Here is a 51,756-nt window from a genome sequence, read left to right on the forward strand (position 1 = left end):
AGAGTTTAATCTTTACTCTTGTTTGCTGTTTCCTAGAATTACTCGCTTTTGACGAGTCGCTCGCATCTCAAACACTGTTCAGTTTTCAAGGAACTAACTATATTTGGTTTCGCTTTTTAGCGACATTTCTCATTATATCGCGCATGGCTTTGCGTGTCAAGAACTTTTTATTTCTTGTCACCGCCTCGCGACGACTTTATTATGGTAACATCTACATTTTTGTTTGTCAATACTTATTTTATAAAAAATATAATGTTTTAAATGGGCAATCTATCTTGCAAATATTATTTATATAATCGATGTTTTTATACGTAAAATCTTTATTTTAAACCATCTACCCCCAAAATTCCTCCGGGGAAATTGATTACCGCTTCCGGCACATCTCCCACAATGATGCTTTCGGCTACAGGCACCTTGGTTGCTATTTTCACTTCAGCGCTGTAGAGAGGGACAACCACACGCACCATGGTGGTGAAATCCAGGTAAACTTTATGCCTGGTTTGGTTAATGCCTGCTTGTTCAAACCTGTCTATCACATTCACGCTTACCGTACCCATGGGGTGAATGCCGACGCGAATATACGGCCCCATATCCGCAAGGATATAGCTTCCCAGCACCTGACCGAAGGGTATGGATATTTGCTTGCCCTGCAAATCCCGCAACCTTTGCTGTACATTGAGCGTTATATCAGCAGCCATCCGGTTAATCTGCACGGTGTTGGCTTGCATCAAAGCCACCCGTCCATTGTAATCCCGGTGTACGGTTATAAAATCCTGGTAGTCGATATTTTTCCGGGATACTTCCTTTTGCACAGTCTTGTTAATAGCGTCCACGGCCATCTGCGTAACTTCAACTTCCGCTATGGAAAATAACGTGGGGCGCACCCGGCGGTCGACAAAAACAAATAACCCGCTTGCCAGCAAAAGTAACAGGAAGACAGCTAACACTTTACGGTGTGGCTTTCTTCTTTTAAACATCGGATCACCCCCATATTTATATGTATATGGGGAATCTCAATCTACAATTAAATAAACCCGAACTATTTCGGGTTTATTACGCAAGACGAATAAACTTTCTCTTACCGGCTTTAATGACCATTCCGGGTTCGGGCTTGATTTTCCCGTCGGGAGCGTCAAATTTTTCCCCGTTCACCCGCAACGCCCCCTGTTGAATCAGTCGCCTGGCTTCACTGGTACTGCCGCACATACCTGCTTGCTGCATTACTCGCGGCAGCCAAACCAATCCATCCTCCAGCATATCTTCTGTTATTTGGAATGTGGGAATGTCCTCCGGTAAATCACGCTGCTGAAATACACGCTTGAATTCTTCTTCCGCATGTTTCGCCGCATCTTCCCCGTGATAAATCCCTACAATTTCACGGGCCAGGCGCATTTTGGCATCACGTGGGTGCAAAATGCCGTTTTGTAAGCCTTCGGCAATTCTTTTCACTTCATCCAGGGGCACTGTGGTAACCAACTCATAGTAACGCAACATTAAGTCGTCGGGAATGCTCATGGTCTTCCCGTACATTTCACCCGGCAACTCATCAATACCGATGTAGTTACCCAAGCTTTTACTCATCTTTTGTACGCCATCCGTGCCCTCGATAATGGGCATCATCAATGCAACCTGGGGCTCCTGGCCGTATTCCCGCTGCAATGTTCTACCCATAAGCAGATTAAATTTTTGATCCGTACCGCCCAGTTCCACGTCTGCCTGCAACGCAACGGAATCATATCCCTGCATCAGCGGGTAAAAAAACTCATGCACGCTTATGGGCAGCCCTTCTTTAAAACGCTTGGCAAAATCGTCCCTTTCCAGCATCCTGGCCACGGTATACTTGGCAGCCAGCTCAATTACCCGGGCAAAGTTCATGGATGACAACCATTTACTGTTGAAAGTAATGGTGGTTTTATCGGGGTCCAGCACTTTAAAAATCTGCTTTTCGTATGTCCGGGCGTTTTCCAATACCTGCTCCTCCGTAAGTTGCTTCCTGGTTTCGGATTTGCCCGTCGGGTCCCCGATACGTGCGGTAAAGTCACCTAATATGATGGTTGTATTGTGCCCCAGTTCCTGGAACTGTCTGATTTTTTGCAGCACTACGGTATGACCCAGGTGAATATCCGGCGCAGTGGGGTCCAGCCCCAGCTTGATATGTAAAGGCCGGCCTGTTTTTACGGACCTTTCAAGTTTGGCCACCAGTTCTTCTTCCGGCACTATCTCCACAACGCCTCTTTTGATTATTTCCAACTGTTTTTCCACAGTGAGCATAAAATGTTCCCCTTTCCCATTCGCCTCAATGCTTTAAATTATATCAAATATTAAAGATTGGATACAAGGTGGTAATTTCTGTGTTAATACTTTTCATTGCATTATGATATAATTGCGTTGACATACCAAGGTTAAATCCCTAAAGGGGGCCATATATCTTGTCTACAAAAAATAAACGCAGGAAAAGAAAGCTGAATCCTTTTAGGCTTGTATTATTCCTTATTATTTTGTTTGTCTTGATATCCGCCGGCGCCGCCATGGGAATAATGGTAATCAGCATTAAAGAACTGCCGGCATTTAACGAAAAAAACTTAATACCTTCCACGTCTACCCAGATTTTTGATAGTAATGAAAATTTGGTCACTAAAATCGGTCTGGAAAACCGGACGGAGGTCTCCATCGGCAATGTCCCTGATCATGTTAAAGATGCTTTCCTGGCAGCGGAAGATCACTTGTTTTACGACCACCACGGTATTAGAATCAAGGCCATAATACGGGCCGCCATGAACGACGCCCTGCACATTGTAGGCGTGGACCGAAATTTCCAGGGCGGTAGCACCATCACGCAGCAACTGGTCAAATTATCCTTTTTAAGCCCGGAAAGATCTATTAAAAGAAAAATCCAGGAAGTTATATTATCCTTTAAAATGGAGAGAAGATATTCCAAAGATGAAATTTTGGAAATGTACCTGAATCGAATATACCTGGGCGAAGGAGCTTACGGTATACAGGCCGCGGCGCAAACTTATTTCGGCAGGGACACTGAAGATTTATCGGTGGCCCAGGCCGCCCTGCTAGCCGGCCTTACCAAGTCACCCAACAACTATTCTCCGTATCGGGATCCTGAACTGGCTGTTACCCGGCGCAACCAGGTGCTGGACGACATGTACCGTTACCACTTTATCGACAGCCCAACATACCAGGAGGCCAAATCAGAAAAGTTGGCACTAAAACAAGGCGGCCCTTCGAATACCCGGTATCCATATCCATATTTTATGGATTTCATTACCGACCAACTGGTGGATATGTTCGGCGATGAAAAAGTATTTAATGGTGGCTTAAGGGTCTACACCACCTTGGACCCGGAAATTCAATCCTACGCGGAAAAGGCGATGGCCAATCCCGCCAATTTCCCGGCGTCCCAAAAAGACGCACAGGGCGTACTGCAGCCCCAGGGCGCCATTGTAATCATGGACCCCTCCACCGGCGAGATTAAAGCCCTGGTGGGCGGCAGGGAACATACCCATAAAAGAGCGCTTAACAGAGCCACCATGTCGCCCAGGCAGCCCGGCTCAGCCATCAAACCAATTTTGGCTTACGGGCCCGCCATTGAATTGATGGGCATGGGGCCGGCCAGCGTCATTGATGACGCGCCGGTTACCTATCACCAGTATAACGATTATTCACCACACAACTATGATGGCCGGTATCGGGGTTTAATTACCATGCGCACGGCGCTGACCCACTCCGTAAACGTAGTGGCGGTCAAATTGCTTATGGATCATGTCACCATACCGGAAGCCGTAAAATTTGCCGCCCGGCTGAACATTAATTTAAAACCCACCGGGCCGGCCATGGCACTGGGCGGCTTGAGCCGCGGCGTCACCCCGATGGAATTAACGGCCGCATATGCGGCTTTTGCCAACCACGGTATTTATAATAAACCGGTGTCCATTTTGCGTGTGGAAGACCAAGACGGCACCACTTTATTTGAAGCCGAACCCGCCCCGCGCAAAGTAATGAAAGAAACCACCGCCTATTTAATAACCGATATGCTAAAATCGGTAGTCCGATCCGGTACAGGCACCGGCGCGCAAATCGGCCGGCCGGCGGCCGGTAAAACAGGTACCACGGATGAAGGAAAAGATATCTGGTTTGCCGGTTACACGCCCGACCTGGTGGGCGTGGTCTGGATCGGCTACGATTCACCTACTAAAATGCCGCGTAGTTATGGCGGCACCTACCCGGCCAAAATCTGGCGGGAAGTAATGCGGCAGGCGCACCGGAATATTACGCCGCGCGATTTTACCGAACCACCCGGCATTGTTACGGCGACTGTGGATAGTAAATCCGGCCTGTTACCCGGTCCAAATACCCCACAGGAGCACCTGGTTACCGACATATTTGCCGCCGGCACGGTACCGACAGAAACCGACAACGTCCATGTATTAACGGAAGTTTGTGCTACAATGGGCTACTTGCCTAACCAATATTGTCCGGATAGAATAACTAGGGTGATGCTAAAACTACCTTATACCGTGGCGCCTTCCGTAGAGGATTATAACCAGAGGGTACCCACTAAAATATGTGACGTGCATGGGCCCCAAGACTTAATTGGTACAGGCACAGGCGATGGGGACAACCGGCCGTTGCCGGTGGATATAAACATCAACAAGCCGGACAAAAATAATGATGAAACAGTTTTTGAGAATATCTTTCAAGGGGAGTAAAGGCAGGTAACCCGAACCTGCCTTTTTTTACTATCAGGAAAGTATACTAAAAAAGGCAGGCAAAAAAGGGGACAGGCACTTTTTTCAAAAAGCGAAAAAAGAGCCAGTCCCCTTTTTAGCGATTTCGGGCGTTCTGTCCCCTTTTTGTTTTTTATTTACCCGGCTCTTATTTACGCCAGTTCAACCACGGTCACCCCGCTGCCTCCTTCGCCCTGTTCACCCAGACGAAATGTTTTCACCCGCCGGTGGTTTTTGAGCATTTGCTGAACTGCCGCCCGCAGTGCTCCGGTTCCTTTGCCGTGCACCAGAGTAACCACCGGCAGGCCGGCCACGCAGGCGTCATCCAGGTACTTTTCCACCTCCGCAAGCGCTTCTTCCACCCGCATGCCGCGCATGTCCAGGCGGGTGGAAATATCCCTGGCCTTTTTCTGCACCAACTGGCCCAGGCCGGCGGCACTCCGGCGATCGTTTTTTTTCTGCGCCGCTCTGCGTAATTCGGTGCGGGCGATGGTCATTTTAATCATACCCACCTGCACGTGCACCTCATCGCCCTGCCCGGGATCATCAAGCACCACCCCCCGCTGGCCGTAGCGGGGAATAAACACCTCGTCACCGGGCCTAACATTTGTTACCATTTCATCATTGTCCCCGGGCACATCGTCCGGCGCCCTTTCCTCAAGGCTGGCTTGCAATTGTTTCAACTGTCGCCGCGCTTTTTGAACAGAAGTTTCCCGTTCCCGGGCGGATTCCTCCTTAAGCGACGCGCGCAGTTCTTCCACCAGGTAATCAGCCTCGCGCCTGGCTTTTTTAACCAGATCCCTGGATTCTTCAACGGCCCGGGAAATGATTTCATCTTTCTTAGCATCAATTTTTTTCACCAGGAAAAGGTACTGTTTCCGGTATTCCTCGGCTTCCCGGCGCAGCATTTCCGCTTCGGCTTTTTCTTTTTCCGCCAGCAGGCGGTCTTTTTCCATTTCACGCATCAAATCGGCCACTTTGACCTGTTCTTCGGTCAGAAACTCCCTGGCTTTTTGCACAACCGATTCATCCAGCCCCAATCGCCTGGCAATTTCAAAAGCATTACTGCGCCCGGGCCGGCCGATCAGCAGCCGGTAAGTGGGCTGCAGTGTTTCCGGGTTGAATTCCACACTGGCATTTTCCACCCGTGCATGGGCAAAGGCGTAGCTTTTCAGCTCACCGTAGTGTGTGGTGGCCACCGTTCTGGCCCCCTGCTGCCGCAGGCGGTCCAAAATGGCCCGCGCCAGGGCCGACCCCTCAACGGGGTCGGTCCCCGCCCCCAGTTCATCCAGCAGAACCAGGCTTCTGTCGCCGGCCCCGGCCAGGATATTCACAATATTGCTCATATGGGACGAAAACGTACTCAGCGACTGTTCGATACTTTGCTCATCGCCGATATCAGCGTATATATCGTCAAATATGCCGATAACCGTACCCTCGTCAGCGGGCACGTGCAAGCCGGCATGGGCCATAATGACCAGCAAGCCCACTGTCTTCAGCGAAACCGTCTTTCCGCCGGTATTGGGGCCCGTAATGATCAGCATGTCAAAATCTTCACCCAGGTGAATGCTGATGGGCACGGCTTTGCCGGGCAACAGCGGGTGCCTGCCCCGTTTTATATTCAGCCTGGCTTCGGAAACCATGCCCGGGGCCCAGGCATCCAGCTTTTCACTGTAGCGGGCTTTGGCCATAACAAAATCAAGCCTGCCCAAATTTTCCAGAGTATACAGCATTTCTTCGGCCCGGCTGCCCACCGCCTCTGAAAGTTCCCGGAGGATCCTGGCTATCTCCTGTTTTTCTTCGGCCAGCAGTGAACGCACTTCATTGTTGGCCTCGACCACTGACATGGGCTCAATAAATAAGGTGGCCCCGCTGGCTGACTGGTCATGTACAATACCTGGAATTTGCGCCCGGTATTCCTGTTTGACCGGCACCACGTAGCGGCCTTCCCTGATAGTCACAATGGGGTCTTGCAGGTATTTTTGATAGCCGGTTGACCGGATAATGGCGTTGAGCCTCTCTTTAACCCGCTGCTGGGCCGTGGATAATTTGCGCCTGATTCCGGCCAGCCTGTCGGAAGCCTGGTCGGATATTTCCCCACCCGGGATAACGGCCCGGGCTATTTGTTTTTCCAGTTCCTTAAAATCGCCCAGACCCAGGGTTATGACGCTCAGACGGGGGTATCTTTCCTGCCGCTCATTGAAAAACGACCTGATCTGGCGGCTTGCTGTCAGGGTTTGCAGGATCAACCACAATTCCCGGGGATCCAGCACCACCCCCCGGGCACTGCGGCGCACGGCATCCCGCACATCGTTCCAGCCGTCCAGCCGCGCGTTGGGCTCGATGCGCAAGAGTTCCCTGCCTTCCGTTACTTCGGCCTGCGCTATTTCTATATCCTCCCGGTCCGTGTAGGGAACCAAACTTTGTACCAGTTCCCGGCCTATTTCCGAGGCCGCGTACGCGGCCAGCTGTTCCTTTACCTTGTCAAATTCCAATCTTTTCAGGTTACGCTCGTCCATAATCTCTCCCTGCTGAATAATAGTCGTCAGTCGTTAGTGGTCGGTCGCCGGTTTTTTCATTTATTCAATACTGGTTATAAACATACCTCTATACCTATTCAAGTACACCCCGGTAGTAGTGACCGCGGGTGTAACCGGGCCCCCTTGCGGTTAATTCCTGCACAACGGTGGTCAGATCCGGTAGATTGCTTGTTTTACTCATTATACTGTCCAGCACCCACCTGTACGTTTCGGTCACCCGGGCCACGTAAGCATCATCTTCCCGGCGAGCTTCAATTCTCAGCACGGCAGGGCCGGCCCTGGCCAGATACGGTAATGTTTCCAGCAAGCATAATTCACGGGAATTAAAAATGTGCATCAGACAATTACTGTCGGTTTCCACAGGGAAAACCACCCCTTTGCGGTCCAGCAGCGCGAAGGAACCCTTGCGGCACGGGGCGGTGCAACCGTCGCCATCCCCTCTGCCGCCCAGCAAGCTGCCTACGGCGCAATACCGGGTAACCATGAGCGGCAAAGTCCCGTGCACGATAACCTCGGTTGCTGCGGCGGCATCGCCGGCCAAATGCTTAATCTGCTCTCCGGTCAACTCGGGAGACAGGGTAACTCTGCGCACACCTCGTTCCTTTAAAAAGTAAGCGCTTTGCCGGTTAAAAACATTCAGAGGGAAATCCGTGACCACCGGCAAATCGGTTAATTGCCTCAGTGTAGGGAGCATCCCGTAGCCGGCAACCAGCACACCGTCCGGTGCCACCTCAAGCAGCGTTTTCAGGTACGACAGGTACTGCTCAAGCTCCCGGTCATGCAGAATGCGCGGGGTGGCCAGGTAAAATTCAGTGCCCGCTTCCCGGCAAACTTGTCGGACCCGCCGCACTTCCGAGACAGTAATCTTGCCGCGCCTGCGGTAGACATCGCCGCCGAAATAAACCAGCCCGGCACCGCTCTGCACGGCCGCCCGCGCCGCTTTTGCACTGCTCACCGCCACCGCCAGCAGCGGCGAGCTGCCGGTAACCTTTTCGGTAATGCCGTCATTCATTACCGCGGCCAGTTTACGTTCAATCACCGCCACCGGCAGCGGGTCGGGCTTGCGCAACCCGGCCCGTCCCGCCGCTATTTGCTCCACCACCCGGCGGCGCACGTCGTTGATTTCCCGGACCGGCAGCATTACATTTTCATCCAAATCGCACTCCAGCTTGCCAAGCACAAAGGGTGTGTTCCCCAGCCGGTCCAATTGCCCGGCCAAAAATTCGGCCGTCAGAGCACGCTTTTGCGCAGGCTCGCCCGCTGCTTTGGTATAGGCCCCGGCGGTAACCCCCTCCCGGTCATTCGCTTCCAACAGCAACGGCTCGCCCAGCCTGGCCCGCACCCGAAAATCCAGCGGGATTCGCCTGGTTTCCCGGCTGGACGAAAACGTCTGCACCGCCTTTTCCATCAACTTAACATCGTGGGTTTTAAATACCCGGTCCCCGGGATGAATATACCCCTCCAGCTTAAGCGCCGCCACTTGCCCCGCGGGGGCGGACTCCACCTTCCGGCCGTTGACATAAAGTTCGTTTACCTCGGCGCCTACCCGGCCTCCCCGGGTGACCCATACTTCTATGCCGTCGCCCACCTGCAGCGGGGCCTCCAGTTCAATTTGGGCCCGCCGGGTTTTCCGGTCGTACCGTCGAATACGGCCCAGCCTGGTTCCCCTGTTGTTCGGGCGTTTGCAACTCATCATTTGCCTGCCCGGCACGTCGAAGAAATAACCGGTTGTAAAGTCCCGGTTAAATATCTGGGCCAGTTCATAAGCTTCCTCGTCGCTGACTGTACTATCTTTCCCGGCCGCAGCCCGGTCAATCAAACTGCGGTAAATTCTGGTCACAGTGGCCACGTATTCGGGGCGCCGCATGCGCCCCTCTATTTTAAAGGAATCAATACCCGCTTCAATGAGTTCAAAAATATGCCGGCTCAAGTTCAGGTCCCGCGGGCTGAGCAGATACTCGCCCACCAGTGCTGAATCCGCCACCGGCACTCCCCTGTCGTCCACCAGACGGTATTCCAAACGACAGGGCTGGGCGCAGCGACCTCGATTGCCGCTGCGCCCGCCGATCATGCTGGACATCAGGCACTGCCCGGAATAACAGATGCAAAGCGCACCATGCACAAACGTTTCCACCTGCACCCCGGTGCGTTCCTTGATCTCCCGCACGGCATCCAAAGCCAGTTCTCTGGCCAGCACGACCCGCCGCAGCCCCGCATCCTTTAAAAATAACACCCCCGGTACGTTATGGGCCGTCATTTGCGTACTGGCGTGCAGTTCCAATTCGGGAATCACCCTGCGGGCCAGCCTGATCAATCCCAGGTCCTGAACGATAACCGCATCGGCACCGGCGTTATACACAGTGTGCAGGAAACGCACGGCTTCCCTCAACTCGGTATCGGCCAGCAATATATTTACCGTTACATATACTTTCACGCCGCGCACGTGCGCGTATTCAACGGCTTGGGCCAAAGCGGCCCCGTCAAAATTATCCGCGCCCCGGCGGGCGTTGAACTGCCGGCCGCCCAGGTAAACTGCATCCGCGCCGTTTTGCACGGCTGCCACCAGTGCCTCCCGGCTGCCCGCCGGAGCCAGCAATTCCGGTTTAATCATACTTAAACCCCGCTTCTCTTCAATTTCAACCGGCCCCATCAGACATTTAAGACTGGTTGCGTTTATGGCGGATCAGCCCCGCACAGGGGATAATCTCCAGCCCCTTTTCCGCCAGACCGTCCAGCAGCAAATTCATGCCCAGAGAGTCACTGGCCATGTGCCCTGCGATTATTACGTTGACATGGTTTTTCTCAGCTTCCTTGCGGTGTTTTTCTCCCATGTGCATCACCAGCAATGTACCCACGCCGGCTTGGGCCAGCTTGGCGTATGCATCCTCGGAACCGCCGGTCCCCCCGGTCATGTCCACCAGAATTTTGCCGGTCCGCCGCTCCTTGCTTCCGACGACAATGGCCGGCCCGGCGTTGTATTTGACAGCCTCGGCATATTCCGGGACGGTTTTCAGCAGCTTGATCACATCGCCCAGAGTCCTGGGCTGCTCACTGTCCATCAACTCCTGGACAAAACTGTTGACCTGGTTGTCCGCCACGGTGTGGGCGCTCATTAAAGGTATATTCAGTATGCGCGCGGCATCCACCGCCCGGTTGTGGTTGATGGGCATCAGCCCGCGCCTTACTTCGCCGATGCGGGAAGCCATGATCCCTTCGGCAACGTTTATGGGCACGCCATACCGGGCCAGTACATCTTCCTGCAAGTGCATAACGTCGTGCAGCGCGGCCAGGGCCTTACCTTCCGGGTGGTGGGACATAATCAGGTCCACGGGGCTGCCTTTTTCGGCCAGCCGGTCGGCCAGCAGCACCTCGCCCACTTCGATATCAATGCCCACCAGCACCCGTTTGACTTCCGCGGACGGGTCGCCGTACAGCACCCGGGTGTCGCTGTAGGGGTTGGCCAGCCGGTCGGTATCGAATTCCTTTTTATCCTCCGCCTTCATTTCTTCATACTTTTTCTTTTCCCTGGCCAGCTGGGCGGCCACGACATCGGCACCCCGGGGGTCCTTCTCAATCCCCCTGGCAATTACATATTCGTAAATTTCACTTATTTTCACTTGTTTTACCTTCCCTTCAGTAGAAAATCAATACCATATATATATTGGTTATTTTCTGGACACATACCTGCAATCCTGCAAATAAAAACGCAAAGGAAGATCCGTTCCTTCCTTGATCCCGATCCGCGTGGCAGTCACAATGGGCGCACCCGCCTCGCCTTGACAGATATACAGTCGAGCACCGGTTAGGTCCAACCGGTTGTGCTCGATGCCAATACCCATGGCCTGGGTGAGCTTGGCCGGGCCGGAGCACAGCTCACGCATATTTTTGCGCCCGCGTCGCCGCTGCATCAAAGCAATGCCCTCGGTAGGCTCCAGCGCCCGGATAAGCACCGCCTCGCCCACCCCTTCAGAGTTTGTCACCGCATTAAAACAGTAATGCATTCCATAAGTAAAGTATACATAGGCATAGCCCGGCGGTCCGAACATTACGCTGTTACGCGGCGTCATCCGGCGGGCTGCGTGGCATGCCGGGTCACCCTGCAGATAAGCTTCCGTCTCCACTATTTTGCCGGCAGTGGTCCCCTCCGGGGAATGATGCACCAACAAACAGCCCAACAATTCTTTGGCCACGGTCACGGTATCCCGATCGTAATATTGCCGGGGCAACGGCCGGCAAACGGTTCCCCCGTTACTCATTTGCGCAACACCCGCAGCAGGTCCGGCAGCGGCAGCGTATTTAACACATGCGACGGCTCCAACCAAGCCCGCCGGGCCACCGAAACGCCGTAAACCATTTCATCCAGTCGTCGCCGGTCGTGGGCGTCTGTATTTATAGCCACCGGCACGCCGCTTTCGCGGGCCAGTTGCACATAAAACTCGCTCAAGTCCAGCCGGTCCGGCGAGGCGTTGATTTCCAGCACCTTGTTGTGCCGCGCGGCCGCCTCGATGATTTCTTCTACATCTACGGCGTAAGGTTCCCGGTGCCCCAAAAGCCGCCCCGTGGGATGCCCGATGATATCCACATGGTCATTTTCAATGGCCGCCAGAATTCTCCGGGTTATCCGGTCCTTATCCTGCTTGAAACCGCTGTGTATCGACGCGATCACCAAGTCGACCCGGGCCAGCACCTCATCGGGATGATCCAGGCTGCCGTCCGCCAGTATGTCCACCTCCACGCCGGTGAGCACGTAAAAGTCCTCCCACTTTTTATTCAATTCCCGAATCTTTTCATGCTGGGCCAGCAATCTTTCCCGCGAAAGCCCCCGGGCAATTTTCAGGGACGTGGAATGGTCGGTGATGGCTAAGTACGAATAGCCTTTTTCCCGGGCCTGCTGCACCATCTCCTCAATACTGCACGCGCCGTCGCTCCAGTCGGTATGTACGTGCAGGTCACCCCGGATGTCGGCCAACTCCAGCAGCCGGGGCAGTTCGCCCCGGGCCGCTGCGTTGATTTCTCCGTAGTTTTCCCGCAGCTCCGGGGCCACATATTGCAAACCCAGCAAGCGGTATATATCTTCTTCACTGCTTACCGGGGCTGTTTGCCTGTCCCGGCGGGAAACCATGCCAAACCGGTCCAAACGCCAGCCCTGCCGCCAGGCCGTCATCTGCAGGCGGCGAAAGTGCTGCTCACTGCCGGTGCTCCAGAGCAAGGTGAACCAGTATTGCTCCCGCGGCACCGCGATTAATTCCACCGGCACCCCCCAGCGGCTGACAGCCTGCACCCGGTCCTTGTCACGCCAGGTTGCTTCTCCCAAGCCGGGGTGCAAAAGAAAGGCGTCCAGTATTTCCGCCGCGTCATCCGGGTTCCGGACAACAGCCAAAAGGTCTATGCTGTCAACCAGCTCGGCCCAGCGCCTGATATCCCCGGTAACAGTGACCGCTTCCACTTTAACCATCTGCTCCAGGTACTCGTGCAGCGCCAACGCCAGTTCCCGGGCCGCCCCCAGCGGAAGCCGGCGCGCCTGTTTTTTCATACGGCTGATATTACGCACTAGCTCCTGTTCGATTTTTGCGCCCATACCGGGCAGTTCCCGAATTTTCCCGGCCCGGGCCGCCTTATCAAGCTCCGTCACGGTGGTTATTCCCAGCTGTTCATATATCAGCCGGGCCCTTTTGGGTCCCAGCCCGGGCAAGCTCATCATTTCCGTCAGCGATGCAGGTATTTCCTCTTTAAGTTCCTTGTGCAGCCGGCATTCTCCGCTGTCCAGCAGTTCACCGATTTTGGCAATGATGTTTTTGCCCAAGCCCGGCACCTCTTTTAATGCCCCGCCGGCATAAAGCTCCTTGACGGGACGATCAAGCCCGGCAATGGCCCTGGCGGCCCGCCGGTAGGCCCGTATCTTGAAAAATTCCTCTCCTTTGAATTCCAATAAGTCGGCTATTTCATAAAAAACCCAGGCAATTTCCATGTTTCGCACAGAATATACGCCCCTTTGCACAGGCGGGGCTGTGCTGCGCGGCAAAGCCCGGCACAGCGTAAAACCCAGCCCCGGCCAAAATTAATGTACCCCGAATAAGATAAAAAAACTCATGAAGCCCTCTCCATGAGTATATGAGTTATTTTTTTTTCTTTTTGCGTTCCGGTTCCAGCATTTTCACCAGGTTATTGTATTCTTCCCTTAACTCATACAATTCTTCGGTAATGTTCAGTGCCGCCAGTATGGCAGCCTTATACAGGGATAGCCTGGGATTGCGCTGCAGCATCATTTTCATTTGTTCGTCCACATGCCGGGCCATCTTGAACATTTCTTCCGGAGCCGCATCACCTTTAAGCGTGTAGCGCACCCCGTTAATCTCCACATCCACCCGGTTTTGCTCATCAGACATGGGCCGGCCTCCCCAGCGGTTATTGGCACATTTTGTAGTGTATTCTGCGTAAAATGTCTGATTCCTGCTAAAGAAAGGGTAATTTTCATTTTTTTTGCTGTTATTCGGAAGGTAGTATTAAAAAGGTTGCCGCCATCCTGGACAACGACAACCCTGGTTATAAATAAATGTCTTTACTTCCTCAACACGGCCCCGAATTCCTTTTCCAGAGTCCCGGTAATGGATTCAATTTTTTTGCCCACTTCCTCATCGGTCAGCGTCCGGTCCTCGGCCTGGAACTTGAGAGCAAAGGCCACGCTCCGGTATCCCGATTCGATATTCTGACCACGGTATACGTCAAATAACCGCACGTTACGTAAAATAGTACCGCCGGCGCGTTCAATCGCCTTGATCAGTTCGCCGGCCGGTATGTCTTGGCGCACCACCACGGCCAGGTCCCGGTCCACCCCGGGGAACTTGGGCAGAGGGGTGTACCGGCGCGGCGCGCCGGATACCTGAATCAGGCGGTCAAAGTTAATTTCCAGTACGGTCACCTTTTGATCCAGGTCATAAGCCTCCTGTACGTCGGGGTGCAGTTCCCCGATTACCCCCAGTTCCTGTTCCCCGGCCCGCACGACGGCCGTACGCCCCGGATGGAACCCCGGCACATCCCCGGCGGGAACATAAGATACATCTTGTACGCCCACCCTCTCCAGCAACGCTTCCAATATACCTTTAAGGAAGTAAAAATCCATAACCATGGGCCGGGTATTCCAGCCGCCCGGCGTTTCCCCGGTTACAGCCGCAGCCAGCATGGTCACTTCTTCGGGCAGAGGCTCGCCTTCCCTGGGGTAAAACACCCGGCCCAGTTCAAAGACGGCCCCATCTCTGACCCGCCGGTTGCTGTTGCGCTGCAACACTTCCAGCAGCCCGGGGAACAGCAATGTGCGCATCACCGATTGTTCTTCGCTTAACGGGTTATGCAAGGCTACCACGTTTCGGTACGGGCTGTCGGCGGGCATGGCCAGCCGGTCAAACACCCGGGGACTGATGAAGCTGTAAGTAATTACCTCACTGAACCCGCCCCGGGAAAAATAATTTTTCACCCGCAGGGCCAGTTCCTGGGGATAGGTCCTGGCACCCCGGGTAATGGCGCCGACAGGCAACGTACCGGCCACCTTATTAAACCCGTACAGCCTGGCCACTTCTTCAATCAAATCCACTTCAATATTTACGTCAGGCCGGTGGCCGGGCACGGTAACCATTATGCCCTTTTCGTCATCCTGTACCTTAAAATGCAGGCGGGCTAACAAAGCGCTTATTTCCGTTCCGGTAAGCTGCAAATCCAGCAGGTGATTCACCCGTTCCGGGCGCAGTAATATGGTCTTCTCCGACGCCGGCTCGGGATAGTTATCCACCACAATTTCTGTCACATCCGCCGCGCCCATCTCGGCCAGCAGCGCGGCGGCCCGGTCCGCGGCCCGCCGGCAGCCGGTGATGTCAATACCCTTTTCAAACCGGGAGGACGACTCGGAGCGCAAACCCAGGTCCCGGGAAGTGCGCCGAACACTTACAGGCTTGAAATAGGCTGATTCCAGCAGTACGGCGGTGGTCTCTTCGGTTACCTCGGAATAGAGCCCGCCCATCACACCGGCCACCGCCACGGGACCGTCCGGATCGGCAATGACCAGCATATCGGTGGATAGCTTTCTTTCCGCTTTATCCAGGGAAACAATTACTTCTTCCCGGACCGCCCGGCGCACAATAATATGGCCGTCCCGCAATTTGTGGTAATCAAAGGCGTGCAGCGGCTGGCCCAGTTCCATCATGACATAGTTGGTCACGTCCACCACGTTGCTGATGGGCCGCATCCCCGCCGCCCGAAGCCTTTGCTGCATCCAGGCCGGCGACGGACCCACCCGGACATTTTTCAGCAGCCGGGCAACGTAGCGGCGGCACAGGTCGGGTTCTTCGATATCCACCTGCACCCTATCCTCCGGAGCCGGCGCAGGTTCGTTCAAGTTGACCGGGGGCATTTTCAGGGGCTTTTTCAAAATAGCCGCCACTTCCCGGGCCACACCGATCATGCTCATACAGTCGCCCCGGTTCGGGGTCAGTTCCAGCCCCAGAATCACATCATCCAGGCCGATTAAGGGTTTGACATCCAGCCCGACGGGCGTATCCGGGGGCAAAATCATGATGCCGTGGGCCTGGTCCGCCGGCATGGTATCCGGGTCCAACCCCAGCTCCTGGCCGGAACAAAGCATCCCCCGCGATTCCACCCCGCGCAATTTGGCCTTCTTGATCGCCAGCCCGCCTGCCAGTTTGGCGCCCACCACCGCCACCGGGACCACCTGCCCCTCCCGGACATTGGGCGCCCCGGTGACAATTTGCAGGTTCTCTTCGCCACCCACGGTAACCTGGCAAATAACCAGTTTGTCGGCATTGGGATGGTTTTCAATTTTCAATATTTTACCGGTATAAACCTTTTGAATATCTTTGCCTGGCTCTTCGATGCTCTCCACCGCCAGGCCCGTCAGCGTCAATGCTTCAGCCAGTTCATACGGAGATATATCCACCTCAACATATTCCTGCAGCCATTTATAGGAAACACGCAAGTTTGTTTACCTCCTCGCTTGGTATCCTCGTGATTGCTTAAAAGGTATATTCATAACCCTGAATTTAAAACTGGGCCAGGAAGCGCAGGTCGTTTTCAAACAGTAAACGCAGGTCATCAATACCGTACTTGAGCATGGTAATGCGTTCCACCCCCATGCCGAAGGCAAAGCCGGTTACTTCCTCGGGATTATACCCGGACACTTCCAGCACCCTGGGGTGCACCATCCCGCAGCCCAGAATTTCCAGCCAGCCCGTCTGGGAGCATACCCGGCAACCACTGCCGCCGCACATAACACAGGATATATCCACCTCGGCGCTGGGCTCGGTAAAAGGGAAAAAGCTGGGCCGGAACCTGGTTTTCGTCTCCGGTCCGAACATTCTTTCCACGAAGGCCTGCAGCGTGCCCTTCAAGTCGGCAAAGGTGACCCGCCTGTCGATGGCCAAACCCTCCACCTGGTTGAACATGGGCGAGTGGGTGGCATCGTCATCCCGGCGGTACACCCGGCCCGGGGCGATTATGCGCACCGGCAAGGCGGGGGCGGTCCGCTCCATGGTCCGCACCTGTACGGGCGAAGTGTGGGTGCGCAAAAGCACCTCAGGGTTAATGTAAAATGAATCCTGCATATCCCGGGCGGGATGGTCTTTCGGTAAGTTAAGCGCCTCGAAGTTGTAAAAGTCCAGTTCAATTTCCGGGCCTTCTTCAATGCTGTACCCCATGCCCAAAAAGATATCTTCAATTTCCTCCTGTATCATTGAAAGCGGGTGTTTGCGCCCGGCCATAAAAGCAACGCCGGGCAGCGTGACATCGATCTTTTCCGCCTCCAGCCGTACTTTTTTGACCTCTTCCTTGATTTCAGCCGTGCGCCGGGCCAGGATGTCCTCAATCTCGGAGCGCACTTCGTTGGCCAGCCGGCCGATTTTGGGCCTTTCCTCCGCGGAAAGGGAGCCCATGCCGCGCAGAACGCCGGTCAGCAGCCCTTTTTTACCCAAAAAACGTACCCTGATTTCATTCAACTGATCCAGGTCGCCGGCCTGGGCCAGCACCTGCCCCGCTTCAGCTAAAATTTGCTTCAACTTTTCTTCCACAGTTACATCCCCCTCAGAATAACTAGTGCCTTGACTAATAAATCCTTGCACACTTTTTGCAAAGTATTTAGTTCATATCTTGTTTGGGAAAACAGCCGTTTTAAGACGGCACTAGTATGATTTTCAAACCGTGCAGCTTTGACACAAAAGTCCTGGCAAAGATTTAGAAATTAACCACATTACTACCTTATAAATTACTTATACTTTTTCGGCTATCAATTTTTGTACAAGGACTTTTGTGTCGCTGCACTAACAATTGCTCCTATTATTCCCATTGCATAAAACAAAATAAAAAACCGCCCCAAGGGACGGATTTATCCGCGGTACCACCCTGATTTTGCACCATTACGGTTCAACAACTCAGTCCGGGCGACATGCCGCCCGGGTCCCGGTAACGGCGGGAATCCGGCTACACCTACTTGTCAAACGTTCAGCTGCAGTTCCGGGGTGAATTTCAGCGGAATTGCGCTTAAAGGAACTCCCAGTCTTTAAGGTTCCTTCTCCCTGGAAGGCAATTTGCAACGCCTACTTATCCCCATCATTACCGTTGGTAAATATCTGTGCGTGCATCGTCTAGTGTAAAGCCAGCCTTCTGTACAACATATACGCCCGGATGGAACCGGTAGCTTCAAACAGTTTCCAGAAAAAATCGGCGGTTAAAAACATTTAACCACAACCTTTCCCTCATTCTTCGGGAACCTTTATCGAGACTGATTATATCACAAGGCAGTTTTTAAAACAAGGAAGTTAACTAAAAAATGAGGGCCAGGTCCTTGCAATTTCTTTGCCAGCATCCATCCGCTGGCGCACTGTTTCGTATAACATAATGCCGGCCGCCACCCCGGCATTCAACGATTCCGCCCGCCCGGGCATGGGTATCCGCACCCTTTCCCGGGCCGCTTGCAGAACAGCTTCGGATACTCCGTCGGCCTCGCTGCCCACGGCCAGCGCCACCCGACCGGTCAAATCACACTGATGTACCAGCTTTTCCGAGCTGAGATCGCCCACCACCAGACTCCAGCCGCCCGCATGCAATTCCTCCAGCAGCCTGTCCCGGTCCGGCGCAGTAAACAGCGGCACATGGAACACTGACCCCATGGTTGCGCGCAACGTCTTGGCATTATACGGGTCTACGACGCCCTTTAAAAGTATAACGGCGTCCACACCGGCGGCGTCCGCACAGCGAATGATGGTGCCCAGGTTACCCGGGTCGCGGATTCCGTCAACCAGCACAAGTAAATCACGGCTCTCCCCGCCCCGGGCCGCCGGATCAAATGCCCCCCGGCGGGGCATTTTTACCACCGCCAGCACCCCCTGGGGAGTATCGGTATCCGCCAGTTCCGCAAATATCCCTTCCGCTACTTCCCGCACGGGAACCCCGCGTTCCGCCAGCAATTCCAACAGCCTAGCGGCCCGCAGGCTGCCGGCCGCCCGGGGGGTATGCAGGACCATTTCAACCGGCCAGTCCACCTTCACCGCCTCCTCCAAAAAGCGGACGCCCTCGATAACAAACTTGCCTTCGCTTTCCCTGAACTTGCGCTGCACCAGTCGGCGTACATATTTTATACGCGGGTTTTGTTTGCTTTGCAGCATATGGTTTCTCCCATCATAAAAATAAGCATGGCCGGATATACACCATGCTTATTTTACCGCTGTAAGTCTGTTTTAATGTTACCAATCAAGAGTTTACCTTACTTTTGGCCATATCCACCAGCTGGCCGAAAGCCTTGGCATCATTAACAGCCAGATCCGCCAGCATCTTGCGGTTGATTTCCACGCCGGCCTTTCTCAGGCCGTTCATAAAGCGGCTGTAGGATATCCCGTTATTGCGCGCCGCAGCGTTGATACGGGCAATCCATAGTTTTCTGAAATCGCGTTTTCTGGCTTTCCGGTCCCGGTAAGCATACATCAGGGATTTCATTACCTGCTGGTTGGCTACCCGGAACAGTTTACTTTTCGATCCCCGATATCCTTTGGCCAGTTTTAAGATTTTTTTATGTCTTTTACGTGAAACCACACTGCTCTTCGCCCGTGGCATGGTAATTCCTCCTTTTTTGCGGAAACTCTAACTTCTACAACTTAAGGGAGAAGACGTTGCAGTTTACCGGCATCAGTTTTATGAACAATTAAGGATTTGCGCAGATTACGCTTGCGCTTGGCCGACTTCTTCCCCAAAATATGACTGTGAAATGCATGTGACGCCTTGAATTTCCCTGTCCCCGTCTTTTTGAAGCGTTTGGCGGCACCACGATGTGTTTTGATTTTCGGCAAGATATCTTCACTCCTTCCTAATATAAATGGCACTAATCCTGTTGTTGCTTGGGTGCCAAAATCATAATCATATTTTTGCCCTCAAGTTTGGGCTGTCTTTCCACGTTGGCCAGGTCAGCCACTTTTTCGGCCAGCCTGACTAAAAGCTTTTTGCCCAGATCAGGGTGCACTATCTGCCGGCCCCGGAACATGATGGTAGCTTTTACCTTGTTGCCGTCCTTGAGAAAACGGACAGCGTTTTTGGCCTTGACTTCAAAATCATGGTCCTCGATGTTGGGTCTCAGTTTAACTTCCTTTATACTGATGACTTTCTGGTTCTTCCTGGCTTCTTTCTCGCGCTTGCTTTGCTCATACCTGTATTTGCCGTAATCCATTATCCGGCATACCGGCGGCCTGGCCTGGGGGGCCACTTCCACCAGGTCCAGTTCCCGTTGTTCCGCCAAACGCAAGGCTTCGCGTACGGGAATCACTCCCAGTTGATTACCGTCAACGTCTATAACCCTGACTTCTTTAACCCGGATTTGCTCATTAATCCGATGGTCCCTGGTAATTGTGTTTCACCTCCAAAAAAAATAAAAAAACGGGCAGTCCACCCGCTATAAAACCAAATGTAATCCACAATAAATTTAATTTATCGTAGAACTTATCAATGACCCTTGGACAGTCCAATTGACGTCGTAAGGTGAGAAGCGAGTGGCTTCTACTTGGGTATAGTATACAATTCTAAGTCATTATAACACCACAGCCCGGGGCCGTCAACTATTTCCGGAAAAGCATACTAAATCGCCTTCTCCTTAATCTCCTTCTCCAGGTACGCCATAAACTCATCCAGCACGATCGCGCCCAGGTCACCCTTGCTGCGGTGGCGCACCGCCACGGCACCGGCCTCGGCTTCCCGGTCGCCCACCACCAGCATATAGGGAATCTTCTGCGCCTGGGCTTCCCTGATCTTGTAATTCACCTTTTCGTTACGGGCGTCCAGTTCCACCCGGATATCCTTTTCCGCCAGCCTGTCAACCACTTTGTGCGCGTATTCCAGGTGCCGGTCAGTGATGGGCAGCACCTTCACCTGCACCGGGGCCAGCCAGGTGGGGAAGGCTCCGGCAAAGTGCTCGGTTAATATGCCGATAAACCGCTCGATACTGCCGAATACCACGCGGTGAATCATCACCGGGCGGTGTTTCTGGCCGTCCTCGCCCACATAAGTCAAATCAAATTTCTCCGGCATTTGGAAATCCAGCTGGATGGTGCCGCACTGCCAGGTTCTACCAAGGCAGTCTTCCAGGTGAAAGTCAATTTTGGGCCCGTAAAAAGCGCCATCTCCTTCATTTACCTTGTAGGGCAGGCCACGGGTTTCCAGAGCCTCCCGCAGGGCATCCGTGGCCAGTTCCCAGATTTCGTCCGAGCCCATGGCCTTTTCCGGCCTGGTGGACAGCTCCACGTGGTAGTCAAAACCAAATACCCGGTAGAAATCGTTTACCAGATCAATAACCCCGAGAATCTCATCCTTCACCTGGGATGGCAGCATGAAGATGTGCGCATCGTCCTGGGTGAAGCAGCGCACGCGCATCAACCCGTGCAGCACACCGGATAGTTCGTGCCGGTGCACCAGGCCCAACTCCGCCATGCGAATGGGCAATTCGCGATAACTGTGCAACCGGCTCTTGTATACCAGCATACTGCCGGGACAGTTCATGGGCTTAATGGCGTAATCACCTTCATCAATCTTGGTAAAGTACATATTTTCCCGGTAATGGTCCCAGTGGCCGCTTTGCTCCCACAGCGCGCGGCTGAGGATTACCGGGGTGCGTATTTCATCATAACCCCGCCGCTTGTGCTCTTCGTGCCAGAATTTTTCCAGCTCGTTACGCAGTATCATCCCTTTGGGGTGGAAGAAGGGGAACCCGGGTCCTTCCTCTTGAATGCTGAACAGGTCCAGTTCCGCGCCCAGTTTGCGGTGGTCCCGGCGCCTGGCTTCTTCCAGTCGGTGCAGGTGCTCCTCCAACAGCGATTTTTTGGGGAACGCGGTGCCGTAAATGCGCTGCAGCATTTTGTTGCGCTCGTCTCCCCGCCAGTACGCCCCGGCCACGTTGAGCAGTTTCACTGCCTTGAGCCGGCCCGTGGACGGCACGTGCGGACCGGCACACAGGTCCTCGAAATCGCCCTGCCGGTAGCAAGATATGGCCGAGTCCTCCGGAAGGTCGTTAATTAACTCAATTTTATAATGTTCCCCTCTTTCGTTGAACTTTTGCAGCGCTTCTTCCCGGGACAGTTCCACCCGGCTGAATGGCAGGTCTTGCTTGATTATTTTGTTCATTTCCGCCTCAATTTTTTCCAGCTGCTCGGGTGTAAAGCTTTGCGGCGCATCAAAGTCATAATAGAAGCCATTGGCAATAGCCGGGCCGATGGCCAGCCTGCTGCCCGGGAAAAGCTTTTGCACGGCCTGGGCCATTACGTGCGCGGCGCTGTGCCGAAATACGTCCCTGCCTTCCTCACTGTCAAAGGTGAAGAACTCTACCTCGGCATCTTCGCCGAGTTTGGCGTTTAAATCGGTAAGCTTGCCGTTAACCCTGGCCACCAGAACTTCCTTGGCCAGCCTGGGACTGATATCTTTGGCTATTTCCAATAGTGATGTACCTGGCTCGTACCGTCGCACCGAACCATCCTTCAAGGTAACATTGATCATTTCCCAAACCCCTTTCTAAAAATTAAAAACCCCCGGCATTGCGCCAGGGGCGAGATATTCTATCCCACGGTTCCACCCTGTTTAAGCCCAATAATCAGGGCTTCTCTCATAGCGGGTAACGGTGCCGGCCGGCCGTGCCTACTTCCATTTCAACACAGCAGTTCAAAGGTGGTCTTCAGTTCTCCCGCAAACAAAGGCGCTTTCAGCCGCCGGCGCCTTCTCTCTGTGAACCGGCAAGAACCTACTATCCTCATCATTACCATTTGCACATGTATTTCAAAAGTTATTATATTTAACCGGCCCGCAATTGTCAACATAAGACAATATTCAGTTGTTATTGCTACTGCATAAGGCGCAGCCTTCACACCGGGAAACCCGCCCGGCGAATACCTTGCTGATGGTGTCCATGGTCCCCGCAGGTATTTTACCGCTACCCGGGTGAATTTTAATATGGCCGGGAGCAATGGTAATTAATGCACTGATCAGTAAATCTTCGTAATTTATCTCATTATCGGTAAGATCCATCATGAAATCATGCAGGTAGTCGCTGTTAATGACCTCGCCCTTTTCATCGTATAGCTTGAAAACACCGTCGCAGCATAAAACAACATTGATCAAATCCACCCGGGGTTCCTGTATCTCCACAAAATACCTTAATAGCTGGATAAATTCATTATATTCCCGCTCGCTTAAAAAATCGTCAACGGCCTCATCGGCCACATCATATAGCGAATTAACATATTCCTTGAGCCTGAAACGGATAAAGCCGTCAATAACAATGTCACTATTGGAAGTAAGATATTCGGTCAGCCTGTTCAGTATCCACAGCTTATTTTTTTCCTTTTTTTGGACATTAAAATTTAATTTTTGCTGGGCATGCTTATAAATAGTGCATTTTTCATCATCGTCAAAATAATAATAATGCGTTCTAATGATATCCCTGAGCAGCTTATCTTCCCACTCACTTATTATCAGGTTCGTTATCACGCCGGCTATTTGCTGCTTGAACACCGGTTCCACCTGGCCTGTGCCGGAAATGCAGCAGGCCAAAAAAGTGAGCCCGCCCCCCGCCGGGCTTTCTTCCAGACGAACGGCTGCTCCTTTATTTTTTAACGCCCAGAGTTCCCGGCACAGATTATCTTTCAGCAGATCCTTCCGGTATGCGGTGCCGATGGATATGCACTGCGCCATTACGAGCTCACTCCCTTTATGTAACATTATATGTGCGGCTGAAAAACGATATACGGCAACCTGTTTGTGCTACAAGTATGGTCAAAAAACAACGTGAACATGCCCGGTAATTTAATAATCGCCAGCCAAGGGGCGGCGTTTATGAGAGAACATGATATTCTGTCCCGAAAAAGACAATTTGCCTGTCCTCACCCTGACATTGGAATTGGCAATTATCTGTTATTTTTTTGATAATGGTTGATTATAAACGAGATAACAGCCGGTTATACACAAGGGGGGGGAGGAAGACAGCCCATGCAGGATGTATTCAGTATTTGTTTGATGTGTACGGTAAGATGTCCAATTAAAGTTATGGTAGAAAATGATGATGTGAAACTGATAGAAGGCAATCCCCACGCTCCGGGGATTGAAGGCAGCATCTGCCCCAAAGGGGCCGCCGGAGTAAGCCTTTTAAACGATAACCAAAGGCTTGAGAAACCCTTGCTACGCACAGGTCCACGGGGCTCCGGACAATGGCGCGAGGTCACCTGGGAGGAAGCGCTGGACTACGTAGCTGAAAAACTACAAGAGATCAAAGACAATTACGGGGCCCGCGCCATAGCCCTAACGGAAAGGGCGCACCTCAACTCGCATATCAGCAAAACTTTCATGCGCGCCATCGGGTCCCCGAACTATTTCACCCATGATGCCTGCTGCAAGGGATCGTTGAATACGGCCTTCCGGTCCTTGACCGGCTATACCGATGCCGGCGTGGGAGTGGACCTGGCCAGGACCAAACACGTGATTTTATACGGGCGCAATTACTTTGAATCCTTTGAATTGAAAGCGGTTAAACAACTGACTAAAGCCATGGAGAAAGGCGCCAGGCTCACTTACATTGACCCCAGGATAACCGTTACCGCCACAAAAGCTGATAAATATTTAATGATCCGGCCCGGTACCGACCTAGCCCTGAACTATGCGCTGATGCATGTAATCATCAAGGAAGGTCTTTACGATAAGGAGTATGTCAGCCGATGGGTAATTGGTTTCGAGGCACTGAAAGATTTTGTGCAGCCCTACACCCCACAGTGGGCGGAACAGGAAACCGGCATCCCGGCCCGGGAAATTGTGTCGCTGGCCCGCGCGGCCGGCACGGCCAAACCCGCGGTAATCTTTCATTATGGCTACCGCTCGGCCCATTACACAAACGAAATTTATGTCAGAAGATCAATTATCATGTTAAACGCCCTGATGGGCAGCATCGAAGCCCCCGGCGGGATATTTTTCAAAAAGGGAGCCAAAGATGCCGGCAAATTGCCGCTGCGCAAATTAACCGACCAGCAATTGCCTCCGGTAAACGAAGCAAGGTGCGACGGAGCGGGGACACCTCAACTGCCCACCCCCGACCCGGCGAACGGCGTGGTACAGTTGCTTCCGAAAGTCATTCTGGAGGAAGACCCTTACCCCGTCAAGGGTTTGATCGTCTGGCGGCACGATCCGCTGCTCTCCATTCCTGACTACGAATATACCAAGCGAGCCTTCAACAACCTGGACTTTATCGTCGCCATTGACATCAACTTCAGCGAAACGGCCTGGCAGGCCGACGTTATCTTACCTGAATCCATCTACCTGGAAAGAGGGGATTCCATCCAAGAGGTCAATGGTTTAAAGCCCGCCCTGTTTATGCGAAAACCGGCGGTTTCGCCCCGCCATGACACCAAACCGGGCTGGGAAATTATCAAGAAACTGGCGGAAAGACTGGGTATCGGGCAGTTTTTCCCATACAATTCCCTGGAGGACCTGTGGGCTTACCAGCTGGAGGGCACCGGCATTACCGTGGAGGATTTTGCGACCACGGGATTTGTAACTCTGACCGAGGAACCCATTTTATGGGAGCGTAGAAACGGCCTTAAATTTAAAACACCGTCCGGTAAAATTGAATTTATATCCAGCCTGCTGGAGGAAAGCGGTTTCCCTTCTTTACCCGTATATGAGCCGGTCAACCCCCCGGCGGAGGGCCATTTCCGCCTGATGATCGGGAGAAACATCGCCCATACGCATGTTTCCACGCAGAATAACCCTTTGTTAAATGAATTGATGCCTGAAAACCTGCTGTGGATCAACTCCCGGGCGGCGGAAAAATTAAACATTCAAAACGGCCAAACGGTGGAAGTCATTTCTTCCCGTGGGAAAGATACCATCCGGGCCTTCGTGACGGACCTGATCCATCCCGAGGCGGTGTTTATGGTCCACGGTTTCGGCCGCCGGGTGCCCGCCCAAACCAGGTGTTTCAGCAAGGGTGCCAGCGATACCCTGTTGCAAGAAAACATCAGCGACATGATCGGGGGTAGTCCGGCCCTGCAGCATGTATATGTCACCGTCCGGCCAGTTAATTAATTTTGGGGTTATTACCTAATTTACCAACAGTTGACCGAAATTCGGAACTTTTTCAGGGAGGCTGTATAAATGAGCATTTATGCCCTTTTCCAGGATGAGAAAAAATGTATCTCCTGCCGCAGTTGCCAAGTCCAGTGTAAAATCAACAAAGGTTTGGGCACAGGCCCCAAACCCAGCCAAATAATTGACGTGGGACCGGTAAAAACAGACGGCACGCCCAAAGCAAGCTACATTTTCATTTCCTGTTTCCACTGTGCGGACCCCTGGTGCGTGCCCGCATGCCCCAACGGCGCCATCCAACAGCGAGCCGAAGACGGCGTGGTATATATTGATCACAGCCGCTGCGCCGGCTGTAAGAGCTGCATTATAGCTTGTCCCTGGAGCGCGCCCCAGTGGGATGCCCAAAGGGGAAAAGCGGTAAAATGCGATTTCTGCATGGATCGCATTGACGCCGGAATGAAGCCGGCCTGCGCTACCGCCTGTCCCACCGGCTCTTTAAGCTTCGGCCTGGCAGAAAACGTACCGGAAACTAAACGCGTCCGGTATGCGCATGACCTGGTTGCCAACCAAAACCGCCGTAAGGAAGTGTCTTAATGACTATGAAAGGTTGCCCGGTTAAACAAGCGGAATATTGGTTAAGAACATTTATTGCTGAACAAAAATATTGCAGTGTATGCCGCCGTTATTTCCATGCCATGCTGGACTACATTGCCGGGATTAGAGAAGGAAAGGCATCCCCCAGCGCGCTGGATGTCATTAACGAACTGACAGATAAAGTCAACAACTTGTGCCAGTGCGGCCGGGGCAAGGGGCTGGCCGAAAAAGTTAAAGAATATTTGCAGCAATATAAAGATGATTTTACGGTACATATCGAAAACAGGGTCTGCCCCGCCGCGGAATGCCCCCGGCTGGTTCTGGCACCATGCCAGGCGGCCTGCCCCGCCGGCCTTGACATCCCCAACTATGTAACCCTGGTGGGCATGGGAAAATATGCGGATGCATTAAATGTAATTTTGGCTGACGTGCCCCTGCCGGGGAGCCTCGGGCGCATCTGTGAACATCCCTGCGAAAGGGCCTGCCGGAGGTCGGCAATTGACGAGCCGGTTTCCATTTGCACATTGAAAAGGGTAGCTTACGACAGGGCAATTGAAAACGGCAGCGTTACCCCTTCCCCACAAGAAAAAAGATATGGTGAAAAAATCGCCGTTATCGGAGCCGGCCCGGCCGGGCTTTCCGCCGCCTATTTCCTGGCCCGCCAGGGGTACGGTGTCACTATATTTGAAGCCATGCCCGAGCCCGGGGGGATGCTGGCTTACGGCATACCCCCCTATAGGCTCCCCCGGCAGGTGCTCCGGGATGAAATTGACAAAATAAAAGCCTTGGGAGTGGAAATTAAGCTTAACACCCCCATTGCCGGGGAAAATGGCCTAATGAAATTAAAAGAACAGGGCTATGCCGCCGTATTCCTGGGCACGGGGGCCTGGAAAGGAACGCTGCCCGTCCCCAATCCCCGGAAGTTGGAGGGCGTGCTGGACGGCATCTCTTTCTTGACCTCAGTCAACCGGGCTTTGAACCGGAACGTCAATCTTAAAGAAGTAGACCTCAACGGCAAGCAAGTGCTGGTGGTCGGCGGCGGAAACGTGGCCATTGACGCGGCCCGCGTCTCCCTGCGCCTGGGGGCCCGGGCAGTGCGGGTCGTTTACCGGCGGACCCGGGAAGAAATGCCGGCACTGCCGGAAGAAATAATAGATGCAGAAAAAGAGGGCGTTGCTTTTGATTTTCTTGTCTCCCCCACAGCTCTGGAGGGAGCCGACAGCAGGGTTACCCACCTGGTATGTTTGCGCAACACTTTGAGCGCGCCCGATGCCGGCGGCCGGCGCAAACCGGTACCGGTGGACGATTCAAAGTTCAAAATGGAAGCGGATATGATTATTTTCGCCACCGGCCAGCAACCCGACCTGTCTTTTCTAACCGGAGATGACCGGGCCGCAGCAATAAGCGTCCAGAAAAACCGCATCATGGTGAACCCGGACACCATGGAAACTTCCCTGCCGGGAGTTTTTGCCGGGGGCGACGCGGTAACGGGACCTGCCTCCGCCATCAAGGCCATTGCCGCCGGGAAGCGAGCCGCCGCCGCCATCCACGCCTACTTACGGGGACAAAAGCCCTCGGCCGGCATCAAATATCCTGTAAAAAGGCCTAGCCTGCCGCCTCTGCAAACCACTGCCAGGCAGAAATCTTCCGCCGGACAGGTTGACGTGCACAGCCTGTATGACAAGGATAAGCAGGGCACCTTCGCGGAAATCGTCCGGTGCGCCGGCGATGAGGCCGCCTCGGCTGAAGCGGCCCGGTGCCTGCGCTGCGACATGTGTACCGCCTGTGGCAACTGCGTGAACACCTGCCAAAGCCAGGTAGGGGTCCAGGCCCTGAAATTAGGTTATGTCTGCGGCAGCGAAGAAGCTGAAACCGATTTCCATTACCCGGAAGAACGGTGCCTGGGCTGCGGCACCTGCTCCGTAAACTGCCCCACCGGCGCCATTACCCTGGAAGACAGGGACGGTTTCAGGGAGATGCGCATGTGCGGCAGCTTGATGAGCCGCCTGGAGCTGGTTTCCTGCCGGGTGTGCGAGCGGGCTTTTGCCACTGCCAAACATCTCGATTTCATAAGCGGGCAAATAAAAGACAACCTGCGCCCGGCTTATCACGGTAAAGACGTATGCCCTGATTGCGCACGCCGGGCGTGGTCACATAACGTGTTCGGGGTCAGAATCGGCTAAAAAAGCAAAAATAGGGGACAGGCTCCGTAAAAGGGGGACAGGCACCAATTCACAAAACGAATCGGAGCCAGTCCCCTTTTACCGGAGCCAGTCCCCTTTTTGCTTCCTTATTTTTAGGCCAAAATAGGTGTCAGGTCCTGATCCAGAATGAATTTGGCGAATTCCGCGCAGGCCCGGGATTGGAATTTTTCTTTGTGGAGCAGCAGGTAAAAACCACGGGTTATGGGGTTACAGCACCTGATCGGTTTGATGGAACCCAGTTTTAATTCCTTGCGCAGTGTCCACTTGGACAACATGGTGATGCCCAGGTTGGCCTCCACCGCCTCTTTGATGGCCTGGGTGCTGCCCAGGGTTATGGTATTGGACGGATTAAAATGCAACCTTTCCAGGGCTTGTTCCACCGCCAGCCTGGTCCCGGAGCCCTCCTCCCGGATAATAAACGGCACATCCTTTAATTTAACGGCTATTTCTTCCGGGTTTATCGAAGCGCCGGCCAGAGGATGATTTTTGGATACAATCAAAATCAATTCATCATCCAAAAACTTGGTTATTTCCAGTTGCGGGTCCTCAACCAGACCTTCTACCAGCCCGATATCGATGCTGTTTTCCCTGGCATGTTCGTGCACGTATTCGGTATTGCCGATATTGACGGAAAACTTGACGTCCGGGTATTTCCTGGTAAAGGCGGCCAAAAGCCTGGGCAATACATATTCCCCCACGGTAAAACTCGCCCCGATGGTCAACTTCCCGGTGACCAGTTCCACCAGGTCCGACACGGCCCGCTTGGCTATCCTGTGTAATTCCAGAATTTCCGTAGCGTAGCTGTACAGGGTGGCACCCGCCTGGGTTAATTCAACTTTTTTGCTGGACCGCTCAAAAAGCTTGGCCCCGTAATAATCTTCCAGAGCGTGGATATTCTGGCTAATGGCCGGTTGCGAAATGTTCAAAGTTTCCGCTGCCCGGGAAAAGTTTTTTTTTCCGCAACGGTGACAAAAATCATTAGCTGGTTGTCAAGCATATTTTTTACCCCCAGGGTATTAGTTATTTAAATTTTAACACGAACTTGGTGAAAGGCAAAACTTTGTTGCTTCCTTCCCATTCCAGTATGTCCAAGTACCAAAAAATTTTTAAGCGAAGTTCCTTGAGCCTGCACCTGAGTTCCCAAGCTTCTACGAAATCAGCGCATTGCATCAGCTGAATTCTAACCTGGTAGAGTTCTTGCCGTGTATAGGTTATGATTTCATTTATTTCTTTCCGATGCATGCCACTCACCCAGAAGGTATTTCGACAATATTTTGCCAATACCTGCCTGATAATTGCACTATCTACAAATTGAGACCCCAATCAGTCATCAAAAAAAGGTTTTAGAGAATTTTTATTCTCTAAAACCCGTTTTTGATTGGTGGGTGCAGTAGGAATTGAACCTACGGCCCCTTCCGCGTCAAGGAAGTGCTCTCCCCCTGAGCTATGCACCCGTAAAATACAGGCAAGCGTTCTGTTTGAACAGCCTGCCGTTGTCCGCTGCAACACTTATTATGCAACAAAGCGCACCAAATGTCAAGGACTAATAATCACAGAACAGCCTGGTATTTTTAACCCAGCCTGGACGCGGCCTCCGCCAGCATCCGGCGGATGGGCAGGTTGTAGGGGCATTTTTCTTCGCACTCACCGCATTCAATACACGCATCCGCTTTAGTTTTCATGCCGCGGTAACGCTCCATGGCCCAGCCCTGCAGGCCATACCTGGTATAATAGCCGTCCAACAGAAACACCGTGGGGATGTCAATGGCCTGGGGGCAGGGTTGGCAGTATTCACAGCGTCTGCAAAAAGCATCCCCCAGTGTCCCGGTCTCTTCTTCCAACACCTTTCTTTCATCGGCGGTCAAAGGCCGCAGTTCCCGGCCGACCTGCGCGTTTTCCTCCACTTGCTGCACGGAATCCATGCCCGGAATTACGGTGGATACGGCGTGCTCCAGTAAATAGCGCAAAGCCGGACCCGCCTCCCTGATGGCCCCCCCGGCCAGCGGTTTCATAACAATAATGCCGGCATTTTTTTCCCGGGCTAGGTTGATCAACTCTTCCGCCCCGCTCGTTTCCACGGCATTAAAGGGGAATTGCACGGTTTCCAACTCCCCTGTCTCCAGCGCCTCCACAAGAAAGTTTTTCAGGTGCCCCGTAATGCCGATATGTTTGACTACCCCGTCCTTTCGGGCTTCTTTAAGCGCGGCCAAAGCGCCATCCGGGGCAAGTACCTGTTCCAGCGCTTCTTTGTCCTTGACGTTGTGCAACTGGTACAGGTCAATATAGTCCACACCCATAGTCTCCAGGCTTTTTTGAATGTCAGTGGCCATTCCCTCCCGGGTCCTGGCCATGGATTTGGTGGCAATTATTACTTCGTTCCTTCTCGCTTTTAAAGCCTCGCCCAGCTTGGCTTCGCTGTCCGTATACCCCCTGGCCGTATCAATAAAGTTAATCCCCAGGTCCAAGGCCCTGTTTACTATTGCGTAAGCATCACCCACCGAAACCCGCTGAATGGGGATGCCGCCGAACCCGATGACCGAAACCTTTAACCCTGTTTTACCCAACAGCCTGTATTGCATATTATAATAACCTCCATATTATTAAGCAGTTATCATATTGATCCCTCCCATAGTTTATCACCCCTGTTTGCTCATGACAACTGGGTCCGCAAATAGCTTTAATCCGATAACCAGTACATAATCCTCGCGAAGAGCGGCCTGGGGGGTACTTCCCGGGATGCTACCAGAGGCACCTTGCTCAGCCTGTAGCCGTTGATGGTAAAAACGGCATGCCCGAGCAACTGCCCTTCCCGCACCGGCGCGACGGGCGCATCATTGATAAACTTTATGTTCAGTCTGATGTTCTTAAATTGGTCTTTAGCCATGTGCACCCGGACCGGCTCTGCAACAATCACCGGCACCGTCCCGGCCAGTCCGTTTTTAACGGGCACTTCAGCCATTTTTTTCCCGGACGGGAAAATTACCACCGGCTGAACCGCCGAAAAACCGTACTCCAACAGCTTGGCGGCCTCCCGGTAGCGGTTTCCCGCATGCAGCACCACCGCGATAAGCCGCCTGTCCCCCCTGGTGGCCGAAGCAATAAGGCAGTTTCCCGCCCTGGCCGTACTGCCCGTTTTAACCCCGTCAATGCCTTCCACATCCTCGCTGAAAAGCAGCCGGTTCGTATTTTTAACCTCTTTTTCCCGCTCCGGCTCTATCCACCTGACTACCGCTTCCCTGGTGGAAACCAGCTCGTTTATCTGCGGTATTTGCAAGGCGTAGCGGGTAATCAGCCCCAAGTCATAAGCAGTGGAATAATGTTTGGGGTTAAAATAACCGTTGGTATTGATGAACCGGGTATCCTTAGCGCCCAGCAAAGCAGCCTTTCTGTTCATTTGGTGCACAAAATTATCATGGTTGCCGCCAACATGTTCGGCAATGGCCACTGTGGCGTCATTGGCCGAGGTAATCAGCGCCGCCTTGAGCAAATTGCCCAGGGTAATGCGGTCGCCCTTACGCAACCCGATGGTGGAACCCACGGAAACCGAAGCCGCCCGGCCGCTGACTACAACCACGTCGTTAAGATTGCCGTTTTCCACCGCCAGGATGGCCGTCATTAATTTGGTTAAACTGGCGGGCGACCTGCGCTTGGCGGCGTCCTTGGCAAAATAAACCTGGCCGGTTTCAGCGTCCATTAAAATCGCCGCCCGGGCATTGATTTTCAATTCATCGGCCGCCGCCGGCCAAATCAGGCACATAACAGAGACAACAGCAAAAAATATGGTAAAAGCAATCTTGATAATTTTCTTGATCAACAATAATCCCCACCTTAGGTATATTTTACCTTGGAAAAGCAACATATTAAATACATAACAACCGTTAATTACAAATATCCATAGTTATAGAACTTGCTCGTTTGTGAGGTGAAAAATATTGCGCATTTACCTGCTGAACCTTAAGAAAATCAAACGCAACGTTTTTTTGGGCGCCCTTCTTTTGCTGTCCGCCGGACTGTTCATGATCATGCTGCAGCAAAATACCGTACCCACTGAAGTTGAACCTAAACTGCACGCCATCTATAAAGTACAGACGGACGAAAAGGTTGCGGCGCTGACCTTCGACATCAGCTGGGGGACCAAAGTGCCCGGTCCGGTACTGGACATATTAAAAGAGAAAAACGTTAAATCCACATTTTTTCTCAGTGGACCCTGGGTGGAGAAGCACCCGGAGTTTCCCAAGCGCATCGCTGCTGAAGGGCACGAAATCGGCAGTCACGGAAATGAGCACGTCAACTACAGCGGGCTTACCCCGGAAGGGATAAAAAAGAACGTGATGACTGCCCACGAATCAATCAAAAAAGTAACCGGCATTGAGCCCAACCTTATTCGCACCCCCAACGGCGACTGGAACGACATGGTGCTCAAAACCCTCAATGACTTGGGATACAAATCAATTAAGTGGAGCGACGACTCCCTGGACTGGAAAAAGGAAAAATCAGTTCAGCAAATAATTGACCGGGTCCTGGATAAGATACACCCGGGCGCCATAATCCTGATGCACGCCAGCGACACCTGCGACCGCACGCCGGCGGCGCTGCCCACCGTTATTGACGGCCTGCGGGAAAAGGGCTACAAACTGGTCACAGTATCCGAACTGCTGAAATACGGGCCCGGGGTTACCGATTAAAAGTATTATGAGGCAAAGGGCCGGAAAAAATACGAAGGGATGCACCATGCACCCCTTCGCATTTTTTTAATTAATCAATATTTGCGTCGCCTGTTCATAACGTACAGCCATATCAGTCCACCTAAAATAACCACCACAATTAGAATATCAAAACGGTGGAACCAGGGTTTCAGGGCTATCCAGTTTTCACCCAGTTTAACCCCCAGGTATGTAAGGAAAAAACACCAGGGCAGCGAGCCGATAAAGGAGTAAATCACAAACTTGTAAAAATTCATGCCCGATATACCGGCCGGCAGGGATATGAAAGTGCGCACCACCGGCATCAACCTGGTGAAAAACACCGTGGCTTCACCGTAGCGGTGAAACCATTCCTCCGCCTGTATGAAATGTTTTTGCGAAAAACCGATGTAACGGCCGTACTTCTGCAGAAAAGGCCTGCCCCCCCGGTAGCCGATGTAATATGAAATTATCGAGCCGGCCAGGCCACCCAGCGTCCCCGCCATGGCGGCCCAAAAAAAATTAAGTTGCCCGGTGGAAACCAGGTACCCGCCAAACGGCAAAATCACCTCGCTGGGCAGGGGTATGTTGGCGCTTTCAATGGCCATGCCCAGGGCAATCCCCCAGTAACCCAGCGAGGATATAAATGCGGTAACCTCATGTACTATAAATTCCAGTATAATATTAATTATCTCCAGAAAGTAACACCCCTCGCAAGTTTTATGCTTTTAAATCGGCCAGGATGCGCGCCAGAAACGATTCTTTTTCCGGCGCTTCTATTTCCCCCTTGCTGCCATTTATATGCAAAACGTGACAGATATCCCGGTAATTGTTGGAGATAGTAGATATTGAGATATCATACATGGCGGCCAGTTCGTTTTGGTTGACTGTTTTGTCGCCCAGCAACCTGGTCACGGTATATATTACCGCCGCCGCCCAAGCTTCCGGCTTTTTAAACGTGGGACGTTCCATTTGACAGTACCGCTGCCAGATTTCCACCGCGCTTTTTACCTGACGCGGCCGATACCCCAATTTTTGCAACCCGTCCCGGATCAACCCGGCCACCCGGGCATAACCGGCATCAGCCCGGCCACCTTTTCGTTCGGATTTGGGCAACGCCGGTTCATTGGAAAGGCGCAGCCTGCGCCATAACCTGGATAGGTCGTAAAAGGGTTCGCCCTTACTCTTTCTTAAATTTTCTACCTTTTGCAGTTCACTCAACAATGTCTGCAACTTCCGACGCCCTGACTTGGTCCGGGATGCCTCAAGCGGCGTCTTCCCCTGTAACACATCCATTGGCTCATTAACCCAACGATCATAGAAATAATCCAGAAAGATGTCGGTAACCTTTTGGGCCAGTTTGGATGAAAGTTCTTCCGGACTTGACAGGCTATCTGCATCATGGGCATTGACCGGAAGATCCCAGATAATGGAACCCGTCTCCAGGATTAAAGCATTGAGCACATGGGCCCGGTCACGTAAATAGGCGTCCCAGTTACCCCGCCCGCCGTGCGTGCTCCAGTACAATTCGGCGTCCAGCTTTATGCGGCTGGTAATGTATTTTTTAGTAAAAGACGGCAATATCAGCCCGCCGGTGGAAAATTCATGATCATCACCCACCGGCAGCACCCGCATCAGCAGTATGTGTCCCGGTTCAAGTTCCCGGGCGGCGTTGCGGTCGTGGACCGCTGTTTCACAGCCCGACAACAAATCCTTTAGCGCAACCACACCGCCGTTTTCAATGCGCAAAACTTGATAAACGGAGCTTCTGGCTTTTATCCATTTATTTAATAATTCTTTTTCCTCCGGGCTGGTTTCTTCTGCCATGCCGTAGTATTCCAGTAAAGTCCGTCCCCGGATACGGTAATCAAATATAAACCACTCAAAAAACCGTTCGATCAGAAAATCGTCTTCTTCATCGGCCAGTTCCGGGTCCATAACGCTGAAAAAACCTTCCCTGGCAACCGCCGCCTCGTCCAGAAACGCTTCGCTGTCGGCAAATTCGGCCAGTTTTTTACGCAGGCGCTGCCCCGCGCGCCACCAGCGATACCTGTTAAAATCGATTACGTTATCTTTTCCTCCGCAGCACCCGTTTACTTTCTTGCCGCTACCGCATGAACATTGCTTATCCGGCACTGCAAAACACCTCCTTTCGCTCAAAACCGTGCCACTGGAATTCAGAAAAGTCTTCTGGTTAAAACTATTTTATTTCCTTCTTTATTAATATCAATATTCAATTGGGGTAAAATTTTCTCGGGTAAATAACTAATTCCTTGCTCGATAAACGCGCCGGGTTGAATATTCCACCTGCTGTTGAAGGTATTCAAAGTTAGTATTTCTTCTCGGCCGGAAAAAATTTTTATCACCCCGTCCTGCCAGGCCACCTGGTACAGCATAGCCTCCAGCACCGGGCGCAGGGGCAAGTATCTTTCATTGCCCAGTTGCAAAAAATCAATGCTTACATCCAGTTCCCGGCTATTTAGCGCCGCTTTACCGGAACCCGGCACAAACCCCAAGTCGGGGTCGTCTTCCGGGTGCAGTAACTGCCAGGCGATTTCTTTTTGCAGATCATGCACCAGCACAAAGTGATCAGGGGTCAAGCCCACGATATCAATGTCCCTGCCAGCAGGCGTCAAATACCTGGACACCGTTAGTTTAAGCGCCCCGCCGGTACTCAGCGGAATCACCGCCTGCATTACACCCTTGCCGTAAGTGGTGTCCCCCACCAGAGTGGCTTTACCGTGATCCTGCAAGGCCCCGGCTAAAATTTCCGAAGCGCTGGCCGTCAAACCGTTGACCAGAACAACCACGGGCAGGTCTTTGAAGGCGGGTTTTCCCTGGGTGTGGATTTCATCTTGGTGCCCCAGCCCGTCATCAATAATGAAGGCCAGGGAATCATCAGCAATGAAATTATCCAGTATATCAATGGCTTCCAGCACGTACCCGCCACCGTTAAAACGCAGGTCAACGATTAAACTCCGCATGCCGTCCGCCTTTAACCTGGCCATGGCGGCGTCAAATTCCTCGGCCGTACGCGTACCGAAAGAAACAATCTTGATATAGCCCGTGCCGCCATCCAGCATGTCCTGTTCCACCAGCGGCACGTGAATGGCTGCCCGGTGTAAAATCAGGTCAAACTCCTGTGCGCCGCGTCTTAAAGTAAGCGTCACCGCCGAGTCGAGCACACCGCGAATTCGCGTCACCACCTCGGCCAATGGCAGATCCTCCGTACTTTCCCCGTTGACGGCCACGATCAGGTCACCCGCTGCAATACCGCCTTTAGCGGCGGGCGTTCCGGGTATGACATCCACCACAAAGGGATATTGTTCACCTGCGCGAATTTCTATACCCACTCCTACCAGGTCCCCGTTCAGGGAATCGGCAAAACCCTGCAATTCTTCCGCACTGAAATATTCGGCATAGGGGTCGTCCAGGCTGTCCAACATGCCCTGAATGGCTCCATCCGTAAGTTTGGCGGGATCCGGATGGGAAAGATGATGTGTCTCCAGTAATTCCATTGTCTCCTGAATCAAAGCAGGCCCGCTTTGCGCGTCTTCAACGGCCCCGGCCGGACGCATCCATGTAAACAGGATAAAAAAAGTTAAAGCCAGGAACACCAAACGCCTGGACATACATCCCGCCCCCTCAACTTTTACTGTAATATTTCTACCGATCGGCATAAAGTCCTGCTGCCGATGGTTAAGTAATTAAAACAAATATAAAGCACACCCGCACGTTACTTGAGTCCGCGGGGTGCTGACAGCTGTTTTTCTGCTGCATAAATATGGTACAATGATTGGGATTAAAACAAAAAGACAGGAAGTATAATTTTTCAAGAACAATACTAAAGCAAAGGCAGGTGCCGGGAGTGTCCCGCAAATTATTGCTGATTATAGATGGAAACAGCTTGACCCACCGTGCTTTTCACGCTTTGCCCCCGCTTTCCACCAGCGACGGCACGGTCACCAACGCAGTACTTGGTTTTACCAACATGCTCTTTAAAGTGCTGGAAAAAATCGAGCCCAACTATATTGCCGTGGCCTTCGACAAGAGTAAAACCACCTTCAGGCACGCAAGCTACGCGGATTACAAAGCCAAGCGCAAGGCCACCCCGGCCGAACTGCGGTCCCAGTTCCCGCTGGTAAAAGAAATTTTGCGGCACATGCGCATCCCCGTTCTGGAACTGGAAAATTACGAAGCCGACGACATTATCGGCACCTTAACCCGCATGGCTGAAGAAAACCGTATGGAAGCAATCGTGCTTACCGGCGACCGCGATGCGCTGCAACTGGTGTCCCCGCGGGTGCGGGTACTGCTCACCCACAAGGGCATTTCGGAAATGGAAGAATACGATGAGGGCAAAGTATGGGACCGCTACGGCGTCAGCCCGCCGCAATTAATTGATATCAAGGGCCTGATGGGGGACGCCTCGGACAATATCCCCGGCGTCCCCGGCATTGGCGAAAAAACAGCCTTGAAACTGATTCAGGAGCACGGTACCCTGGAAGACGTAATTGCGGATGTAGAAAAATTGCCCGCGCGCTGGCGCAACAAGCTGGAGCAGTACAAAGACCAGGCGGCATTGTCCAAGGAGTTGGCCACCATTGACTGTCGGGTCCCTCTGGATGTAAAACCTGAAAATCTACGCTGGCCCGGTCCGGATTACCAGGCCCTGCTGGCCGCATTCAGCAAATTGGAATTCAAAGCCCTCAGCCGCGCCATTATTGAAAAGGCGGGCGCAACCGGCGCGCCGGATGACAAACCGGGCCGGCAGGACGCCGGAGAACAGCCCGGGCTGGCAACCTATTGCGTGGAGTACCGGACTTTATTCACCGCAGCGGAATTAAAAGACCTAAAAAACCAGGCCGGCGAAGCAGGGGCGGCGGCCGTGGCCGTCACGGGCACCCGCAGCAAGGGCGTTGATGGCGCCGCCATGGCCTTATCAAACGGTGCTGTATACCTTCTGCCGGTTCAGGAGCAACCCCGGGCCATTGATGCCCTGGGGGATATCTGCGCCGCCCCGGGGATTAAAAAAATTTGTCATGACGGCAAAGAAGCCATCTGGCTGCTGCACCGCCACAACCGGCGCATGGAAAGGCTGCATTTTGATGTCCGGGTGGCCGCCTACCTGTTGAATCCCGGCTCGGCAAAAAACAGCCTGTCCGACCTGGCCCTGCGTTATTTAAACCTGGTATTGCCACCCCAAGGCCCGGATGCCCTACCCGCCGGAGCAGATGTGATAATGCGTTTGGCGGATATCCTGCATCAAAAATTGGTGGACTTCGATATGGACAGGCTATATTACGAAGTGGAGCTGCCGCTGGTATCCGTGCTGGCGGAAATGGAAACCGAGGGAGTGGCCGTCGATCCCCAAATATTGACCGATATGTCCGGAGAAACCGGGCGGCAGATTGATATGATTGTGAAGGAAATATATGCCCTGGCCGGCGAGCAATTCAACATCAATTCGCCCAAGCAATTGGGCTATATATTGTTTGAAAAATTGAAACTGCCGGTGCTCAAGCGCACCAAAACGGGTTATTCCACCGACGCTTCGGTGTTGGAGGAACTGGCCCCCGCCCACGCCATAGTGCAAAAAATCCTGGAATACCGCCAGTTGGCCAAGTTAAAATCTACCTATATAGACGGACTGTTCGGGCTGATCAACACCTCCACCGGCAGAATTCATACCACCTTTCACCAGGATGTCACCGCCACGGGCCGCCTGTCCAGTTCCAACCCCAACCTGCAAAACATTCCCATCCGGTTGGAACAGGGGCGACGGATCAGAAAAGTATTTGTACCCCGCCGGGAGGGCAACCTTATTCTGGCAGCGGATTACTCACAGATCGAACTGCGCATCCTGGCCCATATGTCCGGCGACCCCAACCTGGTGCAGGCCTTTAACGAGGGACAGGATATTCACACCCGCACCGCCGCCGAGGTCTTCAACTTGCCAATGGAACAAGTGACGCCGGAACTGCGCGGCAGGGCCAAGGCCGTGAACTTCGGCATCGTGTACGGCATCAGCGATTTCGGCCTGTCCCGTGATATCAAAGTGAGCCGGGCCGAGGCCCGCAAATACATCAAAAGCTATTTTGACCGCTACTCGGGAGTAAAAAAGTTTATCGATCGAAAAATTACCGAAGCCAAAGACAACGGCTATGTCACCACCCTTTTAAACCGGCGACGCTACCTGCCGGACATATTGAGCCCCAACCGGGTGACCAGGGCTTTCGGGGAGCGCACCGCCATCAATACGCCCATTCAGGGCAGCGCCGCAGACATAATTAAGCTGGCCATGGTAAGAATAAATAATGAACTTAAAAACAGGGGCCTGCAAACCAAAATGATCCTGCAGGTACACGACGAACTGATCTTTGACGTGCCGCCCGAAGAACTGCCGACAGTGAAGGATATGGTTAAGGAATACATGGAAAACGCTCTGCAGCTTGACGTGCCCCTGGTGGTGGACCTGAAAGTGGGTCCCAATTGGTATGACGTGAGAAAGGTGTAATGGATATGCCGGAATTGCCGGAAGTGGAAACGGTCAAAAAAACGCTGGAAAAAAAATTGGTTGGTTTAACCATCACCGGCGTGGAAATATTTATGCCCAAAATCATCCGGGATCCCGCGCCGGACAAATTTGCCATGGAAGTTACGGGAAACAAAATTTCCCGGCTGGGGCGCCGGGGCAAATATCTTTTGATCCATCTAACCGGTGAAAAAGTGCTGATCATCCACCTGCGCATGACCGGGCGGCTGGTTTATTCAGAACCCGTGGACCCGCTGCCCCGCCATACGCACGTAGTCTTCCGGCTGAGCAATGACCGTGAACTGCGCTTTATCGACATGCGCCAGTTCGGGCGCGTTCAGCTGTCCACGGTACGCTATTTGGGCCAGGTCAAAGGACTCAAGGATTTAGGCCCGGAACCACTGGGAGAAGAGTTTTCGAGAGACTTTTTGCGCCGGGAACTGAAACGCAAGCGCGTCCGCATCAAATCCCTGTTGCTGGACCAGACCTTTTTGGCCGGCCTGGGGAATATCTATGCCGACGAGGCCCTGCACCGGGCACGTATCAATCCCAAACGCATGGCCTGCACCCTCACGCCCCGGGAAATCGCCAACCTGTACCGCTCCATCGTGGAGGTGCTGCAGGAAGGCATCGAAAACCGGGGCACCTCGATCCGGGACTACGTGGACGGCGACGGCAGAACGGGCAGTTACCAGGCGTTGCTCCGGGCCTATAACCGCGAGGGACAAAAATGCCTGTACTGCGGCACCCCCATTGCCCGCCTCAAGGTGGGGGGCCGCAGTTCGTATTTCTGCCCCGCCTGCCAAAAAGAGTAAGCGCGCCGGGGAGCTGCCCGGGCGCGTACACAAGCACACTTCGACTTTCCCCGCCATAGTATTTAAAGAAGCAAAGTCACGGTAACAGGGGGGAAAGTCGAATGGAGTTTGTCGCTCTAATAATGTTCGCACTGGCGCTGAACATGGACTCCTTTGCAGCGGGCGTAGCATACGGGGTACGCAACATAAAATTACCCGTCACCTCGCTGGCCATCATCAGCATGATGTCCATGGCGGCAATAACCATCTCCATGGTGCTGGGCCACGCTGTGGCCGGTTATTTTTCCGCCACCTTCGCCCACCGGCTGGGCGGGGCGATTTTACTTTTCATCGGTCTTTGGGTTTTGATTCAATCGTTGCAGGAAAACCGGCAGAAAAATAAAGAAGCGCCGAAAAGCGAACCGGAACAGGAAGCGCCCGGACCCGTGCTGCAAATCCACATCCGGGCACTGGGACTGGTGATTCAGATCCTCCGGGAACCGTCCCGGGCCGACCTGGACCGGTCCGGCACCATCTCACCCCGGGAAGCGGTTTTACTTGGATTGGCGCTGGCAATGGACGCCTTTGCCGCAGGATTTGCCGTTTCCATGCTCGGTTTTAACATATTGTTTACTGCCCTGATGGTGGGGCTGGGACACTTTATCCTCACCTACCTCGGACTGCAGGCGGGAATGAAGATAGGAGCCTCGCGGCTCAGCCAAAAGGTGGCCGCTTTACCCGGGTTCATCCTAATCGCCCTGGGTTTGTTGAAAATTCATTGACATTGATATAGCAAAGTGTATCATTGATAAACTGTCCGGCACCTGCCGGACAAAAATTTTTCCCGCCTGGCGGCAGGACAGAGGAGATAACCTGAGAATTATTAATAATTGCCTTTTGGGGGGAATAAAAATGCTGGTAGTGGGACTAACCGGAAATATTGGCAGCGGCAAAAGCAGCGTGGCCCGCATGCTGCAAGAAATGGGGGCCACGGTTATCGACACCGACCGGGTCGCCCGGGACGTGGTGGCGCCGGGAACGCCGGGGCTGCAAAAGACAGTGGCCTGTTTCGGGCGGCAAGTTTTAAAAAATGACGGCACGCTCAACCGCCCCCTGATGGCGCAAATAGTTTTTAACGACCCGGCTGCCTTGGCCCGGCTCAACGCCATTGTGCACCCGGAGATTCGCTCCCGGGTCGCCGCAGCGATAGCCGATTACAAAAGGTCCGGCAGCACCCCCCTGCTGGTCATTGAAGCCCCACTGCTCATTGAGACGGGTATGCATAAAATGGTCGACCGGGTATGGCTGGTGACCGTCGATCCCCGGATACAAGTGCAAAGAATCATTGCGCGCAACCATACCACCGCCGAGCAGGCGCGCAAGCGCATATCCGCCCAGATGCCGCAGGAAGATAAGATCCCCTACGCAGACAGAATTATTGACAATAGCGGTTCCCCTGAAAAAACCCTGCAACAAGTGCGGCAAATATGGAGTGATGATATTGAACGCCCGGAGGCGCAGGCTTAATAAATTCAGATTTATTTTCTTACTTTTGCTGGTTGCCTCAGTTTTAAATTTTACTTCGATAATGAAAATCTTCTACCCCTTGCCCTACAGGGACATGATATTTGAGTATTCCGCCAAGGCCAGCATAGACCCGTTTTTCATGGCCGCCGTCATAAAAGCGGAAAGCAGCTTCGACCCTGACGCCGTTTCCCCCAAGGATGCCCGGGGGCTGATGCAAATAATGCCCGAAACGGGGCAATGGATCGCCCAGCAGATCAACCTGCACCCCTTTCACCCGGACCTGTTGTTTGACCCCGAAACCAATATCCGCCTGGGTGCCTGGTACATCGCCAACCTGGAGGACGAATTCGCCGGCAACAAGATAATGGTGCTGGCCGCCTATAACGGCGGGCGCGGCAATGTGCGCAAGTGGCTGAAGGAAAACAAAATCTCCGGGGGCATCGGAGATATCGATGCCATCCCTTTCCCTGAAACCAAGCATTTCGTGAAAAAAGTACTCTGGAATTATAAAATATACACATGGATTTATGGAGATAAAAAATAAACCATGGTGAAAATGGGTTGATTTACACCCTTGACAAACCGGAGGCAAAATCATATAATTTTACTTGCATGACACAATGTCGGAGTGGCGGAATCGGCAGACGCGTACGTTTGAGGGGCGTATGGGCAACCGTGCGGGTTCAAGTCCCGCCTCCGACACCAGTTAAAAACCGCACATTATTGTGTGTTGAAATTTCGGTGCTTTGAACCTGAACCGGGTCCGCATACCAGTAAATCGTAATACGGCTTGCAGTAGGATCAAATTCCATTCGGCGTATAAATGTACGTATGAATTCTCTGCGTTCCCGGTTGGTTCCTTGTGCTAGAACTTGGTCAAGACTTTCAATGTATTCTTTTAATCGTAATACATCAATTTTTTCGAGAACTGGCTTATTAATGGTCAGTTTTTCTTTTTCCTGCTCAAGCTCATCGAAGTGAAGCATACATGAATATTAAATACCCTGTTGTTATAACCAAGTTGGCCGGCGGGGAATGGCTGGCCGAGCATAAGGATTTGCCTGGCTGGAAAATTCACGGGTCTACTCCCGAAGAAGCCATAACCAGGTTGGAAGAGGTAAAGCTGTTGTATAGGCGGTTAGTTAATTATTGTTTTCATTTTATCTTGACAAGTTAAGTAAGGCTAATTTTAATACATGATTGTTGTGTTTTTGGATATCCCCATCTCCCGCATGTATTTTTGTACCGTGGGCCTGCTAATGCTAAAGAATGCCGTACTCCGAAGCAATTTGAGAAATGGTTTTTTCTTCCTTGAAAATTTCCAGTACAACCTTTGCTTTAAACTCTCCTGAATATGTTTTTCTCATGGCATCATTGTACACCTTAAAAAAGGCCGTTTTATTGTTCAAATTTCTTTATCCATTATATCTTGGCTTGATCAACCATTATAAGACACTCCTTCGATTTCGATATATATGGGAAAATAAAAACAACAAAGCGTAAGCCTTGTCGTTATTGTTCTAAATTACAGGATATGGTATAATATTTTAACTATGAGAGGTGTTGTTGATGGCCGCTAATATCGAACGACTAATTAAGGAAATTAAAAGTTTGTCGCCAACCGAAAAAATTGAGCTTGCCCGAAGACTGGATGAGGAAGCTATATTCAGCAATCAATCCTGGTACTGGACACCCGAATGGCAAGCTGCAGAAAAAGAGGCTGACGAAGATATAGCCGCAGGTCGGGTTCACCGGTTCAAAAATGTTAATGATGCCCTAAAATTTTTACATGAGCAAGCAGAATAAGCTAGCGGAGAGAAAAAATGTTCAATCTTGAGCTAACTAATAGATTTGTTCGGTCGTATAAAAAACTTGATCGAGCGATACGTTTACAAGTAGACAAAACTCTCCAAGTTATGGTTATAAACCCCAGCCACCCTTCATTACGTCTAAAAAGAGTACAAGGAACGAAAGATATTTGGGAAGCCAGTGTGAATATGTCTATTAGGATTACGTTAAGTTTTTCGGAAGATACTATTCAACTGAGAAACGTCGGTACTCACGAACAGGTTTTCAGACCGCCATATTGAGTTTTTTCAAAATCGACAAAAGAAATACCGGAGCTAGTCCGGTATTTCTTTAGTAAAACTATAAGTTTAAATCCATTTCAGTAGTGAGGCTTTTAGGACAAGTCCCGCCTCCGACACCACACCGAATACCACACATAGTGATGATGATATACAAACTGAATTTAACTTTTGAAGGACTCGGCTGACTGGCCGAGTTATTTTATTTTTCCTTGCGCCGGTCCATCTCTTTGAACAGGTCCTGTAATAATCGCATACCCTCTTTCATGGCGAAAAAAGCAGAAGAGGGAAACCCATAGGCCTCCACAGCCAGTTTCCCTCTTCCCTTATGACTTTCGTCAAGACAATCATAATGGGTTGGCAAACCAATGTCCAGACATATGGCAGTCTTCAGTTATTGTCTTTTAGCAAAGGGTTAGGATACAATATAGTAAATAAATGTTATTAGATGGGAGGGGTAATTATGGAGTCAGCAGTATTAAAAGAAATTCAAAATCATTTACTAACGCTTACCCCTGAACAACAGAAAAAAGTGTTGCAGTATATTAAATCATTTAGCTCACCTTCTAAAGAATTCAGTGGTAAAGAATTACTGAAGTTCATTGGAGCTATTGATAAAGAAGACCTGGAAAAAATGACTTTGGCAATTCAAGATGGATGTGAAAAAATAGATTATGCCGAATGGTAAATATTTATTGGATACCAATATTGTCATTGCTTTAATGGCCGGTGATAAAATCATTAGGCAACGCCTGGAAGAAACGGAAGCAGTGTATTTATCAACCGTGGTATTCGGAGAACTTTGCTATGACGCTCAAAATTCCGCGCGAGCGGAGAGCAACATGGGTTTGTCCACTAATCTTTCCTCAACCCCCGCAGGTCGGGTCGGGTGCACCTCCTGACCTCATCCAACAGGCTTGCCGGCTTCGCCCGCGGCCCCTAATCCCCGGGACGGCAGTAACGCCTGCCAGGGGCGCAAAGAGTGCCGCGTTTGCACCAAGGTAAGTTAAATAACAACAAGCTTTTAGTTAACTGGAATATTGTCATACGCCACAAATTAATATTTAACTATTGACACCAGATAATTGAATAATGCAAGAACTTTTCACTTATAAATATTATATGGATAATGGGAAGCTGAATTGACTCAAATTGGACAATATATTATATCTGGCTGAGCCTTATTCTATTCGGCATTTGCTTATCTCCTTTGTCAAATCAAATTATGATAATGCGGAATAGTTGCTATGCTCACATTTTCCGCAAAAATCTTATAACATACAAATCTTTTAAAATTTATTTGAATTCTATTATGTAGCTTGATATTGCAAGATAACAGATTATCATTTAGTTATATGATTTTCGGAATATAGATAATTCGATATAAGGTTGCAAACCTTTTCACCTACCAAACCTGACCGTCACTTATGCTTGCAATTGCCGTAATATAGTTTGTAATTGTTCTATTTTTAAATGTGGAGAGTTCTGCAAAAGATCTATGCTTCGTCCAAATTTATTAAATACATCTCCATTTGCCTTTCTCAACATGAATTTTCCCAGTCTATTCTGAGAAGCAGTTGGAACAGTTCGTCCAAACAAGTCTATTACACTGGGGCAAGCAGTTCTATCATCACGATATAAAAATGAGTATTCAATTTCTTTTCTCTTATTATGAAATTTTTCCTGTATCTCAACATGGTTATTACTTGCCAGTGTATTTAACCAATCAATAATTTCATCCCTACTTACTCCAATTACATAAGCTAAGTGCGAAGGATCAATAAAATATGCTTCAATATCTGATCCATCAGTCACAAACGGTATAGTATTGTGCCCAGATATCTTTTCATTAACTCTTGATACTTCCTCATCGGTCATGAAATCACGATCCCGATGAATTATGACTTTGCAGTTTGGCGCACTTCGATGGATAAAGTCAGATAACTGTATTGCGGTTTCGGTGTTGCTACAACCTTTATACGGAACAATTAGTGTATTGTTCATATTAAAACTATTATAAGTTAAAAGTCGTTTTGCCATCTTTACTTTTTCATCTTCAGTTAAAAAAACGCACGAATACGTACCATTAATTACTTTATCAAAAGTATCCAATGCTCCAATATCCATTAAAACACTATACATATATGGTGAATCATTGCTTTGATTTACTCTTCCATTCTTAAGCCAAATAAATTTCGCTTCATCGTCCAATGCTGTAAGCATATGCCTACTGTGAGTACAAATAATTATTTGTGTATTTAATTTATCAGCCAGTAGTTTTAGGGCATCTACCAACAACAACTGATTATTGGGGTGTAAATGTTCATCTGGTTCATCAAGTAGCAAAAGCTTGGGTTTAAACAATAGAACATACGCCATTATTTGCACTATTTGCAAAAACCCCGTACCACTCAATTCTATCGGTAAAGATGTTCCATTTTCATTAATTGTTACTTTGATGTTTAAATCTTGTTCTGGGTTATAAGGCAACATAATAGAAGTCGAAGGAAATATCTTATTTATTAATTCATTTAATTTAGGTAAATCCCCATTTTCTTTTATGTAATATAATATGTTACGCAAGTAAAGATTTGCATCACCATTTGCTGTTGCACTTCTGATTACGGCTTTTGTTTGTAGCTTTTCCTCTAATGGTATGCCGGAAAGACCGGGGACATAAACAGAGTATAAATCTGTGTATGAGGTAACCAATTGACGAAATGGATTATTGGGGCGGCATTTTATACTAATATTTTCAAAATTTCTGCCCTTACTAATTGTAATGGAAAAAGAGTCTGCATTTTCTCCATCGCTAAAAGTATCGCTAGTTAAAGTAAGTTTACTTGTATTTCCAGAATAATTCGTATAAGGAGTACCGTGGCGCAAAACTGTAAAATCTGAAGATGGTAAATATAGAAGACTGTGTTGCGAAACAGTTTCTCTCCCAGAGTTGCGACGAACAGCTTCTGCTAAAATATTAAAATGAATGCCTTGTAATACACTACTCTTTCCCGAGTTGTTAGCTCCAACTATTACATTTATTTTATCCAAATCAGTATCAAAATCTACTGCATTTTTGAAGTTTTCTAATTTAACGTGCTTTATCATTGGTACTCAATCCTTCTAATTTAATTTAATAAAAAGTTTACTGCTTTCCTAAAAAATAATTATAAAAAATTATATAATTTTTTTATAATTGCCACCCTAGTATTATATAATTCACAATATCATTAATGATCTTCCCATTATAGACAATCGTTATCTCCTGCAAATTATGTCAAAACTATTTGCAAGGAGATGATTTCATGCAATCTAATAGAACCTGTCCGCTAATTGAGCAATACTTGGGGTATCTTACAGTAATAAAGGGTCGTTCTGAAAACACAATTAAGGAGTATCGAACAGATTTGCTTATGTTTTTCGACTTTGTGATGCTTTCTCGCAATAAACCTATACATAACAAAAATTTTGCTAGGGTAGATTTGGAATTCATACAAACTATTTCGCTTAACGATATGTATGCTTTCATTGCCTATTGCCAAACTGAACTGAATGCTTCTGCCGGTACGCGAGCAAGAAAAATTGTATCTATCCGTCAATTTTGGAAATACCTCAAAACCAAGGCTCATCTTATAGATAACAATATTGCAGAAGAATTGGAAACACCAAAACTTCCAAAAAGGATACCCAAATACCTTAGCCTTGAGGAATCCGTCAAGCTGTTAATCGCTTGTAATAATTCCCCTCGGGATCATTGTATCATCACAATTTTCCTCAATTGTGCTTTGCGGTTATCTGAACTGGCTAGTTTAAACATAGACCAAGTAGATAATGAGGTAATCAGTATCGTTGGCAAGGGAAATAAGGAGCGTAAGGTCTTTTTGACCCCAGCAGCTAAAAGGTCAATTAACGGTTGGCTTCAAATTAGAAATTCTCTTGATGTCCCGTCAAAGGCGTTGTTTATCTCAAGGAACAATAGACGTATAACGACCAGGGCCATCCAAAACGTCGTTAAGAAATATGTGATAGCTTCGGGGCTTGATCCTAAATATATATCTACGCATAAACTTCGTCATACGGCTGCTACGCTTATGTACAAGTATGGCAGAGTCGATATACGGTCACTTCAACAAATACTGGAGCATGAGAGTGTTGCTACAACTGAAATCTATACACATATTGATGAACATCAATTGCAATCAGCCGTTAATTCAAATCCGCTTGCAATGATGTTTAATTAATTTTTCCAACTCATATTTTATAACCCTATAAATCATGGTCGCCCCCCTTGACAATTGGGGCACTTTCGTTGCCAAATATCCGTTCCATTTGCCTTGTACTTAAAATTACAATTTCTACATTCCATTAAGTAAAACCATTGCATATAATCTGATCCTGGCTCACCTGTTCGTCCAATGTTCATTTGATTGTTTTTGTTTATATATCCTGGTTGAGTAATTTTTTTCAATTTATTTGCCCCCCTACCTCAACCTATCTAAAAAGCTAAATCTATGGTTTTATATTCTTTTCCTGCCCCCATTTTGGAGTTTTATGAATAATATGAAGTTACACTACCCCCGCATAGCAATAAAGGCAGCCGGACTGGCAACGCATGTTGTACCAACCAATATCAATGCTCTTGGTGCAGCCGCATAGTTCACGCTGGCCGGAAGCCTTTTCCTGGCTGCACGGTTCCTTGCAAGGGTGTAGCTCTTGCAACAGCGCTCCGTCAATGCATTTTGACTTAGCAAACCCTGGCACCGCACAGGTATATAGCACCCCACCCCGCTTTTGGGTCACCTGTATCAGGCGTTTTATCACCTTTATCCTTTGCTCTTGACTGAGTGTAATAATTTCGTAGCCATGCCCGGCTAACCTACGTTTTACTCGAGGATATTCTTCCATAAACGAAGTAGTAAAAGAGCGAATTCCTATTTTCGCTGCTTGCTCGATTATTTGTTCTGCAATAGGTATATTGCTTATTAACGTACCGTTTTTTTTGATCGCGACCAGAGGATCAACCCGTAGCCGGATTCTTTCCGGTGAACCCAAAAAATCCACTAACCCCGACAGTTTTTCAGTTGCATCCCTCCAGCCGGGCACGTTCGGCTCCAGTGGTGTTCCGCCAAGCCCCGTGATGGTCACATGGGCAAAAACATGATCATATTTTTTCAGCACCTCTGCATAGGGTTCGTTATAAATACAGCCTGGAAACTTGGTTATACAAACAACCGTGTGCACCTTCTCCGGGGGGTATTTCTCCGATAACACCAGTTTCATTTTCTCTGCAAACCAGCGCATATCGGTACGTCTCGACATGGTTATAACTTTTTTCATGCGTACATTATACCGTGAACATATTTGTTGTGGTCATTTTTTCATCCATTCACCATCAGGAGTGGTAATCAAGGTAATACTCTATGTAATTCCGGACTTTTTCAGCCGGTTTGTAGATCCCAAAGTGGCCCTCGCAAAGGATGTCCGCATTTAAATTGATAAGCTTACGCATGGAGTCCCGCCATAGTTCCATATTCGACCCCCAGGAGGGATCAAATGGCCCGTGGATGTCCTGGCCAAATAAAATTCTGGTCCCCCTTACATCTAGGTAGGGGCTGATTCCCCCCGGAGTGTGGCCGGGAGTATGTAGGCAATGTAAAACCGTATTTCCCACGACAACATCCTGCATCTCACCATTTAATAATCTATCCACCGGTACGTGACGGTAATTGACCCGGTAGTACCATGCCGCAGTAAGTTTAGGATTTTCCCCAGAAACTGCGTTGCGCTCCAGTTCGTGGCACACCACCTGCGCTCCCCGCTCCCGAAAATAATGCAAACCCCCTATGTGATCAATGTGTCCGTGGGTGACGATGACATACTTCAACAGGGAATTGTCCAGGCCAAGTTTTTCGATGTTCTCTAAAATAGCCCGGGTAGAATAACCGAGTCCTGCGTCCACCAGAGCTAGCTCGGTGCCGCCGTCTACAAGGTAGACACAACAATCACGTTCATCCGTTATTTGAGGCCCCCCTATGATATACACACCTTCAGTAACTCGCTCAGGTTTGTTCATTAAAAAACCACTCTTTCTTCCATGAGGATTATTCGGGTCATGATCAATTATATCTAAAAATATAGTGATCCTGCTATTATAGCCAACACGCGGTTCCCATAAAAATCTGGTTAATCAATTTATATCCGATATAGATTCTTTACGAAAACAAATATGGATTAGGAGAAGTTACTAACCGAAAAATGCTACATTATTTTTATTGATTGTTAATAGTAGAACAGCTTGATGTATTTTCTCACTCATTTTATCAAAATACTTACGGAAAAAAACTAAGCAAACAAACTTTTTATTATATGACGTATGTGACGTGGATTTGTATCAAAAAAGAACTTTATTTTATACTCTTTCTTATTTCTACACTTACTTTTTTTATTTCTGTATTTAATGCTTCAATATATTCTTGACAAACTTCTTTATAAAGACTCTTGGTATAGTTGGATGATATTGACAATTCTAGCACAATGTCATCGATTATAGACTTTTCAAGAAGCTTAGAAAACACTCTTTTTAAGTCTTGTTGACCGGACTCGCTATTAAGATTCACAGCTATATCGGGATCAGTTTTAAACAATAAGACATCGTTCTCTCCTTGAATAGTAAGTTCAACGCTAATTGCCTGACTCATATATGACCTTCCTTTCGTAAAATGCTTCCTTACCACCCTCGAGTGTATGCATACTTTCTTCTGTCCAGTTTTTAGTGTCATTTATGTCATCAATATTTTTCAACTCGTCAATAAACGGATTTCCAACATATGTCGAATATTGACCATTCTTATGAACTCTATATATTGATTGGTAAGGACGAGTACGTACTGCAATATTTGCATTATGTGTAGCAACAACAATAATTTTATGTCTTTTTGATAAATTGATGATTTGAGGCCGTATAATACTATCTATATATGAATTCCCCATACCCATTTCTGGCTCATCTAAGATATAGGCATCAGCTTCTTGTTGTAAAGCATTTTGGAGTAGAAGAATACCCTTTTCTCCACTTGAAGGTTGATACTCTTGGTCATCTTGTGTAACAATTATTTTTGATAATCCTAGAAAGCTACTTGTGTTTGTAGAGTCTGTTCGAAAAGTTAAAACTTTAGGCAGCCATAAATAGGAAATGCACCGTCACTTGTCGAATTAGGTAGTAATTTACGAGAAAACTACCAATTACCAAGCGAGGTGCATACTTATGGCGAAGATGCAGTTGGATCTATTTCCAATGTCATATTATAACACACTTGGCTTTGATAGAGAACTCATTGACTATATTGATATTGTGGATGATTCAATTATTTATGATTTGGTTTTACCGTTATACAGGCAAGGCGGACGCAATCCACACAACCCGGTAACTATGTTCCGGGCTCATTACTTGTATTTTG

General features: G+C 50.4%; 45 protein-coding genes, 2 tRNA genes, 2 pseudogenes and 1 other annotated feature. Of the genes and pseudogenes, 17 read left to right on the forward strand and 32 right to left on the reverse strand.

Translation table 11 applies throughout. From position 1 onward, the window contains the following. Positions 1–320: 320 nt before the first annotated feature. Both yunB and tyrS read right to left on the reverse strand, forming a co-directional pair. A complete protein-coding gene (yunB, locus tag BM299_RS15035) occupies positions 321–977 on the reverse strand; it encodes a sporulation protein YunB (protein ID WP_092486174.1) in 657 nt (218 codons plus the stop codon). A 76-nt stretch (positions 978–1,053) separates the two neighbouring features. After that, complete coding sequence (gene tyrS / locus BM299_RS15040) at positions 1,054–2,271, reverse strand: tyrosine--tRNA ligase (RefSeq protein WP_092486177.1); 1,218 nt, start codon at positions 2,269–2,271, stop codon at positions 1,054–1,056. A gap of 158 nt (positions 2,272–2,429) precedes the next feature. Here tyrS and BM299_RS15045 point away from each other — a divergent pair, with 158 nt between their 5' ends. Next, on the forward strand, positions 2,430–4,721 hold the full coding sequence (locus BM299_RS15045) for a transglycosylase domain-containing protein (protein ID WP_092486180.1): 2,292 nt from the start codon (positions 2,430–2,432) through the stop codon (positions 4,719–4,721). 170 nt (positions 4,722–4,891) lie between these two features. Here the strand turns inward: BM299_RS15045 and BM299_RS15050 are convergent, their stop codons facing one another. From BM299_RS15050 to ytxC, 15 genes are all read right to left on the reverse strand, one after another. Further along, the gene (locus tag BM299_RS15050; protein WP_092486183.1) at positions 4,892–7,258 is read right to left on the reverse strand and encodes an endonuclease MutS2; all 2,367 of its coding nucleotides are present in this window, start codon (positions 7,256–7,258) and stop codon (positions 4,892–4,894) included. A 94-nt stretch (positions 7,259–7,352) separates the two neighbouring features. Beyond that, positions 7,353–9,890 (reverse strand): U32 family peptidase, encoded by a 2,538-nt coding sequence (locus BM299_RS15055; RefSeq protein ID WP_092486186.1) that lies wholly within the window; start codon positions 9,888–9,890, stop codon positions 7,353–7,355. Between the two features lie 46 nt (positions 9,891–9,936). Then, on the reverse strand, positions 9,937–10,896 hold the full coding sequence (locus BM299_RS15060) for a Nif3-like dinuclear metal center hexameric protein (protein WP_092486189.1): 960 nt from the start codon (positions 10,894–10,896) through the stop codon (positions 9,937–9,939). Positions 10,897–10,944: 48 nt separating this feature from the next. Continuing rightward, positions 10,945–11,535, reverse strand: a complete 591-nt coding sequence (locus tag BM299_RS15065) for a DNA-3-methyladenine glycosylase (RefSeq protein WP_092486192.1) — start codon at positions 11,533–11,535, stop codon at positions 10,945–10,947. Beyond that, on the reverse strand, positions 11,532–13,247 hold the full coding sequence (gene polX, locus BM299_RS15070) for a DNA polymerase/3'-5' exonuclease PolX (RefSeq protein ID WP_342741338.1): 1,716 nt from the start codon (positions 13,245–13,247) through the stop codon (positions 11,532–11,534). The genes BM299_RS15065 and polX overlap by 4 nt, the downstream gene beginning before the upstream one ends. Before the next feature lie 148 nt (positions 13,248–13,395). Further along, entirely contained in the window at positions 13,396–13,665 is a 270-nt protein-coding gene (locus tag BM299_RS15075; RefSeq protein WP_092486198.1) for a cell division protein ZapA, read from the reverse strand. Between the two features lie 173 nt (positions 13,666–13,838). Further along, a complete protein-coding gene (pheT, locus tag BM299_RS15080) occupies positions 13,839–16,262 on the reverse strand; it encodes a phenylalanine--tRNA ligase subunit beta (RefSeq protein ID WP_092486201.1) in 2,424 nt (807 codons plus the stop codon). 64 nt (positions 16,263–16,326) lie between these two features. Continuing rightward, the gene (gene pheS / locus BM299_RS15085; protein WP_092486204.1) at positions 16,327–17,349 is read right to left on the reverse strand and encodes a phenylalanine--tRNA ligase subunit alpha; all 1,023 of its coding nucleotides are present in this window, start codon (positions 17,347–17,349) and stop codon (positions 16,327–16,329) included. A 573-nt stretch (positions 17,350–17,922) separates the two neighbouring features. Then, on the reverse strand, positions 17,923–18,015 hold the full coding sequence (locus tag BM299_RS15090; protein WP_092486207.1) for a YqzL family protein: 93 nt from the start codon (positions 18,013–18,015) through the stop codon (positions 17,923–17,925). Between the two features lie 81 nt (positions 18,016–18,096). Beyond that, on the reverse strand, positions 18,097–18,942 hold the full coding sequence (locus tag BM299_RS15095; RefSeq protein ID WP_092486210.1) for a TrmH family RNA methyltransferase: 846 nt from the start codon (positions 18,940–18,942) through the stop codon (positions 18,097–18,099). A gap of 85 nt (positions 18,943–19,027) precedes the next feature. Beyond that, positions 19,028–19,387 carry a 50S ribosomal protein L20 gene (gene rplT, locus BM299_RS15100; protein WP_092486213.1) on the reverse strand — a complete coding sequence of 120 codons (360 nt, stop codon included), beginning with the start codon at positions 19,385–19,387 and terminating at the stop codon, positions 19,028–19,030. Positions 19,388–19,428: 41 nt separating this feature from the next. Beyond that, on the reverse strand, positions 19,429–19,620 hold the full coding sequence (gene rpmI, locus BM299_RS15105) for a 50S ribosomal protein L35 (RefSeq protein WP_092486216.1): 192 nt from the start codon (positions 19,618–19,620) through the stop codon (positions 19,429–19,431). A 32-nt stretch (positions 19,621–19,652) separates the two neighbouring features. Next, positions 19,653–20,171 (reverse strand): translation initiation factor IF-3, encoded by a 519-nt coding sequence (infC, locus tag BM299_RS15110; RefSeq protein WP_342741339.1) that lies wholly within the window; start codon positions 20,169–20,171, stop codon positions 19,653–19,655. A gap of 227 nt (positions 20,172–20,398) precedes the next feature. Beyond that, positions 20,399–22,306: a threonine--tRNA ligase gene (thrS, locus tag BM299_RS15115; protein ID WP_092486222.1), complete on the reverse strand. Its 1,908-nt coding sequence runs from the start codon at positions 22,304–22,306 to the stop codon at positions 20,399–20,401. 42 nt (positions 22,307–22,348) lie between these two features. Then, positions 22,349–22,572 (reverse strand) — a binding site (T-box leader). Between the two features lie 61 nt (positions 22,573–22,633). Further along, positions 22,634–23,497 carry a putative sporulation protein YtxC gene (gene ytxC, locus BM299_RS15120; RefSeq protein ID WP_092486225.1) on the reverse strand — a complete coding sequence of 288 codons (864 nt, stop codon included), beginning with the start codon at positions 23,495–23,497 and terminating at the stop codon, positions 22,634–22,636. 294 nt (positions 23,498–23,791) lie between these two features. On the opposite strand from ytxC, the gene BM299_RS15125 reads away from it, so the two are divergent. The 3 genes from BM299_RS15125 (at position 23,792) to BM299_RS15135 (ending at position 28,653) form a co-directional block, all read left to right on the forward strand. Further along, positions 23,792–25,876 carry a molybdopterin-dependent oxidoreductase gene (locus BM299_RS15125; RefSeq protein WP_092486227.1) on the forward strand — a complete coding sequence of 695 codons (2,085 nt, stop codon included), beginning with the start codon at positions 23,792–23,794 and terminating at the stop codon, positions 25,874–25,876. A gap of 69 nt (positions 25,877–25,945) precedes the next feature. Continuing rightward, positions 25,946–26,470, forward strand: a complete 525-nt coding sequence (locus BM299_RS15130) for a 4Fe-4S dicluster domain-containing protein (protein ID WP_092486230.1) — start codon at positions 25,946–25,948, stop codon at positions 26,468–26,470. Then, positions 26,470–28,653, forward strand: coding sequence for an FAD-dependent oxidoreductase (locus BM299_RS15135; protein WP_092486233.1), 2,184 nt, complete (start codon positions 26,470–26,472; stop codon positions 28,651–28,653). Before BM299_RS15130 ends, BM299_RS15135 begins: the two co-directional genes overlap by 1 nt. Positions 28,654–28,766: 113 nt before the next feature. On the opposite strand, the gene BM299_RS15140 is transcribed toward BM299_RS15135, so the two are convergent. The 4 genes from BM299_RS15140 to BM299_RS15160 all read right to left on the reverse strand — a co-directional run bounded on the left by BM299_RS15140 (position 28,767) and on the right by BM299_RS15160 (position 32,488). After that, complete coding sequence (locus BM299_RS15140) at positions 28,767–29,600, reverse strand: LysR family transcriptional regulator (RefSeq protein ID WP_114340139.1); 834 nt, start codon at positions 29,598–29,600, stop codon at positions 28,767–28,769. A 453-nt stretch (positions 29,601–30,053) separates the two neighbouring features. Next, a tRNA-Val gene (locus BM299_RS15150) sits at positions 30,054–30,128 on the reverse strand. A gap of 117 nt (positions 30,129–30,245) precedes the next feature. Then, on the reverse strand, positions 30,246–31,253 hold the full coding sequence (locus BM299_RS15155) for an aldo/keto reductase (protein WP_092486239.1): 1,008 nt from the start codon (positions 31,251–31,253) through the stop codon (positions 30,246–30,248). Between the two features lie 98 nt (positions 31,254–31,351). Next, on the reverse strand, positions 31,352–32,488 hold the full coding sequence (locus BM299_RS15160) for a D-alanyl-D-alanine carboxypeptidase family protein (protein WP_245779808.1): 1,137 nt from the start codon (positions 32,486–32,488) through the stop codon (positions 31,352–31,354). Between the two features lie 118 nt (positions 32,489–32,606). On the opposite strand from BM299_RS15160, the gene pdaB reads away from it, so the two are divergent. Continuing rightward, a complete protein-coding gene (gene pdaB, locus BM299_RS15165) occupies positions 32,607–33,359 on the forward strand; it encodes a polysaccharide deacetylase family sporulation protein PdaB (RefSeq protein WP_092486242.1) in 753 nt (250 codons plus the stop codon). A 74-nt stretch (positions 33,360–33,433) separates the two neighbouring features. Here the strand turns inward: pdaB and BM299_RS15170 are convergent, their stop codons facing one another. The 3 genes from BM299_RS15170 to BM299_RS15180 are packed head-to-tail and all read right to left on the reverse strand — an operon-like array spanning position 33,434 to position 36,988. Beyond that, positions 33,434–34,054: a DedA family protein gene (locus BM299_RS15170; protein WP_092486245.1), complete on the reverse strand. Its 621-nt coding sequence runs from the start codon at positions 34,052–34,054 to the stop codon at positions 33,434–33,436. Positions 34,055–34,076: 22 nt separating this feature from the next. After that, positions 34,077–35,492, reverse strand: coding sequence for a cyclin family protein (locus BM299_RS15175; RefSeq protein ID WP_092486248.1), 1,416 nt, complete (start codon positions 35,490–35,492; stop codon positions 34,077–34,079). A 41-nt stretch (positions 35,493–35,533) separates the two neighbouring features. After that, positions 35,534–36,988, reverse strand: a complete 1,455-nt coding sequence (locus BM299_RS15180; RefSeq protein ID WP_165608363.1) for a S41 family peptidase — start codon at positions 36,986–36,988, stop codon at positions 35,534–35,536. A 236-nt stretch (positions 36,989–37,224) separates the two neighbouring features. On the opposite strand from BM299_RS15180, the gene polA reads away from it, so the two are divergent. From polA to BM299_RS15210, 6 genes and pseudogenes are all read left to right on the forward strand, one after another. Then, positions 37,225–39,873 (forward strand): DNA polymerase I, encoded by a 2,649-nt coding sequence (gene polA / locus BM299_RS15185; protein ID WP_092486254.1) that lies wholly within the window; start codon positions 37,225–37,227, stop codon positions 39,871–39,873. A 5-nt stretch (positions 39,874–39,878) separates the two neighbouring features. Next, a complete protein-coding gene (mutM, locus tag BM299_RS15190; RefSeq protein WP_092486300.1) occupies positions 39,879–40,706 on the forward strand; it encodes a bifunctional DNA-formamidopyrimidine glycosylase/DNA-(apurinic or apyrimidinic site) lyase in 828 nt (275 codons plus the stop codon). Positions 40,707–40,801: 95 nt separating this feature from the next. After that, a pseudogene (ytaF, locus tag BM299_RS15195) lies at positions 40,802–41,467 on the forward strand (sporulation membrane protein YtaF); the annotation flags it as partial. 130 nt (positions 41,468–41,597) lie between these two features. Beyond that, positions 41,598–42,212, forward strand: coding sequence for a dephospho-CoA kinase (gene coaE, locus BM299_RS15200; protein WP_207545205.1), 615 nt, complete (start codon positions 41,598–41,600; stop codon positions 42,210–42,212). Beyond that, the gene (locus BM299_RS15205) at positions 42,181–42,756 is read left to right on the forward strand and encodes a lytic transglycosylase domain-containing protein (RefSeq protein ID WP_165608365.1); all 576 of its coding nucleotides are present in this window, start codon (positions 42,181–42,183) and stop codon (positions 42,754–42,756) included. The genes coaE and BM299_RS15205 overlap by 32 nt, the downstream gene beginning before the upstream one ends. A gap of 78 nt (positions 42,757–42,834) precedes the next feature. After that, positions 42,835–42,917, forward strand: a tRNA-Leu gene (locus BM299_RS15210). On the opposite strand, the gene BM299_RS15215 is transcribed toward BM299_RS15210, so the two are convergent. After that, positions 42,896–43,198, reverse strand: coding sequence for a hypothetical protein (locus BM299_RS15215; RefSeq protein ID WP_092486263.1), 303 nt, complete (start codon positions 43,196–43,198; stop codon positions 42,896–42,898). The genes BM299_RS15210 and BM299_RS15215 overlap by 22 nt on opposite strands. A gap of 2 nt (positions 43,199–43,200) precedes the next feature. Between BM299_RS15215 and BM299_RS15220 the strand changes: the two genes are divergently transcribed. Next, on the forward strand, positions 43,201–43,389 hold the full coding sequence (locus BM299_RS15220; RefSeq protein WP_092486266.1) for a type II toxin-antitoxin system HicB family antitoxin: 189 nt from the start codon (positions 43,201–43,203) through the stop codon (positions 43,387–43,389). 91 nt (positions 43,390–43,480) lie between these two features. Here the strand turns inward: BM299_RS15220 and BM299_RS18950 are convergent. Then, a pseudogene (locus BM299_RS18950) lies at positions 43,481–43,579 on the reverse strand (transposase); the annotation flags it as partial. Between the two features lie 202 nt (positions 43,580–43,781). Here BM299_RS18950 and BM299_RS15225 point away from each other — a divergent pair. From BM299_RS15225 to BM299_RS15235, 3 genes are all read left to right on the forward strand, one after another. Continuing rightward, positions 43,782–44,018, forward strand: a complete 237-nt coding sequence (locus BM299_RS15225) for a hypothetical protein (protein WP_092486269.1) — start codon at positions 43,782–43,784, stop codon at positions 44,016–44,018. Positions 44,019–44,762: 744 nt separating this feature from the next. Then, complete coding sequence (locus BM299_RS15230) at positions 44,763–44,987, forward strand: hypothetical protein (RefSeq protein ID WP_092486272.1); 225 nt, start codon at positions 44,763–44,765, stop codon at positions 44,985–44,987. Then, positions 44,974–45,201: a PIN domain-containing protein gene (locus BM299_RS15235; protein ID WP_092486275.1), complete on the forward strand. Its 228-nt coding sequence runs from the start codon at positions 44,974–44,976 to the stop codon at positions 45,199–45,201. The genes BM299_RS15230 and BM299_RS15235 overlap by 14 nt, the downstream gene beginning before the upstream one ends. Positions 45,202–45,724: 523 nt before the next feature. Here BM299_RS15235 and BM299_RS15240 read toward each other — a convergent pair. Then, positions 45,725–47,407, reverse strand: coding sequence for an ATP-dependent nuclease (locus BM299_RS15240; protein WP_092486279.1), 1,683 nt, complete (start codon positions 47,405–47,407; stop codon positions 45,725–45,727). 197 nt (positions 47,408–47,604) lie between these two features. Between BM299_RS15240 and BM299_RS15245 the strand changes: the two genes are divergently transcribed. Then, positions 47,605–48,540 carry a tyrosine recombinase XerC gene (locus BM299_RS15245; protein ID WP_092486282.1) on the forward strand — a complete coding sequence of 312 codons (936 nt, stop codon included), beginning with the start codon at positions 47,605–47,607 and terminating at the stop codon, positions 48,538–48,540. 32 nt (positions 48,541–48,572) lie between these two features. Here the strand turns inward: BM299_RS15245 and BM299_RS19725 are convergent, their stop codons facing one another. From BM299_RS19725 to BM299_RS15270, 5 genes are all read right to left on the reverse strand, one after another. Continuing rightward, positions 48,573–48,767, reverse strand: coding sequence for a hypothetical protein (locus BM299_RS19725; protein ID WP_092486285.1), 195 nt, complete (start codon positions 48,765–48,767; stop codon positions 48,573–48,575). Between the two features lie 98 nt (positions 48,768–48,865). After that, positions 48,866–49,636, reverse strand: a complete 771-nt coding sequence (locus BM299_RS15255) for a DUF1848 family protein (RefSeq protein ID WP_245779810.1) — start codon at positions 49,634–49,636, stop codon at positions 48,866–48,868. A gap of 55 nt (positions 49,637–49,691) precedes the next feature. Continuing rightward, on the reverse strand, positions 49,692–50,372 hold the full coding sequence (locus BM299_RS15260) for an MBL fold metallo-hydrolase (protein WP_092486289.1): 681 nt from the start codon (positions 50,370–50,372) through the stop codon (positions 49,692–49,694). Positions 50,373–50,703: 331 nt separating this feature from the next. After that, positions 50,704–50,997: a hypothetical protein gene (locus BM299_RS15265; RefSeq protein ID WP_092486292.1), complete on the reverse strand. Its 294-nt coding sequence runs from the start codon at positions 50,995–50,997 to the stop codon at positions 50,704–50,706. Next, positions 50,981–51,295, reverse strand: coding sequence for a hypothetical protein (locus BM299_RS15270; protein ID WP_092486295.1), 315 nt, complete (start codon positions 51,293–51,295; stop codon positions 50,981–50,983). Before BM299_RS15270 ends, BM299_RS15265 begins: the two co-directional genes overlap by 17 nt. A gap of 268 nt (positions 51,296–51,563) precedes the next feature. Here BM299_RS15270 and BM299_RS19730 point away from each other — a divergent pair. Next, positions 51,564–51,756: hypothetical protein (locus tag BM299_RS19730; protein ID WP_207545207.1), on the forward strand; the 193-nt coding region annotated here is incomplete at its 3' end.

The organism is Desulfoscipio geothermicus DSM 3669 (genome assembly GCF_900115975.1).
GTDB classification, from domain to species: domain Bacteria; phylum Bacillota; class Desulfotomaculia; order Desulfotomaculales; family Desulfallaceae; genus Desulfoscipio; species Desulfoscipio geothermicus.

What these genes read in the sequence shown, in the direction of transcription:
- BM299_RS15090 (WP_092486207.1), bottom strand. Translation starts at nt 18,015, where the DNA reads ATGTTTTTAACCGCCGATTTTTTCTGGAAACTGTTTGAAGCTACCGGT.
- BM299_RS15180 (WP_165608363.1), bottom strand. Translation starts at nt 36,988, where the DNA reads ATGTCCAGGCGTTTGGTGTTCCTGGCTTTAACTTTTTTTATCCTGTTT.
- rplT (WP_092486213.1), bottom strand. Translation starts at nt 19,387, where the DNA reads ATGCCACGGGCGAAGAGCAGTGTGGTTTCACGTAAAAGACATAAAAAA.
- mutM (WP_092486300.1), top strand. Translation starts at nt 39,879, where the DNA reads ATGCCGGAATTGCCGGAAGTGGAAACGGTCAAAAAAACGCTGGAAAAA.
- BM299_RS15125 (WP_092486227.1), top strand. Translation starts at nt 23,792, where the DNA reads ATGCAGGATGTATTCAGTATTTGTTTGATGTGTACGGTAAGATGTCCA.
- polX (WP_342741338.1), bottom strand. Translation starts at nt 13,247, where the DNA reads ATGGAAATTGCCTGGGTTTTTTATGAAATAGCCGACTTATTGGAATTC.
- tyrS (WP_092486177.1), bottom strand. Translation starts at nt 2,271, where the DNA reads ATGCTCACTGTGGAAAAACAGTTGGAAATAATCAAAAGAGGCGTTGTG.
- BM299_RS15155 (WP_092486239.1), bottom strand. Translation starts at nt 31,253, where the DNA reads ATGCAATACAGGCTGTTGGGTAAAACAGGGTTAAAGGTTTCGGTCATC.
- BM299_RS15095 (WP_092486210.1), bottom strand. Translation starts at nt 18,942, where the DNA reads ATGCTGCAAAGCAAACAAAACCCGCGTATAAAATATGTACGCCGACTG.
- BM299_RS15270 (WP_092486295.1), bottom strand. Translation starts at nt 51,295, where the DNA reads ATGGGTATGGGGAATTCATATATAGATAGTATTATACGGCCTCAAATC.
- BM299_RS15205 (WP_165608365.1), top strand. Translation starts at nt 42,181, where the DNA reads ATGATATTGAACGCCCGGAGGCGCAGGCTTAATAAATTCAGATTTATT.
- BM299_RS15135 (WP_092486233.1), top strand. Translation starts at nt 26,470, where the DNA reads ATGACTATGAAAGGTTGCCCGGTTAAACAAGCGGAATATTGGTTAAGA.
- BM299_RS15220 (WP_092486266.1), top strand. Translation starts at nt 43,201, where the DNA reads ATGAATATTAAATACCCTGTTGTTATAACCAAGTTGGCCGGCGGGGAA.
- coaE (WP_207545205.1), top strand. Translation starts at nt 41,598, where the DNA reads ATGCTGGTAGTGGGACTAACCGGAAATATTGGCAGCGGCAAAAGCAGC.
- thrS (WP_092486222.1), bottom strand. Translation starts at nt 22,306, where the DNA reads ATGATCAATGTTACCTTGAAGGATGGTTCGGTGCGACGGTACGAGCCA.
- BM299_RS15050 (WP_092486183.1), bottom strand. Translation starts at nt 7,258, where the DNA reads ATGGACGAGCGTAACCTGAAAAGATTGGAATTTGACAAGGTAAAGGAA.
- BM299_RS15245 (WP_092486282.1), top strand. Translation starts at nt 47,605, where the DNA reads ATGCAATCTAATAGAACCTGTCCGCTAATTGAGCAATACTTGGGGTAT.
- BM299_RS15235 (WP_092486275.1), top strand. Translation starts at nt 44,974, where the DNA reads ATGCCGAATGGTAAATATTTATTGGATACCAATATTGTCATTGCTTTA.
- BM299_RS15130 (WP_092486230.1), top strand. Translation starts at nt 25,946, where the DNA reads ATGAGCATTTATGCCCTTTTCCAGGATGAGAAAAAATGTATCTCCTGC.
- BM299_RS15065 (WP_092486192.1), bottom strand. Translation starts at nt 11,535, where the DNA reads ATGAGTAACGGGGGAACCGTTTGCCGGCCGTTGCCCCGGCAATATTAC.
- BM299_RS15215 (WP_092486263.1), bottom strand. Translation starts at nt 43,198, where the DNA reads ATGCTTCACTTCGATGAGCTTGAGCAGGAAAAAGAAAAACTGACCATT.
- BM299_RS15055 (WP_092486186.1), bottom strand. Translation starts at nt 9,890, where the DNA reads ATGATTAAACCGGAATTGCTGGCTCCGGCGGGCAGCCGGGAGGCACTG.
- ytxC (WP_092486225.1), bottom strand. Translation starts at nt 23,497, where the DNA reads ATGGCGCAGTGCATATCCATCGGCACCGCATACCGGAAGGATCTGCTG.
- BM299_RS15255 (WP_245779810.1), bottom strand. Translation starts at nt 49,636, where the DNA reads ATGAAAAAAGTTATAACCATGTCGAGACGTACCGATATGCGCTGGTTT.
- BM299_RS15230 (WP_092486272.1), top strand. Translation starts at nt 44,763, where the DNA reads ATGGAGTCAGCAGTATTAAAAGAAATTCAAAATCATTTACTAACGCTT.
- BM299_RS15260 (WP_092486289.1), bottom strand. Translation starts at nt 50,372, where the DNA reads ATGAACAAACCTGAGCGAGTTACTGAAGGTGTGTATATCATAGGGGGG.
- BM299_RS15240 (WP_092486279.1), bottom strand. Translation starts at nt 47,407, where the DNA reads ATGATAAAGCACGTTAAATTAGAAAACTTCAAAAATGCAGTAGATTTT.
- BM299_RS15075 (WP_092486198.1), bottom strand. Translation starts at nt 13,665, where the DNA reads ATGTCTGATGAGCAAAACCGGGTGGATGTGGAGATTAACGGGGTGCGC.
- BM299_RS15265 (WP_092486292.1), bottom strand. Translation starts at nt 50,997, where the DNA reads ATGAGTCAGGCAATTAGCGTTGAACTTACTATTCAAGGAGAGAACGAT.
- yunB (WP_092486174.1), bottom strand. Translation starts at nt 977, where the DNA reads ATGTTTAAAAGAAGAAAGCCACACCGTAAAGTGTTAGCTGTCTTCCTG.
- BM299_RS15225 (WP_092486269.1), top strand. Translation starts at nt 43,782, where the DNA reads ATGGCCGCTAATATCGAACGACTAATTAAGGAAATTAAAAGTTTGTCG.